The 56288-nt window shown below is 61.5% G+C and carries 57 protein-coding genes and 4 tRNA genes (1 of these 61 running past the window's edge); 17 read left to right on the forward strand and 44 right to left on the reverse strand.

What is annotated here, in order from left to right; all coding sequences use genetic code 11:
- Positions 1-110: 110 nt before the first annotated feature.
- The gene (locus tag ABM562_RS10900; protein WP_115088263.1) at positions 111-914 is read right to left on the reverse strand and encodes a phytanoyl-CoA dioxygenase family protein; all 804 of its coding nucleotides are present in this window, start codon (positions 912-914) and stop codon (positions 111-113) included.
- 203 nt (positions 915-1117) lie between these two features.
- Here ABM562_RS10900 and ABM562_RS10905 point away from each other — a divergent pair, with 203 nt between their 5' ends.
- Positions 1118-2515 carry an amino acid permease gene (locus ABM562_RS10905; protein ID WP_134063813.1) on the forward strand — a complete coding sequence of 466 codons (1398 nt, stop codon included), beginning with the start codon at positions 1118-1120 and terminating at the stop codon, positions 2513-2515.
- Here the strand turns inward: ABM562_RS10905 and ABM562_RS10910 are convergent, their stop codons facing one another.
- The 10 genes from ABM562_RS10910 to dapA form a co-directional block, all read right to left on the reverse strand.
- On the reverse strand, positions 2516-3412 hold the full coding sequence (locus ABM562_RS10910; protein ID WP_115088265.1) for a LysR substrate-binding domain-containing protein: 897 nt from the start codon (positions 3410-3412) through the stop codon (positions 2516-2518).
- Between the two features lie 42 nt (positions 3413-3454).
- Complete coding sequence (locus tag ABM562_RS10915) at positions 3455-4111, reverse strand: DUF1266 domain-containing protein (protein WP_115088266.1); 657 nt, start codon at positions 4109-4111, stop codon at positions 3455-3457.
- A gap of 10 nt (positions 4112-4121) precedes the next feature.
- Positions 4122-5342: a hypothetical protein gene (locus tag ABM562_RS10920; RefSeq protein WP_115088267.1), complete on the reverse strand. Its 1221-nt coding sequence runs from the start codon at positions 5340-5342 to the stop codon at positions 4122-4124.
- Positions 5333-7660: a hypothetical protein gene (locus ABM562_RS10925; RefSeq protein ID WP_233673357.1), complete on the reverse strand. Its 2328-nt coding sequence runs from the start codon at positions 7658-7660 to the stop codon at positions 5333-5335. Before ABM562_RS10925 ends, ABM562_RS10920 begins: the two co-directional genes overlap by 10 nt.
- 192 nt (positions 7661-7852) lie before the next feature.
- Entirely contained in the window at positions 7853-8230 is a 378-nt protein-coding gene (locus ABM562_RS10930) for a type 1 fimbrial protein (protein WP_115088269.1), read from the reverse strand.
- Between the two features lie 245 nt (positions 8231-8475).
- A tRNA-Ser gene (locus ABM562_RS10935) sits at positions 8476-8565 on the reverse strand.
- A gap of 93 nt (positions 8566-8658) precedes the next feature.
- Positions 8659-9369 carry a phosphoribosylaminoimidazolesuccinocarboxamide synthase gene (gene purC / locus ABM562_RS10940; protein WP_038613804.1) on the reverse strand — a complete coding sequence of 237 codons (711 nt, stop codon included), beginning with the start codon at positions 9367-9369 and terminating at the stop codon, positions 8659-8661.
- Positions 9370-9396: 27 nt separating this feature from the next.
- A complete protein-coding gene (locus ABM562_RS10945) occupies positions 9397-10155 on the reverse strand; it encodes an MBL fold metallo-hydrolase (protein ID WP_460421966.1) in 759 nt (252 codons plus the stop codon).
- Positions 10156-11268: an outer membrane protein assembly factor BamC gene (gene bamC, locus ABM562_RS10950; protein WP_115088282.1), complete on the reverse strand. Its 1113-nt coding sequence runs from the start codon at positions 11266-11268 to the stop codon at positions 10156-10158.
- Between the two features lie 17 nt (positions 11269-11285).
- Positions 11286-12164, reverse strand: coding sequence for a 4-hydroxy-tetrahydrodipicolinate synthase (gene dapA, locus ABM562_RS10955; RefSeq protein ID WP_038996627.1), 879 nt, complete (start codon positions 12162-12164; stop codon positions 11286-11288).
- Positions 12165-12424: 260 nt separating this feature from the next.
- On the opposite strand from dapA, the gene ABM562_RS10960 reads away from it, so the two are divergent.
- Together ABM562_RS10960 and ABM562_RS10965 are read left to right on the forward strand one after the other, a co-directional pair.
- A complete protein-coding gene (locus ABM562_RS10960; RefSeq protein ID WP_115088283.1) occupies positions 12425-12985 on the forward strand; it encodes a glycine cleavage system transcriptional repressor in 561 nt (186 codons plus the stop codon).
- Positions 12986-12996: 11 nt separating this feature from the next.
- Positions 12997-13470 carry a peroxiredoxin gene (locus tag ABM562_RS10965; protein WP_134063938.1) on the forward strand — a complete coding sequence of 158 codons (474 nt, stop codon included), beginning with the start codon at positions 12997-12999 and terminating at the stop codon, positions 13468-13470.
- 103 nt (positions 13471-13573) lie between these two features.
- Here the strand turns inward: ABM562_RS10965 and ABM562_RS10970 are convergent, their stop codons facing one another.
- Both ABM562_RS10970 and ABM562_RS10975 read right to left on the reverse strand, forming a co-directional pair.
- The gene (locus ABM562_RS10970; RefSeq protein ID WP_115088285.1) at positions 13574-14644 is read right to left on the reverse strand and encodes an AI-2E family transporter; all 1071 of its coding nucleotides are present in this window, start codon (positions 14642-14644) and stop codon (positions 13574-13576) included.
- Positions 14645-14668: 24 nt separating this feature from the next.
- Entirely contained in the window at positions 14669-14908 is a 240-nt protein-coding gene (locus ABM562_RS10975) for a sulfurtransferase TusA family protein (RefSeq protein ID WP_115088286.1), read from the reverse strand.
- 124 nt (positions 14909-15032) lie between these two features.
- Between ABM562_RS10975 and ABM562_RS10980 the strand changes: the two genes are divergently transcribed.
- The gene (locus tag ABM562_RS10980; protein WP_115088287.1) at positions 15033-16466 is read left to right on the forward strand and encodes a M48 family metalloprotease; all 1434 of its coding nucleotides are present in this window, start codon (positions 15033-15035) and stop codon (positions 16464-16466) included.
- Positions 16467-16570: 104 nt separating this feature from the next.
- On the opposite strand, the gene nadA is transcribed toward ABM562_RS10980, so the two are convergent.
- The 4 genes from nadA to ABM562_RS11000 form a co-directional block, all read right to left on the reverse strand.
- A complete protein-coding gene (gene nadA, locus ABM562_RS10985) occupies positions 16571-17629 on the reverse strand; it encodes a quinolinate synthase NadA (protein ID WP_115088288.1) in 1059 nt (352 codons plus the stop codon).
- A 226-nt stretch (positions 17630-17855) separates the two neighbouring features.
- On the reverse strand, positions 17856-19352 hold the full coding sequence (locus ABM562_RS10990) for a YdgA family protein (protein ID WP_166675721.1): 1497 nt from the start codon (positions 19350-19352) through the stop codon (positions 17856-17858).
- A gap of 54 nt (positions 19353-19406) precedes the next feature.
- Positions 19407-20276, reverse strand: coding sequence for an isocitrate lyase/PEP mutase family protein (locus tag ABM562_RS10995; RefSeq protein ID WP_115088290.1), 870 nt, complete (start codon positions 20274-20276; stop codon positions 19407-19409).
- A 53-nt stretch (positions 20277-20329) separates the two neighbouring features.
- A complete protein-coding gene (locus ABM562_RS11000) occupies positions 20330-21244 on the reverse strand; it encodes a helix-turn-helix domain-containing protein (protein WP_115088291.1) in 915 nt (304 codons plus the stop codon).
- A gap of 174 nt (positions 21245-21418) precedes the next feature.
- Between ABM562_RS11000 and ABM562_RS11005 the strand changes: the two genes are divergently transcribed.
- From ABM562_RS11005 to ABM562_RS11015, 3 genes are read left to right on the forward strand one after another with little or no spacing between them, the layout of a single operon-like run.
- On the forward strand, positions 21419-22777 hold the full coding sequence (locus ABM562_RS11005; RefSeq protein WP_115088513.1) for a glutamine synthetase family protein: 1359 nt from the start codon (positions 21419-21421) through the stop codon (positions 22775-22777).
- Between the two features lie 59 nt (positions 22778-22836).
- Entirely contained in the window at positions 22837-23916 is a 1080-nt protein-coding gene (locus ABM562_RS11010; RefSeq protein WP_420832711.1) for a polyamine ABC transporter substrate-binding protein, read from the forward strand.
- Positions 23913-25211 (forward strand): NAD(P)/FAD-dependent oxidoreductase, encoded by a 1299-nt coding sequence (locus tag ABM562_RS11015; RefSeq protein WP_134063944.1) that lies wholly within the window; start codon positions 23913-23915, stop codon positions 25209-25211. The genes ABM562_RS11010 and ABM562_RS11015 overlap by 4 nt, the downstream gene beginning before the upstream one ends.
- 1 nt (position 25212) lies before the next feature.
- On the opposite strand, the gene ABM562_RS11020 is transcribed toward ABM562_RS11015, so the two are convergent.
- Together ABM562_RS11020 and ABM562_RS11025 are read right to left on the reverse strand one after the other, a co-directional pair.
- The gene (locus ABM562_RS11020; RefSeq protein WP_115088294.1) at positions 25213-25911 is read right to left on the reverse strand and encodes a peptidoglycan DD-metalloendopeptidase family protein; all 699 of its coding nucleotides are present in this window, start codon (positions 25909-25911) and stop codon (positions 25213-25215) included.
- A gap of 48 nt (positions 25912-25959) precedes the next feature.
- A complete protein-coding gene (locus tag ABM562_RS11025; protein WP_460421972.1) occupies positions 25960-26841 on the reverse strand; it encodes a LysR family transcriptional regulator in 882 nt (293 codons plus the stop codon).
- A 97-nt stretch (positions 26842-26938) separates the two neighbouring features.
- On the opposite strand from ABM562_RS11025, the gene ABM562_RS11030 reads away from it, so the two are divergent.
- Complete coding sequence (locus tag ABM562_RS11030; RefSeq protein ID WP_115088295.1) at positions 26939-27889, forward strand: DMT family transporter; 951 nt, start codon at positions 26939-26941, stop codon at positions 27887-27889.
- On the opposite strand, the gene ABM562_RS11035 is transcribed toward ABM562_RS11030, so the two are convergent.
- Positions 27831-28289, reverse strand: coding sequence for a carboxypeptidase regulatory-like domain-containing protein (locus ABM562_RS11035; protein ID WP_115088296.1), 459 nt, complete (start codon positions 28287-28289; stop codon positions 27831-27833). The genes ABM562_RS11030 and ABM562_RS11035 overlap by 59 nt on opposite strands.
- Positions 28290-28437: 148 nt before the next feature.
- On the opposite strand from ABM562_RS11035, the gene ABM562_RS11040 reads away from it, so the two are divergent.
- Positions 28438-29691, forward strand: coding sequence for an SMI1/KNR4 family protein (locus tag ABM562_RS11040; RefSeq protein WP_346616702.1), 1254 nt, complete (start codon positions 28438-28440; stop codon positions 29689-29691).
- A 9-nt stretch (positions 29692-29700) separates the two neighbouring features.
- On the opposite strand, the gene ABM562_RS11045 is transcribed toward ABM562_RS11040, so the two are convergent.
- On the reverse strand, positions 29701-30321 hold the full coding sequence (locus ABM562_RS11045) for a CatB-related O-acetyltransferase (protein WP_115088515.1): 621 nt from the start codon (positions 30319-30321) through the stop codon (positions 29701-29703).
- 17 nt (positions 30322-30338) lie between these two features.
- A complete protein-coding gene (locus tag ABM562_RS11050; protein WP_115088298.1) occupies positions 30339-31232 on the reverse strand; it encodes a glycosyltransferase family 2 protein in 894 nt (297 codons plus the stop codon).
- Between the two features lie 262 nt (positions 31233-31494).
- Here ABM562_RS11050 and ABM562_RS11055 point away from each other — a divergent pair, with 262 nt between their 5' ends.
- Positions 31495-33708, forward strand: coding sequence for a TonB-dependent receptor (locus ABM562_RS11055; RefSeq protein ID WP_460421975.1), 2214 nt, complete (start codon positions 31495-31497; stop codon positions 33706-33708).
- Between the two features lie 134 nt (positions 33709-33842).
- On the opposite strand, the gene ABM562_RS11060 is transcribed toward ABM562_RS11055, so the two are convergent.
- The 18 genes from ABM562_RS11060 to ABM562_RS11145 form a co-directional block, all read right to left on the reverse strand.
- Positions 33843-33918 (reverse strand) — tRNA-Lys (locus ABM562_RS11060).
- Between the two features lie 61 nt (positions 33919-33979).
- On the reverse strand, positions 33980-34654 hold the full coding sequence (gene queC, locus ABM562_RS11065) for a 7-cyano-7-deazaguanine synthase QueC (RefSeq protein ID WP_115088300.1): 675 nt from the start codon (positions 34652-34654) through the stop codon (positions 33980-33982).
- Between the two features lie 13 nt (positions 34655-34667).
- A complete protein-coding gene (gene queE, locus ABM562_RS11070) occupies positions 34668-35315 on the reverse strand; it encodes a 7-carboxy-7-deazaguanine synthase QueE (RefSeq protein WP_460421977.1) in 648 nt (215 codons plus the stop codon).
- A 158-nt stretch (positions 35316-35473) separates the two neighbouring features.
- Positions 35474-36298 (reverse strand): tol-pal system protein YbgF, encoded by an 825-nt coding sequence (ybgF, locus tag ABM562_RS11075; protein WP_460421979.1) that lies wholly within the window; start codon positions 36296-36298, stop codon positions 35474-35476.
- 6 nt (positions 36299-36304) lie between these two features.
- Positions 36305-36802 (reverse strand): peptidoglycan-associated lipoprotein Pal, encoded by a 498-nt coding sequence (gene pal / locus ABM562_RS11080; protein WP_010223188.1) that lies wholly within the window; start codon positions 36800-36802, stop codon positions 36305-36307.
- 52 nt (positions 36803-36854) lie between these two features.
- Complete coding sequence (tolB, locus tag ABM562_RS11085; protein WP_115088303.1) at positions 36855-38156, reverse strand: Tol-Pal system beta propeller repeat protein TolB; 1302 nt, start codon at positions 38154-38156, stop codon at positions 36855-36857.
- A complete protein-coding gene (gene tolA / locus ABM562_RS11090) occupies positions 38153-39229 on the reverse strand; it encodes a cell envelope integrity protein TolA (RefSeq protein ID WP_115088304.1) in 1077 nt (358 codons plus the stop codon). Before tolA ends, tolB begins: the two co-directional genes overlap by 4 nt.
- The gene (gene tolR, locus ABM562_RS11095; protein WP_115088305.1) at positions 39229-39681 is read right to left on the reverse strand and encodes a protein TolR; all 453 of its coding nucleotides are present in this window, start codon (positions 39679-39681) and stop codon (positions 39229-39231) included. The genes tolA and tolR overlap by 1 nt, the downstream gene beginning before the upstream one ends.
- Before the next feature lie 14 nt (positions 39682-39695).
- On the reverse strand, positions 39696-40391 hold the full coding sequence (gene tolQ, locus ABM562_RS11100; RefSeq protein WP_010223192.1) for a protein TolQ: 696 nt from the start codon (positions 40389-40391) through the stop codon (positions 39696-39698).
- Between the two features lie 2 nt (positions 40392-40393).
- Positions 40394-40849 carry a tol-pal system-associated acyl-CoA thioesterase gene (gene ybgC / locus ABM562_RS11105; RefSeq protein ID WP_134063956.1) on the reverse strand — a complete coding sequence of 152 codons (456 nt, stop codon included), beginning with the start codon at positions 40847-40849 and terminating at the stop codon, positions 40394-40396.
- 125 nt (positions 40850-40974) lie between these two features.
- Positions 40975-42030 (reverse strand): Holliday junction branch migration DNA helicase RuvB, encoded by a 1056-nt coding sequence (gene ruvB, locus ABM562_RS11110; protein ID WP_115088307.1) that lies wholly within the window; start codon positions 42028-42030, stop codon positions 40975-40977.
- The gene (ruvA, locus tag ABM562_RS11115; protein WP_115088308.1) at positions 42031-42639 is read right to left on the reverse strand and encodes a Holliday junction branch migration protein RuvA; all 609 of its coding nucleotides are present in this window, start codon (positions 42637-42639) and stop codon (positions 42031-42033) included.
- Positions 42640-42747: 108 nt separating this feature from the next.
- Positions 42748-43272: a crossover junction endodeoxyribonuclease RuvC gene (gene ruvC, locus ABM562_RS11120; protein WP_045193540.1), complete on the reverse strand. Its 525-nt coding sequence runs from the start codon at positions 43270-43272 to the stop codon at positions 42748-42750.
- 170 nt (positions 43273-43442) lie between these two features.
- Positions 43443-44189, reverse strand: coding sequence for a YebC/PmpR family DNA-binding transcriptional regulator (locus ABM562_RS11125; RefSeq protein ID WP_115088309.1), 747 nt, complete (start codon positions 44187-44189; stop codon positions 43443-43445).
- Positions 44190-44310: 121 nt separating this feature from the next.
- A complete protein-coding gene (gene aspS / locus ABM562_RS11130) occupies positions 44311-46086 on the reverse strand; it encodes an aspartate--tRNA ligase (protein ID WP_115088516.1) in 1776 nt (591 codons plus the stop codon).
- Positions 46087-46179: 93 nt separating this feature from the next.
- The gene (locus tag ABM562_RS11135) at positions 46180-46401 is read right to left on the reverse strand and encodes an FmdB family zinc ribbon protein (protein ID WP_045193542.1); all 222 of its coding nucleotides are present in this window, start codon (positions 46399-46401) and stop codon (positions 46180-46182) included.
- A gap of 93 nt (positions 46402-46494) precedes the next feature.
- A complete protein-coding gene (locus ABM562_RS11140) occupies positions 46495-46824 on the reverse strand; it encodes a ribbon-helix-helix domain-containing protein (protein ID WP_115088310.1) in 330 nt (109 codons plus the stop codon).
- Positions 46825-47067: 243 nt separating this feature from the next.
- On the reverse strand, positions 47068-47541 hold the full coding sequence (locus ABM562_RS11145) for a Dps family protein (RefSeq protein ID WP_115088311.1): 474 nt from the start codon (positions 47539-47541) through the stop codon (positions 47068-47070).
- 298 nt (positions 47542-47839) lie between these two features.
- On the opposite strand from ABM562_RS11145, the gene ABM562_RS11150 reads away from it, so the two are divergent.
- Entirely contained in the window at positions 47840-48427 is a 588-nt protein-coding gene (locus ABM562_RS11150) for a cold-shock protein (protein WP_115088312.1), read from the forward strand.
- A 62-nt stretch (positions 48428-48489) separates the two neighbouring features.
- Here ABM562_RS11150 and ABM562_RS11155 read toward each other — a convergent pair whose 3' ends face one another.
- From ABM562_RS11155 to ABM562_RS11165, 3 genes are all read right to left on the reverse strand, one after another.
- Positions 48490-48696: a SlyX family protein gene (locus tag ABM562_RS11155; RefSeq protein ID WP_038996659.1), complete on the reverse strand. Its 207-nt coding sequence runs from the start codon at positions 48694-48696 to the stop codon at positions 48490-48492.
- A gap of 3 nt (positions 48697-48699) precedes the next feature.
- The gene (locus ABM562_RS11160) at positions 48700-49125 is read right to left on the reverse strand and encodes an HIT family protein (RefSeq protein WP_460421985.1); all 426 of its coding nucleotides are present in this window, start codon (positions 49123-49125) and stop codon (positions 48700-48702) included.
- A gap of 255 nt (positions 49126-49380) precedes the next feature.
- On the reverse strand, positions 49381-49638 hold the full coding sequence (locus ABM562_RS11165) for a hypothetical protein (RefSeq protein ID WP_148708569.1): 258 nt from the start codon (positions 49636-49638) through the stop codon (positions 49381-49383).
- A gap of 295 nt (positions 49639-49933) precedes the next feature.
- Here ABM562_RS11165 and ABM562_RS11170 point away from each other — a divergent pair, with 295 nt between their 5' ends.
- The 3 genes from ABM562_RS11170 to ABM562_RS11180 all read left to right on the forward strand — a co-directional run bounded on the left by ABM562_RS11170 (position 49934) and on the right by ABM562_RS11180 (position 54072).
- The gene (locus ABM562_RS11170; RefSeq protein WP_115088315.1) at positions 49934-51214 is read left to right on the forward strand and encodes an OprD family porin; all 1281 of its coding nucleotides are present in this window, start codon (positions 49934-49936) and stop codon (positions 51212-51214) included.
- Between the two features lie 170 nt (positions 51215-51384).
- A complete protein-coding gene (locus ABM562_RS11175; protein WP_460421988.1) occupies positions 51385-53100 on the forward strand; it encodes a proline--tRNA ligase in 1716 nt (571 codons plus the stop codon).
- Between the two features lie 18 nt (positions 53101-53118).
- A complete protein-coding gene (locus ABM562_RS11180) occupies positions 53119-54072 on the forward strand; it encodes a hypothetical protein (RefSeq protein ID WP_115088317.1) in 954 nt (317 codons plus the stop codon).
- 45 nt (positions 54073-54117) lie between these two features.
- Here the strand turns inward: ABM562_RS11180 and dinB are convergent, their stop codons facing one another.
- Positions 54118-55182 (reverse strand): DNA polymerase IV, encoded by a 1065-nt coding sequence (gene dinB / locus ABM562_RS11185; protein WP_115088318.1) that lies wholly within the window; start codon positions 55180-55182, stop codon positions 54118-54120.
- Positions 55183-55400: 218 nt separating this feature from the next.
- Here dinB and ABM562_RS11190 point away from each other — a divergent pair.
- The 3 genes from ABM562_RS11190 to mprF all read left to right on the forward strand — a co-directional run.
- Positions 55401-55477 (forward strand) — tRNA-Met (locus tag ABM562_RS11190).
- A gap of 131 nt (positions 55478-55608) precedes the next feature.
- Positions 55609-55685, forward strand: a tRNA-Met gene (locus tag ABM562_RS11195).
- Positions 55686-55909: 224 nt separating this feature from the next.
- Positions 55910-56288, forward strand: partial view of a bifunctional lysylphosphatidylglycerol flippase/synthetase MprF gene (gene mprF, locus ABM562_RS11200; RefSeq protein ID WP_460421991.1) — the beginning only. 2264 nt of this gene lie beyond the right edge of the window; the window shows 379 of its 2643 coding nt (coding positions 1-379); its start codon is at positions 55910-55912; its stop codon lies off the right edge, out of view.

Below are 56288 nucleotides of genomic sequence, written 5' to 3' on the forward strand. Positions count from 1 at the left end.
TAGCGCCCGACGAAGGTGTCCAAAATCATTAGGCCAGTTCAGCTTGCCCCGCGATCGCGATCTACCTGCCCCATCGCATCGCGAGGCAAGCTCGCTCCTACGGGCAGCCCTTATGGCCGCGCCCACACCACCGGAAACCAGTCCTCGCGCATGCGATCGCCGGTCTTCAGGTCAATCCCTGGAAACGGCGGCGAGGTCCGCCCAGGCCGCTGGATATAGCGCACATCATCACCCATGAAGCGGGTCGAGAAGGCACGGCGGCGATTGCTGCCGATGTTGCCGGCTGCACCATGCACGGTACGAAAATCGAACACCACCGCGTCCCCCGGTTCCAGCTCCGGCGAGAGGATCTGGTACTCGCCGTTCTCCACATCCGGCATGTCCATGAACAGGCTTTCCCCGGAACCTGCATCGCTGGCGCCATAGAAATCCTTGTTGCTGGCCCAGCTTTTGGGCCGCACCGGCTTGGGCCAGCGATGGGAGCCGAGCACCACGCTCAAGGTGTTGTGACGGCTGACCGGGTCCAGCGGTATCCAGTAGCTGGCGGTTTGCAGGCCGTCGACGCAGTAGTACGGCAGGTCCTGGTGCCAGGGCGTGGGCTTGGAGGTGCCCGGCTCCTTGACCAGGATATGTTCATGAAACACCTGCACTTGCCGTGACTGCATCAGCGCTCCGGCAATCGCCGCCGCCGGCGAATTGAGCACGAACGCCTTGAACGCCGGGATGCGTTGCCAGTTGCAGTAATCCTCGAAGAAGCGCCCGCCTTCGCCACTGCCGACGTTCTCGATGGCAAAGGCGCTGGGCGCGGCCAGGTTCTGTTCAAAACCTTCGCGCAGGGGTTCGATCCAGTCACGGAACACGCCACGCAACACCACTGCACCGTCACGCTGGAACTGTTCGATATCGGCATTCATCGGGGCCACCTCTCTTGTTGTAATGAACAAAAGTATTGGGCGGCCCCGCGCGGCCGGTAAACCACAGATTACCTATGCGCCACTATAGGCAATCTGTATGGCGCGCCGGTTGTCAGCCCGCCACCTTTGGCCGGTTAATGGCCCTGCCTGTGTCCTACGGCGCCTTGCTATCCAAGAATAAGAACAACGAGGAGTTACCTGGGATGAACGAAAACAGCACCGCCATGCGGCGCGGTCTGAGTACCCGCCACATTCGCTTCATGGCGCTCGGTTCTGCCATCGGCACCGGGCTTTTCTATGGCTCCGCAGCCGCCATCAAACTGGCCGGCCCTTCTGTGTTGCTCGCTTACCTGATCGGTGGCGCGGCGATCTACATGATGATGCGCGCCCTCGGCGAGATGGCCGTGCGCAACCCGGTGTCCGGCTCGTTCGGTCAATACGCCAGCCAGTACCTGGGGCGCTTTGCCGGCTTTCTCACAGGCTGGAGCTACGCCTTCTCGATGCTGGTGGTGTGCCTGGCAGATGTCACTGCCTTCGGCGTCTACATGAGTTTCTGGTTCCCCGACACGCCGCGCTGGATCTGGGTGCTGGGCATCGTCTTCTTCATTGGCGCCCTCAATCTGTGCAGCGTCAGGGTGTTTGGTGAACTGGAGTTCTGGTTGTCGCTGCTGAAAGTCACCGCCATCGTCTCGATGATCCTCGCTGGCGCGGCCGTGCTGATGTTCGGCATCCAGTTGGGCGGCAGCGGCGAGCCCCTGGCAGCGGTGAGCAACCTGTGGAGCCATGGCGGTTTCTTCCCCAATGGCGTGGGCGGCATGATCGCCTCGTTCACCGTGGTGATGTTCGCCTTTGGCGGCGTCGAGATGATCGGCATCACCGCCGGCGAAGCCAAGGATCCGCAACGGGTGATTCCACGGGCGATCAACTCGGTGCCGCTGCGCATCCTGCTGTTTTATGTGTTCACCCTGTTCGTGCTGATGTCGATCTATCCCTGGTCGAAGATCGGCAGCGAAGGCAGCCCCTTCGTGCAGATCTTCAGCGGCCTGGGGATCGGTTCGGCGGCCACGCTGCTGAACATCGTGGTGATCTCGGCAGCGGTGTCGGCGATCAACAGTGACATTTTCAGCGCCGGGCGGATGATGTACGGCATGGCCCACAACGGCCAGGCACCCGCCAGCTTCGCCCTGCTGTCGCGCTTCGGCGTGCCGTGGATGACCGTGGTGGTGATGGCCGTCGCCTTGCTGCTGGGGGTGGTGCTCAATTACCTGGCCCCGGACAACCTGTTCCTGATCCTCGCCGCCGTGGTGACCTTCTCGATCGTCTGGGTGTGGCTGATGATCCTCCTGTCGCAAATCGTCATGCGCCGCGGCATGAGCGCCGACGAGGTGGCCAGGCTGCACTTCCCGGTACCGTTCTGGCCGGTCGGCCCGGCCTGTGCGGTGGTGTTCATGCTGTTCATCTTCGGCGTGCTGGCCTGGTTCCCGGACACGCGCATGGCCTTGTACGTGGGCATCGGCTGGCTGGCCTTGCTGTCGCTGGGCTACTGGCTGTTCGTCGCCCGCCAGCCGCTGGCAACGCTGGCAGATCCGGCCAGCCGCTGATCAGGCCGGAAACTGCTCGCTGGCCCAGTCGAGGAAGGCCTGCGCCGCCGGAGAGGGACGCATGGCGCTGGACTGGGCCAGCACCACCGGCTGCGGGCTGACCGCTTCCAGCAGCGGCCGGCAGGCCAGGGGTTGGCCGTCATAGCTGCAATCGGCCACCGGCCGGGTGCAGGACAAGGCCACGCCATAGCCATGGGCGACCAGCCCGCGCTGCATCTCGAAGGTCTGGGTCAGTTGCAGGCTTGCCGGTTGCAGGTCGTGGGCCCAGAAAAGCGACAGGAAATACTCGCGGGTCCTGGCGATGTCTTCAAGGATCAGGCATTCATTGGCCAGGTCCACCAGCGACACCCGCTCCTGCAACGCCAGGGGGTGGTCCGCCGGCAGCAAGGCGTAAGGCGTCAGCTGCGCCAGCACGCGTTTTTCGATCGGCGAATCGAGCCCCACGTCATAGGTCAGCGCCAGCTCCACCTTGCCATCGGCCAGGCGCCGATTGACCTCGGCAAGATCGGCCTCGAACAGGGTGATGGTGACTTCCGGATGGCGCCGGCGAAAGCCGCTCAGCAGGCGTGGCGCGTAATACGGCCCCAGGTCCTGGAAGCAGATCAGGCTCAAGGCGCCGCGCACCACCTGTTGCTGCTCGCCCTTGCCGCCGATTGCCGTGGCCAGGTTGAGCATATCGCGCGCCTGCTCGAGCAATTTGCGCCCCGCCGGGGTCAGTTCCAGGCCACGGCTGACCTGGCGATGAAAGAGCTTTTCGCCCAGGCTCGCCTCCAGCTGCGACAGCGCCAGGGACACCGACGGCTGGGAAATGTGCTTGGTTCGCGCCGCAGCGCTGACACTGCCCTGCTCGGCGGCAGCGACGAAATACTCCAGCTGGCGGAAAGTGAAGCCGATCATCGCTATGCCCCCTCCGGGATGCTTGAACCAACCGCTGCGCCGTTACCCCGCCAGGGCCGGGCTCAACGCCGCTGGCGTACGCCAGGGTATATCGGCCCAGGCGCCGCTGCCGGGCGTCAGCAACTGGTGCAGATGCTGCTCGTTGAACACTTCGCCCAGCGAGTCGACGCGAAACGCCGCGACCCACTGCTCGCGCCCCAGCTTATAGGCCTTGCCGAAATCTTCCCAACTGTCGAAACAATCCTGCGCCCGCTGCGCGTTGAGCAACAGCACGCGCCAGGCGAGCTCGGGCTCGAGCCAATGCATCAGTACCCCACAACGGACCAGAAACGCCACCCGCGCACAGGCAAAGGCCATGGCCGCACGCGGCTCATCGCTGGCCGTCAGCCCTTGCAGGTCGAGGCTGTACCATTGCTGTTCGAGGGTAGCACTGAAGTGCGCACGCACCGCCTCGTCATTGGAGTTGCTGCGAATCCCGGCCTGGTGCAGCAACGCCGCCCGCACGATCGTCTGGGCCTGTTCGGTGAAGTGGTCGCACGCTGGCGAGTAAAAGCCCTCGACTTCCATCGCATCGGCCATGGGCCTGGCCAACAGCAGCGACCAGTGCTTGCGCTGGCTGAACAACGGCGCGGCCCCGCGCGGGCGGAATGCACGCCACAACAACCAGGCTGAAATAACCGCCGCGATAAGCAAAAACATGCTGCTCTCCTTACCTTGCCCGGGTCTGCCAGGCCTGGATTTCCTCGGCCTGGGGCGGCGCCATGTCTGGCCACGGCACGCCTTCGGTCAGGTACAGCGGATCATCGGGCAGACGCTGCAAGCGCTTGCTGAAGATATGCCGGGTGGCGTATTTGACCGACACCGCCTGCGGGGCAACCTGCAAGAACTGCTGCGGCTGACGCCCGGCCACCAGCCACTCGACCATGGCTGACGGCGCATCGAGGCGCTCGTACAGCTGGGGGTAGCGGGCCACCAGACGGGTCTGGGCGGTCGGGTCGCTGACCTCTTCGATGCGCAGCCAGCCGGCTTCGGTGCGCACGATGCCGATGGCGATACAGTCAGCGGGCGTCTGCTGGTCGGTGCCCAGGGCATTCAGGCACTGCAGCAGGTCCTGGTAATAGCGCTCGACCGGCGGCCGGTTCTGCTTGCCCTTGACCTGCTCGACAGTCAAGCTGCCGTCGGCCTGGACGATCAGGCTGATGGTGATGTGTGGCTGGCCCTGGCCGTCGCGAAAGCTGAACACGCGCATGCGCCGCTGCTCCACCGCTTCGGCATAACGCTCGCCGTAGCCGCCGGTCAGGGCGCGGCGATCGGCGAACTGGCCCAGGCAGTGGCGCATCACATAGCTTTCAAAGGCCATTTCAGCGCGCAGCAAGGCACTGTCGGGGCGCAGCTCCTGCAAGACGTGCTCAGTGGTGGTCACCAATGTGGCCAAGGCCTCGGGCTGGCTTTGGCGCCAGCCCTGCTCGACCCGCGCGGCCATCTGCGCGTGTTCCTTGTCCCACAGCGCCAGCGCCTGGGGGCAGTTGATGCGATCGAGCTTGCCGGCCAGCGCAGTGCCCTGACGCGAGGTCAGAAACTCCACCAGCAAGGCCTCCTGCGCCAGCAGTGGCGCCTGCTGCGGATCCACCCAGACCAGGGGCGCGAGCGCCTGCTGCGAGCCTTTACCGGCGTCGCTCAAATGCCTGGTCACCCATGGCGGCGGTTCGCCTCCCAGCACCTCGACAGCCTGCTCCAGGGTCAGGATGCGTCGCGCCGGCTCGAAGTTGCCGACCAGATGACGGTAGAAATGGTTGAGCAACCATCTGCCCACCTCCGGCGCATCACCACGGGCTTTGCTACGTTCGGCAATGCCGCGTTTGAGTTGATCGGCATTGAGTGCGTTGCGCGGGGCGTAACCGGACTGTCGCAGCTCCGGTGTCACTTCCATATTTGCCACCAGGCCTTGCCGGCCGGTTTTTCCGGTGCCTGCAGCTCGGCGATGCTCTGGCGGAAGAGCTCATTGTTGCCCTGGTCGACGGCGTTCTCCGGATCACTGCGCAGGATCGAGCGCTGGTAGTAGGCTATGGCCTCTTCCTTGCGCCCCAGGCCCTTGAGCACATCGCCGGCGCAACCCAGCAGCGAGCTCTCGTCCCTTTCGTTGATCTGCGGCGCATATCGCAGCCACAGGCTGGTGGCCGCCTCCGGCAGGCTGTAGGACAGGTACATGGCCACTTTCATCCGCGCGAACAGCGGCGAGTACTCCAGGTCCTTGTCGCTGATTTCGCGCTCTTCCTGCCACTTGAGGATGCGCTCCAGCCAGATCAGGATTTCGCGTTCGCGGTCGAGGCGGTACAGGGCGCGGCTGACTTCCAGCAGGTACTCTTCCGGGTCGTGGCGGCTGTAGCCATAGTCGGCTGCGTAGTGCCAGAGCTGTTCGGCGGCTTCGGCGATGCCCGCGTCATCCCCCAGCTCAATGCGGTTTTGCAGGGTGCCATGATAGTGCTCGGCGAACGGACTGGCGGCAATGCCACGGGCATGCAGCTCCAGGGCCTGCTCATACATGCGCTGGTCGTTGTAGCAGCGGTAGTTGATCGCCAGGTTGTTGCAGAGCATCGAGTACATGTGCGCACAGGCATCGTAACGATGCCCGCGACCGGTGGCGAAGCATTGCTCCATGCGAGCCTGGCCGTGTTCGTAGGCCAGCTTTTGTACTTCGCGCAACAACGACCAGGCCTGATCTGCCTCCTCGCTCGAGAGCTTCTCGACTTCCACCTCGACCAGGTCGTCGATGTTGCAAGCGAAACTGTAATAGTTCATGCCACCGGCCATTGTCGGCAGCGGTTGGCGCAAGGCATCGACAATGCCGAACACACTGGCATGAGCGCTGAACAGGCTGTAGGCGCTGCGGTGGTCTTGCATATTGCCGGCCGAAACGGCCTCGCGCAGCATCGTAAGTTCAGTGTTGGCGTCAATGCGCCCGGCCTGGCGTTCACGCACTGCCAACAGGCGGTTGATCCAAGGGTGGTTCGGCGCGCGGCGGCGGGCTTCTTCCAGGGCCAGAGCGAAAACGTTGTCGAGCTGCTCAAGGTCATCGCGGGCAGCATGCAGCGCATCGAGCAACGGGCCCAGGGACGGCGTCGACTCGTCGCGCCATGGCAGCCCGGAAACAAACCGCTCCAACACCTTTTGATCATCACAGGCGCGCATCACGCACAACGGCCACCACGCCGACTGGTCCTCGGCATCGAGCAGGCGATCGTGTACCCAGTAGGCAGTGCCCGGCCACATCTGGCTGCGAACTCCATAGATTTCCATGAATGCACGCTGCCCGGCGTCGTCGATCTGACCGTTTTCAAGCAACCAGGGCAAGTGGAATTCGACAAAGTTGTCACTGCCGCTGGAGTCCAGTTCCAGGGTCGCCACCTCACAGATTTTCAAGGCGCCGGGCAGGTCGCCCTGGGCCTTCAATGAGCGTGCAGCCAGGCGCGCCAGGCGCACTTCCCACTCCCGGCGCTGGGGCAACGACAGCTCGGCGATCAACTGCACTACAGGTTGCTCGAACATCGCCAGGCGCAACGGCACGATTTCGATCAGCGCATCGCCCAGCCACAGCCAGTCGTTGCCGTCGACATCCTGACCTTCGCCAGCGGTACGCAACGCGGTAATTGCCGCCAGCGCCGCTTCGCGAGCCTCTTCGTCACGCTCGTGGGCAGCCAGCACCCGCGCCCGGCGCCGCTGCTGGTCGGCATCGTCCCAGGCCCGCAGGGCATGGCGGCCGGGGTTGATCAACGCCAGGGTGTGACGCACCTCGATAGCCTTGAGGGCGACGTCGAGGGTGGTGTGCTGCAGATCGTCGAAAATGCGGTAGCGCCGGTACTGTTCGATATCGAACGCCAGCGCCTCGTTGCTCAGTTGCTGCAGGGCGTCGAGGGCCTGCAGCAGGCCTTGCTCGTCTTTGAGGTAGTTGCACAGGCGCAGCTGGTAGATCAGCAGGTTGACCTTGAGTTCGTTGCGCGCCTCTTCTGGCGTCGCCTCGATCAGCGCCTGGCCGTCGTCGGCCAGCACCGCCCTGGAGGCTTCGGCGTCACCGGCGTTGACCCACAGCACGTGCAGACGGTCGATCGATTCCAGCGAGGCAGCCTTGAGCGGCTGGACGCGCAGCTGGCCCAGCAGGTAATCGGCACCGTGTTCCTGATGCTCGACCTCAAGACGGTCCATGAATTGATCCAGCTGAATGCCGGACAGCACGGTGCTGTTTTGCGTCATCGTGAACTCCATTTGCGAATGACTTGTGCATCGCCCGGTGCCCCGTACTGGCTCTTCAAGGAGACGACGGGTACCCGCATACGGCTGCACTCAACAGGCAACGATAGCGAAAGGGATCGGGCGATACAGCGGGGGTGCTGCACGCTACCAGTTGGCGTTTGAAAAACCAAGAGCGTGCAGGTGATAGAAGGCTCAGGGCGTGGTCAGGGTAATCAGGAAGGTGCCGGAAGTGACAGGCTTGCCGGAGACATCCACCAGGGCGTACTGCTGATGGTAAAAACGACCCGTCTTGCCGCTGTCGGCCACCAGCTTGACGTTGACCGGAGCGTGATCGGGGGCACTGACCGACGCTTGCGGCTCGACCCTGTGCAAATCGATCCGGGTGCCCCGCACCTGCGCCGGGCAGTCATTGAGGTTCAAGGCGCCTGCCTGGGCTGAAGCCGTGCAAGGCGACTCGACGACACTACCGGTGAAATTGATCACCCCCTGGGCGATCGGTGTCTCAGCCACGCAGGCCCCGCTTGCGCCCAACAACAACCCTGCAGCGATAGCAACATACTTGCGATTCATGCTGACACTCCGGCGATAGCGGTTAGTACCTCAAGTATCGGCCAGGCGCAGAAAAATCTAAGGATTGTCTGATAGGCAAAGGCGCGCTTTGCCAAGCGCGTCGCAGAACGGTGTAAACAAGCGCCGACCGGTTCGTCAACCCGCCTCCCGAAGCCTATGGTTAAACATTGGCGGGTGGTTGAGACGCTCAATCAGCGGAAACGAAAAAGCCCCCGGACCTTTCGGTCAGGGGGCTTTCTCTTGTATGGCGGAGAGATAGGGATTTGAACCCTAGGTACTGTTGCCAGTACAACGGATTTCGAATCCGTCCCGTTCGGCCACTCCGGCATCTCTCCAGTGGCGCGCATGATACCAGCAGTTTGCCGAAAGGCAAAGCCTGTTTGCGAAAAAAATTCGCGTGGTATCAGGCGCTTGCGTGAACTTGCCGGTTACAGCGGCACGCCCAGGCGTTTGGCAACTTCTTCGTAGGCTTCGATAACGTCGCCCAGACCCTGGCGGAAGCGGTCCTTGTCCATCTTCTTGCGGGTCTCTTTGTCCCACAGGCGGCAGCCGTCCGGGCTGAACTCGTCACCAAGGACGATCTCACCGTGGAATACGCCGAACTCGAGCTTGAAGTCGACCAGCAGCAGGCCGGCGTCGTCGAACAGCTTGTTCAGCACTTCGTTGACCTTGAGCGACAGGGCTTTCATCTTCACCAGTTGCTCGGCGGTGCCCCAGCCGAAGGCAACAACGTGGGATTCGTTGATGAACGGATCACCCTTCTCGTCGTTCTTGAGGAACAGTTCGAAGGTCGAAGGCTCGAGCTTGATGCCTTCTTCGACGCCCAGGCGCTTGACCAGGCTGCCGGCAGCGTAGTTACGCACGACGCATTCGACCGGGATCATGTCGAGCTTCTTGACCAGGCACTCGTTGTCGCCCAGCAGCTTGTCGAACTGGGTCGGGATGCCGGCTTCTTCAAGCTTTTGCATGATGAAGGCGTTGAACTTGTTGTTCACCATGCCCTTGCGGTCGAGCTGTTCGATGCGCTTGCCGTCGAACGCCGAGGTGTCGTTGCGAAACAGCAGGATCAAGCGGTCAGCGTCGTCGGTCTTGTAAACCGACTTGGCTTTGCCGCGGTAGAGTTCTTCACGTTTTTCCATGATGGGCTCCGCTTGCTAAATGATGGGCTAGGCGATTTCACGCCAGTCGAGCCCGGAATCCTGATTGGCCACTTGTAGCCAGTCCGGGTCGCAGCCGAGGGTATCGACGAAGCATTGCCGGGCCAGCTGTGGCTGGTTGTTCTTGCTGCTGAGATGGGCCAGCACCAGGTGTTGCAGGTTCTGCCAGTCCAGCTCCGACACCAGGCGCGCGGCCTGATGGTTGTTCAAATGTCCGTAGTCGCCGCCCACCCGCTGCTTGAGAAACATCGGATAAGGCCCGCGTCCGAGCAGGTCGCGACAGTGGTTGGCCTCGATCAGCAGGGCGTCCAGGCCCTGGTAGCTGCTGAGCAGGGCCGCATCATACGAGCCCAGGTCGGTCAGCACACCGAAGCGCCGGCTGCCATCGCCAAATACGTACTGCAGCGGCTCCAGCGCGTCGTGAGTGACGCCGACGGCGGTAACGCTCAAGTCGCCCAACTGCAAGGTGTCGTTGGCGACCAGGAAGCCTGCGGCTTCGACCGGCTTGCGCATGCCGCGCAAGGTGCCGCGGCTGAGGTAGACCGGTACATTGTAGCGCCGTGACAGCAACCCGACCCCATGCACGTGGTCGGCATGTTCGTGGGTGACCAGCACCGCGCTCAATTGCGCCGCAGAAACGCCGAGCAGCGCCAGGCGCCGCTCGGTTTCACGCAGGGAAAAGCCGCAATCGACCAGTAGCAACGTATTGCCACTGGCGATCAGCGTGCCATTTCCCTGGCTTCCACTTCCAAGTACGGCGAAGCGCACTTAACCCAGGTTGTCCTGAATCACGCTCAGCACGCGGCGGGCGACGTCTGCCGGGGCCACGGTGTTGATGTTCTTCTCGACGGTCACCTGAACGCTTTCGCCCACCTTGCTCAAGCGAACCTGATAGCGCTCGGCACGGGCTTCACGCTCTTCCTTGCTCGGCGCGCTGCCGAACAGGCGACTGAAGAAGCCTGGTTGCTCCTTGGTCTCGGCCTTCTCGGCGAGGTTGATGTAGTACAGGCCCAGGCTGCGGTTGATGTCTTCAACGCGCCATTCACCCTGTTCCAGGGCACGGCCAACGCTGGACCAGGCGCGATCGAGGTCGGCGCCCAGGTTCAGCACCGGGTTGCCGCTGCCGTCTTCGCTCAGGCTGACGCGGCTCGGGGCATCGAAATCGCGGGCTGCGAGCAACGACACCGAACCGCCCTTCTCGGCACTGCGGGTCATGCTGGCGAGCATTTCGTCGACCAGGATGGCGTCGACACCGGTGTTGTTCGAACGCGCCGGGAAGTCTTGCTCGGCAGTGCTGCCGGCCGGACGTTCGACGGTGACGATGTAAACCTCACTGGTGTTGCGCTGCACGCCCGGCTCGATGCGGATGCGCGCACGGACTTCGTTGTCGCTGCTGCTCGAGGCACTGCCCAGGCGCTTGGCCATGGACGCCGAGAGCTCGTCGAAACGCTGCCAGGTGGTGTTGAATTCGCCGGTTTGCGGACGCTCTTCGGCGATCCGGAAGCCGTTGTCTTCGAAGAACTGACGCGCCACCGGCCAGACTTCAGCCGGCGAACGCTGGGCCAGGACCCAACGCGAGCTGCCGCTCTTCTGCAGGCTGAAATCGCTGATGTCGGCACCGGCAGTCAGCGGTTGCGGACGCGGCACTTCGAACTCGCCCTTGACGTTGTCGTCGGCGACGTTGCGCGGAATCGGCAGCAGCGGATCGAGCCGCTTGGCACTGCTGACGTCCGGTGGCAGCTGCATCGGCGGCTTCTGGGTGGCCTCCAGATAATCGCTGCCACGGTCACGGAAGTAACCCTCTTCGCCCCAGAGCCAGCCACAACCGCTGGTGCTGGAGATGATCAAGGCAAGGGCGGAAAGACCAGCCAATCGCTTCATGCGGTGTACGTCCTCAATTAAAACTTCAGGCCGCACTGGCGCATCGCCTGGCGTACCGTATCGTGACAGGATTCGCTCAGCCAGGTCAGTGGCAGGCGGATGCCCTTGTGCATCAGGCCCATTTCAACCAAAGCCCACTTCACCGGAATCGGGTTGGCTTCGATGAACAGGTCCTTGTGCAGGGGCATGAGTTGTTCGTTGATCGCGCGAGCCTTCTCGGCATTGCCCGCAAGGGCGGCTTCGCACAGGTCGGCCATTTCCCGCGGGGCGACGTTGGCGGTCACGGAAATGTTGCCCTTGCCGCCCAGCAGGATCAGTTCGACGGCGGTCGGATCGTCGCCGGACAGGACGATGAAGTCCTTGCTCACGCCGTCAAGGATGGCTTTGGCGCGCTTCAGGTCGCCGGTGGCTTCCTTGATGCCGATGATGTTCGGCACGGTCGACAGACGGATCACGGTCTCGGCCTGCATGTCGCAGGAGGTGCGGCCGGGTACGTTATAGAGGATCTGCGGGATGTCGACGGCTTCGGCAATGTGTTTGAAGTGCTGGTACAGGCCTTCCTGGGTCGGCTTGTTATAGTACGGCACCACCAGCAGGCAGGCATCGGCACCGGCTTCCTTGGCGTTGCGGGTCAAGTGCACGGCTTCGCTGGTGGAGTTGGCGCCGGTGCCGGCGATCACCGGGATACGGCCATTGACCTGCTTGACCACCGCCTTGATGACTTCAATGTGCTCATTGACATCCAGGGTCGCCGACTCGCCGGTAGTACCGACGGCAACGATGGCGTGGGTGCCGTTTTCCAGGTGGAAGTCCACGAGTTTGCTGAGGCTGTCCCAATCAAGACGCCCTTGTGCATCCATGGGTGTGACCAATGCCACCATACTGCCCGCAATCATGAAACTGCTCCTGCCGGAAAAAGAGAGCGGTAATGGTACTGGCGCCATCGGCCTTGCACAAGCGAAGCAGGCGGGCGGAGCATTCCCCTCCGCGGCCATTTTCGCTACCCTTCTGTCTTTGATCGGTACATAGTGGCCCGCCGGGCTGCCGACAATGCGCGTAGCCAGCGCCCCAAGGCTCGATCCTGAGCCCCGGGCTCCTGCCTACCGGCCTTTATGCCACGTCTGGTACCGACCGCTCATCGCTTTAGGAATGCTGCATGTCCACCCCCACCGTTCGCGAACAATTCCTTGTCATCAGCGCCCTGGGTGCCAATCCCATGGAGCTGACCAACATCCTGTGCCGGGCCAGCAACGACAATCGCTGCTCGGTCGTCACCTCGCGCCTGACCCGCCACGGCGAGTGCAGTGCCCTGGTGCTGCAGGTCGCCGGCAGCTGGGACGCCCTGGCGCGCTTTGAAACGGCCCTGCCGGGCCTGGCCAAGAAGCACACCTTCACCGTCAACGTGGTGCGCAGCGCCGAACTGGAAGTGCGCCCGCTGTCGCTGCCGTACGTGGCCTATGTCAGCGCCGCCTATCGCCCGGACATCATCAACGAACTGTGCCAGTTCTTCATCGACCACCACGTGGAGCTGGAGAACCTGACCTGCGATACCTACCAGGCCCCGCAGACCGGCGGCACCATGCTCAACGCCACCTTTACCGTGACCCTGCCGGCCGGTACCCAGATCAGCTGGCTGCGCGACCAGTTCCTGGACTTCTCCGATGCCCTGAACCTGGATGCGCTGATCGAACCGTGGCGCCCACAAAACCCGATGTAAGGAAGCTTTACATGGCCGTTGAACTCGACCAACCCGTCGCCGAATTCCAGGCCCAGGCCACCAGTGGCCAGAGCGTCAGCCTGGCTGAGCTCAAGGGCAAGCAGGTGGTGCTGTACTTCTATCCCAAGGACAGCACCCCGGGCTGCACCACCGAAGGCCAGGGTTTCCGTGACCAGCATGCGGCCTTCGAAGCGGCCAACACCCTGGTGTTTGGCGTTTCGCGCGATGGCATCAAGTCCCACGAGAACTTCAAGGCCAAGCAGGCCTTCCCTTTCGAGCTGATCAGCGACAAGGACGAGGCCCTGTGCCAGCTGTTCGACGTGATCAAGCTGAAGAAGCTCTATGGCAAGGAGTATATGGGCGTGGACCGCAGCACCTTCCTGATCGACAAGGATGGCGTGCTGCGCAAGGCCTGGCGTGGGGTCAAGGTGCCCGGGCATGTGGATGCCGTACTGGCTGAGGCGCAGGCGCTGAACAAGGCCTGATAGCGCTTTACCTGTGGGAGCTGGCTTGCCAGCGATTGCATCACCGCGCTAGCCGCAAGGGCCAATGCGCCTGTATCGCTGGCAAGCCAGCTCCCACAAAAGCTCAAAGCAGCGGCGCCACCATTGGCTCGCGCCGCGGCCAGGCATCCAGCACGGCCTTGAACAAGGTCGCCAGCGGGATGGCAAAGAAGATCCCCCAGAACCCCCACAACCCGCCAAACAGCAGCACCGCGCAGATGATCGCCACCGGGTGCAGGCTCACCGCCTCGGAGAACAGCAACGGCACCAGCACGTTGCCATCCAGGGCCTGGATGATCGCGTACACCGCCATCAGGTAGATGAACTGATCGCCCCAGCCCCATTGGAACAGTGCAATCAGGGTCACCGGCACGGTCACCACCACCGCGCCGACATAGGGCACCACCACCGACAGGCCGACCAGCAGGGCCAGCAACGCCGCATAGTTGAGCCCCAGGCTGATGAAGGCGATGTAGGTGGCCACGCCACAGATCAGGATCTCGATGCCCTTGCCGCGGATGTAGTTGGCGATCTGCCGGTTCATCTCTTCGGCCACCCGGGTCATCAGCGCCCGCTCCTTGGGCAGGTAACCACTGACCCAGTGGGCGATCTGCTCGCGGTCCTTGAGAAAGAAGAACACCAGGATCGGCACCAGCACCAGGTAGATCATGATGTTGACCAGCAGCGGCAGGCTCGACAACGAGAAGGTCAGCGCCCACTGGCCGAACTTGCCGATCTCGCCGCGCATCACCTCGATGGCCTGCAGCACCTGCTCGTCAGAGACCAGGTGCGGGTAGCGCTCGGGCAACAGCAGCAACAGCGACTGCCACTTGCCGAGCATGCCCGGCAGTTCGTTGAACAGGGTGATCAGCTGATGCCAGAGCAGCGGCACCAACACCAGCAGGAACACCGCCAGGGCGCCCATGAACAGCATGAACACCAGCGCCACGGCATAAGGCGTGGGCACCCGCAGGCGCTCCAGGGCGTTGACCAGGCCCTGCATCAAAAATGCCAGGACCATCCCCGCCAGCACCGGCGCAAGCATGCCGCCCAGGGTCAGGACGGCGGTGAACGCCAGAAACAGCAAGACCGCCAACACCACCGCTTCTTCATCGGAGAAGTAGCGCTGCATCCAGTCGCGAAGCACCTTGAACATTGACGATCCTTTAACAGAGAAAACTCAGGCCTTCTTCAACCAGTAGCGGTACACACCGGCCTCGACCTCTTCGAGCAGCAGCGTATGACCGGCCAATTTGGCAAAAGTGCGAAAGTCGCGCTGGGAACCGGCGTCGGTGGCAATCACCTTGAGCACTGCGCCACTGGCCAGGCGATTGAGCTCCATCTTCGCCTTGAGCAGCGGCAGCGGGCAGTTCAGCCCGCTGGCGTCGAGTTCGGCGTCATGGGTCGGGATAGCGCTCATGGGGTTCTCCAGGCAGAAATACGGGCACAGGTAGCATTTTGAACAAGCCCGGTAGGATACCGCCACTGGTCGCCAACGTGTGAGCGGGCTACAGTAAGGTTCTTTGTCGACCAGAGCTTCGTGCATGAATTTTCTGCGCCCTACCCTGCTGACGCTGGCCTGTTTGATGGCGCTCCCCAGCCATGCCGACGACCTGCCGTCACTCGGCGACGCCAGTTCTGCCATTGTCTCCCCGCAACAGGAACACCAGTTGGGCCGCGCCTGGCTCAGCCTGCTGCGGGGCAATGTCAATCAACTGAACGATCCCCAGCTCAAGGATTACGTCGAAACCAGCGTCTACCGTCTGGCCGAAACCAGCCAGCTGCAGGACCGGCGCCTGGAGTTCATTCTCATCGACAGCCGTGAACTCAACGCCTTCGCCGCCCCTGGCGGGATCGTCGGGGTCAACGGCGGGCTGTTCCTCAATGCCCAGACCGAGGGCGAGTACGCCTCGGTACTGGCCCACGAACTGGCACACTTGTCGCAACGCCACTTCGCCCGCGGCGTCGAGGCCCAGCAACGCATGCAGTTGCCGATGATGGGCGCGCTGCTGATCGGTATCGTCGCCGCGGCGGCGGGTGCCGGCGATGCCGGTATTGCCGCGATTGCCGGCACCCAGGCGGCAGCCATCCAGGAACAGCGGCGCTTCTCCCGGCAGAACGAACAGGAAGCCGACCGCATCGGTATCCTCAACCTTGAGAAGGCCGGTTACGATCCGCGCAACATGCCGACCATGTTCGAGCGCCTGATGCGCCAGTACCGCTATGACGCCAAGCCGCCGGAATTCCTCCTGACTCACCCGGTCACCGAATCGCGGATCGCCGACACCCGAAACCGCGCCGAACAGGCGCCCAAGGGCGGCACCGAAGACAGCAAGCGCTATCAGCTGATTCGTGCCCGGGTGGCGCTGATCTATGAAGGCACCCCCGGCCTTGCGGCCAAGCGCTTCCAGGCGCAGCTCGATGAAAACCCGCAGCAGGACGCCGCCCGTTACGGCCTGGCGCTGGCGCAGATCAAGGGCGGACGCCTGAACGAGGCGCGCGAGAACCTCAAGCCGCTGCTGGCCAAGGCACCCAACGACATCACCTACAACCTGGCGCAGATCGACCTCGACATCACCAACAACCGCTTGCCCGATGCCCAGCAACGGGTCGAGCGGATGCGTGGCCTGTACCCGGGCAACTACCCGCTGCAACAGGCGCGCATCGACCTGCTGCTCAAGCAGAACCGCCCCGCCGAGGCGGAGAAGGCGCTGGATGCCTTGCTCAAGAATCGTCCGCAAGACCCGGATGTCTGGTATGACGTGGCGGAAGTGCGCGGGTTGTCGGGCAACACCATCGGCCTGCACCAGGCCCGCGCCGAGTACTTCGCCCTGGTGGGCGACTTTGACCAGGCCTTGCAGCAGCTCGACTACGCCAAGCAGCGGGCCGGCAACAATTTTGTCCTGGCGTCGAAGATCGATGCGCGTCAGCGCGAGCTGATGGAGCAGCAGCGGATGGTCAAGGACATGATGCGCTAAGACCGCATGAGGCTGCTTCGCAGCCTATCGCCGGCAAGGCCGGCTCCCACAGTAGATTTGCATGCACCGAACCTGTGAGAGCTGGCTTGCCAGCGATGGGGCCGTCAGGCGTTACCGGACAGCTTCATCCGCGCCGCCTGGGTAAAGTCGAGCATGCGCTTGAGCGGCTTGATCGCCTGAGGGATCAGCGCCGGCTCGACGAAGATCTCGTTGCTGCCTTCACGCAGGCACTGCAAGGTACGCTCCAGGGTATTCATCGCCATCCACGGGCAATGCGCGCAACTGCGGCAAGCCGCGCCGTTACCGGCGGTGGGCGCTTCGATGAAGATCTTGTCCGGGCACAGCTGCTGCATCTTGTAGAAGATGCCGCGGTCGGTGGCGACGATGAAGGTCTTGTTCGGCAGGGTTTGCGCCGCGGCAATCAGCTGGCTGGTGGAACCGACCGCATCGGCCAGGTCAATCACCGCCTCAGGCGATTCCGGGTGCACCAGAATCGCCGCATCCGGGTACAGCGCCTTCATGTCGGCCAACTGGCGCGACTTGAACTCTTCGTGAACGATGCAGGCACCGTCCCACAGCAGCATGTCGGCACCGGTCTGTTTCTGGATATAGCGGCCCAGGTGCTGGTCCGGGCCCCAGATGATGGTCTCGCCGTTATCCATCAGGCTTTCGACGATTTCCAGCGCGCAGCTGGAGGTCACTACCCAGTCAGCTCGGGCCTTGACCGCCGCCGAGGTGTTGGCATACACCACCACGGTGCGTTCGGGGTGCTTGTCGCAGAACGCCGAGAACTCTTCAACCGGGCAGCCGAGATCGAGCGAGCAAGTCGCCTCGAGGGTCGGCATCAGCACGCGCTTTTCCGGAGTGAGGATCTTGGCCGTCTCGCCCATGAAGCGCACACCGGCCACCACCACGGTCGTGGCTGCGTGGTTCTTGCCAAAGCGGGCCATTTCCAGCGAGTCGGACACACAGCCGCCGGTTTCCTCGGCCAGGGCCTGGATCACCGGGTCGCAATAGTAATGGGCAACCAGCACCGCATTTTGCGCCTTGAGCTCGGCGGCGATGGCGGCACGGTAGTCGGCCTCTTGCTCGGGCGTCAGCGGCTTGGGCTGCTTGGCATCGAGGTGAGCCTGGACGAGAAGGCGTTCGGAAATCTGGGTCATGATCGCTGGACCTGCAGGCGCTTGAGCGCGTAAGTCGAGTGTATCACCGAGCCCTGGCAAATCGGCTACAGGCTCCGCAGGCAGGGCGAAACAGCCTTGCACACAGAACCACGGACCAGCTGCGGCCTCGGGTTTTTATAGGATGCCGAAGGCTACAGATAATCGGATGAATTCAAAAGGTTTTTTTAGTGAAACAAGCCCGGGGCGGGCGCCCCGGGCCTGAACATCAACCGCCTGTCGCCTGCATGGCGCTGGCATTGGCCATGATCACGCTGGCGAACTGCTCGACGGTCATCTTCTGGCCGTTGAAGTCGACCATGCCATCGGCATAGTGCAGCGTGGTAACGATGTCGTTGCCCTCGACCTTGGCCATCTGGCTTTGCACCGCCATCATGCTGACCATTTCCCCGGCCTGGGCCGCTTGCTGGGAGACGATGGCAGCATCGGTCTGGCCTTCGAACTGCGCCTGCAGGGTCGCCAGGTCACCGATCATCGGCTTGGACAGCGACAGCTTGCTCTGCAGCTGGGTGATCAACTGCTTGTACAGCTCCTGCGGTGGCAACTCCAGAGAACTCGGGTTGGCCAGGTCAACGCTGAAGTTGAAACGGCTTTCGCCATTGGCAGTCTTGAACGACAGGTTCTCCAGGGCGATCTGCGGCTTGGCCGCCAGCAGACGCTGCACATCGCTGCGCACCTGGGCCGTTTCGGCCTCGGTCATCGCCAGGTCCGGCATGCCTTCACCTTCGGCAGCGGCCTTTTGGAACTCCGGCAGGCGGCTCTGGTACCAGCCGATCAGCGCCTGCATGGCCGGGATGTCGAGACGCTTGAGGCTCCAGACCATCTCGCCGGCACCGATGGCCTTGCCGTCGAAGTTGATGTCGGCAACCTTGTATTCCATGCGCACCGAGAGCTTGTCACCGTCGTTCTTGTACTCGTTGTTCTGCGCCAGGCCCTTGAGCGCCAGGACCTTCTGCTCGTCGCCGAAGGTCGCGACCGTGTCAGCCACGGCCATGTCCATCTTGCCGACATAGAAGCCGAACGGCGTCTTGGTCATGTCGCCGGTCAGGCTCAGGCCCTTGATCTCGACTTTCAGCACTTTGCTGTCGGGGTCGACCAGGTTCAGGCTCAGGCCGGCCGACTGGCCGGTGAGTTGCACATGTTCGGCGCCTTCGTTGCCGTGGCCACTGACTTCAAACCCGGAGAACTTCAGCGACGAGCCGTCCTTGCTCCACTCGATCGGCGCCACCTGGAAAGCACTGTCCATCGAGCGATCGTAGCCGTAGGCAACCTGGCCTTGCAGCGGCGAAACGTCCTTGGTCAGGGCGAACCAGTCAGCGGTGGCAGCGTCTTTTTCCAGGGCGTAGTGGCTGGCAGCCATGACCGGCATCAGTTTCAGTGCCTTGACCCGCGACAGCGGAAACGGCCCGTGTTCGATCTGGTCGACAAAATTCAGCTCGAAACTTTTGCTTTCTTCACCAACCTGCAGGTTCTGCACCTTGAGGCGGTATTTGGCGGTACTGCTGAACAGACGGCTGTCCAGCGATACCAGTTGCAGCTCCATAGTGGTTTCCATGCCCAGCAGCGCCTGCTTGGTCTGGGCATTGGATTCGGCGATGGTGGTTTCGAGCACGCCGGGCAATTGCTTGCCGGTGTACCAGGCACCCGCGGTGCATGCCGCTGCCACTACCACTGCGAGGCCGAGTACGCCTGTAGATTTCTTCATGAATTGTTTCGCTTCCATTTGTAGAGAGTTGTTGCTTTGGCTAAGCCTTGCGGCCTATTCGTTGACGTCCATGTACTCGCGGGCCCAGACGATGTAGTCGTCCGGCTGCGTGTAGGTATGGGTGAGTTCGGTGGCGCTCAGGTCCGAGGTGCTGCAGGTGATGCCGCGCTGCTCGCGCAGGCAGTCGTAGGTGGCCTTGATCGCGGCAAAGTAGGCGCCATGACCATCGACGGCAATGCGCACACCCAGCTCGGCCAGGCGCGCATCATCATGCAATTGCGGGTTGCCGTAGGTCACCAGCATCAGCGGCACGCTCAGGTGTGCGGCGATCTGTTCCAGGTGCTCGAAGTCGCGGATGCCGACAATGCACAAGGCGTCAGCGCCAGCGTTCTGGTAGGCCACGGTGCGGGCGATGACTTCTTCGGTCGGAATCAGCGCCGCGTTGGTGCGGGCAATGATCGACAGCTCAGGGTCAACCCGCGCCTCCAGCGCTGCACGGATCTTGCCGACGCCTTCGGCGATGCTGATCAGGTCGGTGGACTTGCGCCCGAACTGGGCCGGCAGCAGGGTGTCCTCGATGGTCAGCGCGGCAATCCCGGCACGCTCAAGTTCGGTCACCGTACGCATCACGTTGAGCGCATTGCCATAGCCGTGGTCGGCGTCGGCGATCACCGGCAACTGGGCCACCCGGCCGATCCGCGTCGCCTGCTCGGCGAATTCGCTGAGGCTGATCAAGGCAAAGTCAGGGGCGGCCAGCACCTGCAGGGAGGCTACCGAGCCCCCGAGGATACCCACCTCGAAGCCCAGATCGGCGGCGATACGCGCCGACATCGGGTCGAACACGGAGGCGGTGTGGTAGCAGGCAGGGGAGGCAAGCAGTTGACGGAACGCGCGACGCAGGTCTTGGTGGGAGGCTCTTGGCATGGTCTTTCCAGGCTATCGACTTCATTTAGTAGGTCGAACATTACCACTGGTGGCTATCTGACTGACAGCGCCGCGCGTTTGAGGGTCTCGCTGGGCAGTTCCTTGAACAGCTTGCGGTAGCTGTCGGAAAACCGCCCCAGGTGCCAGAACGACCAGTGCATGGCCACCTCGGCGACGGTGGTGTCGCTGGGCCCGCAACTGAGCAGTTCTCGCCGTGCACTGTTGAGCCGGCGCAGGCGCAACCACTGCGCCGGGGCCATGCCGGTGAAGGTCTTGAAGGCATGCTGCAACTGGCGCAAGGACACCCCGGCGACCTGCGAAAGCTCCATCAGGTTAAGCGTTTCTTCAGGACAGTCCGCCGCCCATTCACCGACTTTACGCATGATCGCCCGTTCCTCGGTACGCCGCCATAACGCCCCGCGATCGAGGCAGATGCACGCATTATCGAGGATGAACAGGCAGTCTTCGAGCAGCTGTTCGGCCAGTGCATCCTGGCTTGGCGGGTCGATGGTCTGCGAGATGCGCGTGAGCGTCCCGCTCAGCCAGCGGCTGAACAGCTCGTTCTGCATCGAGTTCAGCGGCGCCATGAACAGCCCGTCGAGGCGGGCGATGTCCAGGCCGTGGCGCTGGACGAATTCCGGGCCGAACACCACGGCCACTTCCTGGTAGTTCTCCGGAGTGATCCAGATGTTGCGGCTTTCGCCATTGAGCACGTAGAGGCTGTGGTCGCTGCGGTCGAAACAGAACGCCAGGGAGCCGGCCGGCGCACTGAAGTTCTGCTCGACCCGGGTGTTCATGCACTCCTCGTAGATCTCCACGCCGTGCAGGTCGAGGCAGCGCAGTTGACCGGCGAAATGCCCGGGAGACATCTGTTGGTAGTGCTGGGTCCAGCCCGGGGTGGCACGGACCTGTTCGGTGACATCGGCGGTGTTGAAAGCTTGGACCCGCAAAGGCGTTGACGCTGTCATGAGCTGCTCTTTATGCACTCTTTTGGTGCATTTTAGTCTTGCTGAAAGTGGATAGATCGAATGCGCACGCGTCACCCAAGATAGACCTCAACGCGCTACAGGGGAAGCCGCTTGGGTGGCAAGCCGGTCGCAACTGCCGGTCCTGGCGTGGATAAAACCAACAACGAGGTCTTTATGAATGCCCCTTTCGATCAGCTGTCTGCGTGGCTGAAAGAACACAAGATTACCGAAGTCGAGTGCGTGGTCAGTGATCTGACCGGTATCGCCCGCGGCAAGATAGCACCGACCAACAAGTTCCTGCATGAACGAGGCATGCGCCTGCCGGAAAGTGTGCTTCTGCAAACGGTAACCGGGGACTTTGTCGACGACGACATCTACTACGACCTGCTCGATCCTGCCGATATCGACATGGTCTGCCGCCCGGATTCAGCGGCGGTGTATGTGGTGCCATGGGCCATCGAGCCGACCGCCGTGGTCATTCACGACACCTTCGACAAACAGGGCAACCCGATCGAACTGTCGCCACGCAACGTGCTCAAGAAAGTCCTCAAGCTCTACACCGACAAGGGCTGGCAGCCGATCGTCGCCCCGGAGATGGAGTTCTACCTGACCCAGCGCTGCGAAGACCCGGACTTGCCGCTGCAAGCGCCACTGGGCCGCTCGGGCCGCGCCGAAAGCGGCCGGCAGTCGTTCTCGATCGATGCCGCCAACGAATTCGACCCGCTGTTCGAAGACGTCTACGATTGGTGCGAAGCCCAGGGCCTGGACCTCGACACGCTGATTCACGAAGACGGCCCGGCGCAGATGGAAATCAACTTCCGTCACGGCGACGCCCTTGACCTTGCCGATCAGATCACGGTGTTCAAGCGCACCATGCGCGAGGCCGCGCTCAAGCACAACGTCACCGCCACCTTCATGGCCAAACCGGTGGGTGACGAGCCGGGCAGCGCCATGCACCTGCACCAGAGCGTGATCGACATCGCCACCGGCAAGCCGATCTTCGTCGACGACAACGGGCAGATGAGCGAGCTGTTTTTGCATCACATCGGCGGCCTGCAGAAGTACATCCCCAAAGTGCTGCCGATGTTCGCGCCCAACGTCAACTCGTTCCGGCGCTTCCTGCCCGACACGTCGGCGCCGGTCAACGTCGAATGGGGTGAAGAGAACCGCACCGTGGGCTTGCGCGTGCCGACTTCCAGCCCCGAGGCCATGCGCGTGGAAAACCGCCTGCCGGGCGCCGATGCCAACCCCTACCTGGCGATTGCCGCCAGCCTGCTGTGCGGCTACCTGGGCATGGTCGAGAAGATCAACCCCAGCGCCCCGGTGCAGGGCCGCGCCTACGAACGGCGCAACCTGCGCCTGCCGATCACCATCGAAGACGCACTGGCGCACATGGAGGACTGCCCAACCATCGAGCAGTACCTGGGCAGCAAGTTCGTGCGCGGCTATGTGGCGGTCAAGCGCGCCGAGCACGAGAACTTCAAACGGGTGATCAGTTCCTGGGAGCGCGAGTTCCTGCTGCTCAGCGTTTGAGCCCGACCTTGTAACAAGTATCGAAAACAACAATTCGAAAAGGTGTCGATATGCGTCCCATGAAAACAGTCGTTACTGCAACCCTGGCGCTGCTGGTCAGCGCCGCGGCCCAGGCCCAGCCCAGTGTCAGCGTGTACAACTGGACCGACTACATCGGTGAAACGACCCTGGCGGATTTCCAGGGCAGCACCGGTATCAAGGTCATCTACGACGTGTTCGACTCCAACGAAACCCTGGAAGGCAAGTTGCTGGCCGGCCGCACCGGCTACGACGTGGTCGTGCCTTCCAACCACTTCCTGGCCCGTCAGGTCGAAGCCGGGGCCTTTCTGAAACTGGACCGCGAGCAGCTACCGAACTGGAAGAACCTCGACCCGGTGCTGCTCAAGGCCCTGCAGGAGAACGACGCCGACAACCAGCACTCGGTGCCCTACCTGTGGGGTACCAACGGCATCGGCTACAACGTCGACAAGGTCAAGCAGGTGCTGGGCGTTGATCACATCGACTCCTGGGCGGTGATGTTCGAGCCCGAGAACCTGAAAAAACTCAGCCAGTGCGGCGTGTCATTCATGGATTCGGCCGACGAGCTGTTCCCGGCAATCCTCAACTACATGGGCATGGACCCACGCAGCAACAAGCCTGAAGACTACAAGAAGGCCGAGGCCAAACTGCTGACCCTGCGCCCCTACATCACCTACTTCCACTCGTCCAAGTACGTCTCGGACCTGGCCAACGGCGATATCTGCGTAGCCTTCGGCTATTCGGGCGACGTGTTCCAGGCCGCCAACCGCGCCAAGGAAGCCAACAACGGCGTCAACATCGCCTACGCCATTCCCAAGGAAGGCAGCAACCTGTGGTTCGACCTGCTGGCCATCCCCTCCGACGCCAGCAACCCTAAGGAGGCCTATGCCTTCATCAACTACCTGCTCGATCCGAAGGTGATCGCCAAGGTCAGCGGCGTGGTCGGCTATGCCAACGCCAACCCGCCGGCCAAGCAGTACATGGATGCCGAACTGGTCAACAACCCCGAGGTGTACCCGCCGCAAGAGGTGCTGGACAAGCTGTATGTCTCCAACACCCCGACGCCGGCGATCATGCGCCTGATGACCCGTTCCTGGAGCAAAGTGAAGTCGAACAAATGAACCAGTACACCTCTGAACACGCCCGCTCCTACTACAGCGCCACGGCCCACAAGCTGGCGCCCTACTCTGCCCTGAGCGCCGACCTGCAGGCTGATGTCTGCGTGATCGGCGGCGGCTTTACCGGGGTCAACTGCGCCATCGAACTGGCTCAGCGCGGGCTCTCGGTGATCCTCCTGGAAGCCCGGCGCATCGGCTGGGGCGCCAGCGGTCGCAACGGCGGCCAGTTGATTCGCGGTATCGGCCACGAGGTCGAGGGCTTTGCCCGCTACGTCGGCCAGGACGGGGTGAAGTACCTGCAACGCGCCGGCATCGAATCGGTCGAAGTAGTGGCCGAGCGCATCCGCGCGCACGGCATCGATTGCGACCTGCGCTGGGGTTTTTGCGAACTGGCCAACACCCCGGCGCAGTTTGCCGCCTTCCGTGCCGAGCAGCAGAGTCTGGCCGAGCTGGACTATCGCCATGAAACACAATTGGTCGGGCCCGGGCAGATGCATCAGGTGGTCGCCTCCGACGTCTATGCCGGCGGCCTGATCGACCGCGGTTCGGGCCATCTGCATCCGCTCAACCTGGTGCTTGGCGAGGCGCGCGTGGCCGAGTCCCTCGGCGTACGTATCTTCGAACAGAGCGCGGTGCTGGAGATCAGCCATGGCGCCACCGTGCAGCTACGCACCCGCCACGGCACGGTTCGCGCCGGCAGCCTGGTGCTGGCCTGCAACGCCCACCTGGATGAACTCGAGCCGCGCTTGAGCGGCAAGGTACTGCCCGCCGGCAGCTACATCATCGCCACCGAGCCGTTGTCACAGACGCAGGCCGAGCAATTGATTCCGCAGAACCTGTCGCTGTGCGACCAGAAGGTCGGTCTGGACTATTATCGGCTGTCTGCCGACCGGCGCCTGCTGTTCGGTGGCGCCTGCCACTACTCCGGGCGCGATCCTGCGGACATCGCCGCCTACATGAAGCCGAAGATGCTCAAGGTATTCCCGCAACTGGCGGACACCCGCATCGACTTTCAGTGGGGCGGCAAGATCGGCATCACCGCCAACCGCTTCCCCCAGGTCGGCCGCCTGCAGCAGCACCCGAACGTGTTCTATGCCCAGGGCTACAGCGGCCATGGCCTGAACGTCACCCATTGGACCGCGCGGCTATTGGCCGAGGCCATTCATGCCGGGCACAGCCAGGGCCTGGATGTGTTCAGCGCCGTGCCGCACCTGACCTTCCCGGGTGGCAAGGCCCTGCGCTCGCCACTGCTGGCCCTGGGGATGTTCTGGTACCGCCTGCGTGAGGTGCTGGGCTAATTCAGCCGGCCGCCGGCAACACGCTCAGCGGGTCGATCGGCTTGCCGCTCTGGCGGATCTCGAAGTACAGCTGCACCCGGTCGGTGTCCAGGTCGCCGGCTTCGGCGATCTTCTGGCCCTTGCTGACGGTCTGGCCTTCCTTGACCAGCAACTTGCTGTTGTGACCGTAGACGCTGGCATGGGAGGTGCCGTGCTGGAGGATGATCAGGTTGCCGTAACCACGGATGTTCGTCGCGAACGCCACCTTGCCGCCGAGGCTGGCGTACACCGGCTGGCCCGGAGTGGCGGCGATGCGAATGCCCTTGTTGAGCTTGTCGGCTGACGAGTAGCGGCGGATCACCGTGCCCTGCAGCGGCCACGCCCACCCGCGCAGGGTGACCTTGGTGGCCGGCGCCACGGGCCTGGCCTTGCTGGCACTGCTGGTGCTACGGGTGGTGGTGGTGCGCGTGGTGGTTTTCGAACCACCGAAACGAATGGTCTGGCCGACATTCACCGCATAGGGCGCGCTGATGCCGTTGTAACGCGCAAGCTCCTTGAAGCTCCAGCCATGGCGCGAGGCGATCGAATACAGGGTATCGCCGCGCTTGACCTTGTAGGTGCCGGCCACGACTTTGTTGGCAGAGGTACCGGGGCTTGGGGAATGCGAACTGCATGCGGACATCGCCAGCATTACGGCGATCAGAACAAACCTGAAAAACACACCACTTCCTTTTCCCGGAGACGCCATTGACGAGGGCGCTACTATAAATCAGTCGGCGACATTACGCGGCAAAGTCCGTGCAAGTTCGATAAAGGCGCGGGTCGCTGGCGAGATGATTCGCTCATCGACCACCGCCAGCCCCACCGTACGCTTGACCGGCGGATGGAGCGGGCGCTGCACATAATCCAGGGTCGTGCGCAACGGCAAGGACGATTGGGCAACGATGCTCAACCCGTCACCGCGGGCGACCACCTCCAGGGTGCTGAGCAGTTGCGAGGTGCGGTAGCGAATCCGTGGCTGCAGCCTGGCGGCGAGAAACAGCCGCGAGACGATCTCGGCGGAACCGGCTTCGGTCAACACGAAAGGGTCGAGGCAGAGCTGCTGGAGGGTCACGGCGGGGTGCTGCGCCAGTGCATGGTCGGTGGGCATGAGCACGACCATCTGGTCCTCCAGCAACGGGCAGGTATCGAACTGCTCCTCGGGCAGCACCACGAAGCCGACATCGATGCGCCGCTCCTGCAGCCATTGCAGCACCTGGCGATCCGGGCCTTCGTCGACATGCACCTCGATGCCGGGATAAGCCTGGCGATAGGCGGCAAGGATGGCCGGCAGCAAACGCACCGAGGCCGTCGGCCCGAACGAGCCGATGCGCAGCGTCCCCCGCTTCATTCCGAGGGCATCCAGAGCCTCCTGGTGCATGGTTTCGGCCAGGCCGAGCATTGCTTGCGCCCGTTGCAGCAGGCGGCTGCCGATATCCGTCAGTTCGATATCCCCTTGCTGACGCTCGAACAAGGCCACGCCAAGCTCCTGCTCCAGGGCACGAATGGCGTGGGAAACACCCGATTGCGAGATTTTCAGTTGCGAAGCCGCCAGGGTGAAGCCTTTACGCGCCGCCACCACGGCGAAGATTTCCAGCTGGGTCAAGGTCATCGGCAGCGACATCCCATGAGCGATTGCTCATTTCCATATGAGTTTGCATTCGTAGAAGTATGGCGCATCGACTTTACCTCGTCAGCCAGGTCCGCCCATGCCGTCTCACTATTGCACCTACCTGAAACTCGCGCTGGTTTCGATGATCTGGGGCGGCACCTTTGTCGCCGGCCGCGCCCTGGCCAGCGGTATCGATCCACTGTTGCTTGGCAGCCTGCGCTTTATCCTGGCCAGCGTGGTGCTGATAATCATCCTGCTGGTTTCGAAAAAAGGTTTCGTGCGGGTTAACGGGTCCCAGCTCGTGCAGATCCTGGGCTTGGGCTTTTTCGGGATCTATGCCTACACCCTGTTCTTCTTCCACGGCTTGCAGTACACGGATGCCTCAAGGGCCTCACTGATCGTTGCGAGCAATCCTGCGGTCATGGCGATCGTGACCTACCTGTGTTTCAGGCAGCGCCTTGGCCGGGCCCAACTGCTCGGCGTCGCCCTCTGTCTGCTGGGCGCCGGCTGCGTGGTGCTGGCCAGGGCGCCTGGGGCGATCGGCCAGGGCAACTGGATCGGTGATGCGTCGATCTTCGGCTGCGTGCTGAGCTGGGTGATCTTCAGTGTGTTCTGCACCCGCGTGGTAACGCAGATCGGCGCGCTGCACACCGTGACCTATGCGGTGTTCGCCGGGGCGGCGATGCTCAGCTTGCACGCGGTGGTCAACACCAGCATGAGCATCGCCTCAATACGCTTGCTGTCGGCGCGCGACCTGATCAGCCTGGCGTATCTCGGGGCTGTGGGTTCGGCGCTGGCGTACGTGATGTACTACGACGCCATCGCCCGTATCGGAGCGACCCGCGCCGGCAGCTTCATCGCCCTGAATCCGCTGACCGCCGTAATGGCCGGCGCCTTGCTGCTGGGCGAGCAACTGACCGGCGCCATGCTGGCCGGCGGGACGTTGGTGATCACCGGCATACTGCTGGTCAACCGGGTGCCTGCGGCGCTCAGTTGTCCTGCTTCCAGTGCAGGTTCACCTTGCCTGTCTCGCCCGGAACGAGAGTGACCGCACCCAGCTGTTGTTCGCCATTGCGCGAGGCAACCAGGTTGTATTTGCCCGGCGGCAGCTTGACGTAGACCATCGGGCCGACCTGGTTGAGTTGCAGCACGGTTTGACCTTGCGGCCCCTGGATCGTCAGGTCGACATCCGGCACGTACTTGTTTTCCGGGCCGGTGGAGAACGTCAGGTGCAAGTTGTAGCCCTGGACTTGCTGAATGGCCCGCGACTCATCGATGCCGATACCGCCGGTGACATAACTTACGCCATTCTGCTCCTGGGATTGCAGCTGCACCCCGGACATATCGACAGGCTCCTGGTACTGCGAAGCCTGCAAGCGCTGCGCCGGCCAGGCCAGCAGTACAACGGCCAATGCAGTGGAAAACGCCAATATGCTGAAGGATTTCATTGCCATGACTCCTGCGCGACAGCGTACAGACCATTTTACGCCGCTCCTCCCTGGCGTTTAGATCGATTCGGCGTGAGGGTCGCGAGCAATACAATGACGATTTCGTACCGTGCTAGAGTCTGCGGCCCAATCTGAAGGTGGACCACGAATGGAACTCTCCCCCGCCGAACATCAGCTGCTGCAAGCCCATCACCTGGCTCTGTTTGAAGGCTGCGTGATCTTCGACACTCAACCGCCCATCGACGCACAAGCTCTGGCCCGGGTCGAAGCCCACCTGGCCGGCCCGGTGCCTGCCGGTCTGTTGCAGCTATGGCAGACCTGCTTTGGCGGTCGCGTCGGCTACGACCTGGAGGTGGTCTACGATGGCCATCGCCACCCATTCTCCTTCAGTGAACTGTTCTATCCGGACAGCGACGGCTACCGCGACCTCTGGGGCTGGATCGAACACGAACTGGACCAGGCCGAAGAAGCCGCCCGGGAACAGGGTCGCCCATGGAGCGGTAAACTGGACTACCTGCCTTTCGCAGGTTTCGAGTACCTGGAGCGCCTTTACGTCTGCGTCACCCCGGGCCCGGACCATGGCGCGGTGATTGCCTGGAGCCGCGGGTTGCCGCCGGCCTGGGCCGGCAGCCTGCACCAGGACAGCCTCGCGCGCATCGCTGATGACGTCGGTGGACTGTTTCGCCTGCTGGCCTATGAAGAAGACCCGTTCGACCCGCAGGCCGAGTACAGCAGCGCCAGCGAACTGCTTGAAGCGCTGGATGAACTGGAGGGGGCCGGTGAGGTGGGCGTGGCGCTCAAGGCAAGGCTTGAGGCGTTGCTGCGTCAGCGCCTGCTCGACTGGCGCCCGGCCCTGGCTGACGGCAGCCTCGCCCATCAGCCGCGCCTTCGCCAGCTGGCGATGCTCGATGCCGCCGAACAGGGCGACATCCCGCGCTTGCAGACGCTGCGCGACGCGGGCTGCGATCTGACCGAAACACTGCGCGGTCGCGGTGCAAGCCTGGAATCTTGCCTGCAGCACGGGCACCTGGAGGCTGCCAGCTGGTTACTCGACCAGGGGGTCCCCGTGCAAGCAGACACCCTCCTGGTGGGCGCAGCCCAGATCACCCCGGCATTGGCTGCCCGCTTGCTGGGCATGGGCGCCTTGAGCGAACCTGGCGCCGTGCTGAGCGCCGTTGCCCAGGACCACATGGCAAGCGCCGAGGTCATGGCCCGCCCGCTGCTCGAAGCTTCGCCGGCCAGTGCCAGCGCCTTGCGCGAAGCGCTACTGGAGCGCGCCGAGCAGCAGCGACGCGACGCCAAACGGATCAAGGCCGGCAAGCTGTTCAGCAATCGCAGCGCCGTTGACTACCTGGCCGAAGCCGAGCGTATCGACACGCTGCGCCAGCGCCTGTTCTCCTGAGGACGACTGTCAGCCGTTGCGGGCTTTGATGTAGGCAAGAAAGCTGTCAAGGTCCGAACTGCTGAGCATCCTCGATACCGCCTTGACTTCGTCCATGGGCCAGTCCCACCAGGCAGATTCCAGCAGGATGTTGCGCACATCTTCGTCAAACCGCCACCTGATCTGCTTGCAAGGGTTGCCACCTACCACCGCAAAAGGAGGCACATCGCGGGAGACCATCGCTCCGGCGGCGACAATTGCGCCGTGGCCGATGGTCACGCCCGAGAGGATCACCGCGTTGGTGCAGATCCAGCAATCACTGCCGATCACCACATCGCCTTTGCTGGGCGCATAGTCCTTGATGTCCTTGACGGCATCGACCATGGCCGGAAACGGGTAGGTGGTCAGCCAGTCGGTACGGTGCTCACCGCCCAGCAGAATCTGTACCCCCGCCGCGATCGAGGTGTAGGAGCCAATTTTCAGTACGGTGTCGTCGCCAAATTCGACGACTTCCGGAATGCCATAGGTGCCTACCCCGACACTGTATCGGGGATAGCGCAGCCTGATTTTTTCTGCAGCGCGCTCGAGCTTGTCCATCGAGCGCAATCGCTTGCGCTCCCGACGCTGTTTCAAGAGGTCGAATAACTTCACAAAGGGGTCCTTGCTGATCAACGGTGCAGTACGAGGCGCTTCAAGCGTTTGAGCGTTGTACGGTTGTAATTGCGCAACGGAATCGTGCGCAACAGGCTCCAGGCGAACTTCTTGTCGGCAACCACCGCATACTTCAATGCCTTGTTGACCAGCACCGTCCTGCCCTTCTGGTAACCGGGATGCGCCTGATAAGGCGCCATTGCCAGCATATCGGCATCGAGCAACACCTTGAACCTTCGAGACAGGTTATTGGGGTGTCGACGGTAACGGGTGACACAGACGGGCAACTCGTGAATCTCGTAACCCTTGCTGGCAATTCTGAGCGTTATCTGGAAATCCTGGACTTTGATGTTCGGGTCGTAAAACTGCGCCGCCTGCAAAGCCTCCATGCGGTACAACGCGCCGGGGGCACCAATGACCACCGCTTCGCTGACGATCTGATCGAAGCTGAATTTCTTCACCTTGGTACGGTGCTGGGTCTTGATCTCGGCACCGTCGCTGTCCATATAAGCGATCAAGGCACCTACGCAGCCCACTTTCGGGTGTTCATCCAGATACCTGGCCCTGACGCTGAGCGAATGGGGAAGCATGATGTCGTCCAGATCCGGGGTGGAAACATACACACCCCTGGCATGCTTGAGGCCGTTGTTCAGCGTAGCGCTGACGCCCTGATTCTGCTGGGTCAGGAGCTTGAAATCGTAAGTATCCTGCAGCGCCCGGAGCATCGCCAGACTGTTGTCCGTCGAGCCATCGTCAACAATGATGACTTCGAAGTTGGAGTAGTCCTGGGCAAAGATGCTTTGCAGCGCAGCCTCAAGGTACTTCTCGGCGTTGTAGCAAGGAGCAACGATGGAAACCAGCGGCTGCGATGCCAGTGGCTGGGAGAGCGGCTGCAAATGCTCGGGGGTCATTGCGGGTAATGCCTCACGTCGGCCTCTCTGTGGAGGCTGTTGCTGATCGTCTGAATCAAAAAATGGCCACCATCATGCTGGAACTCGTCGCCATTGTCATGATGCGGCGGCGCCTCGGTACCAGCCGATGCGCCCGCAGCCAGAAATATTCAGAAACACCTAAATACTGAAAAGAATACAGGCCGAGAGATTATCATGAAAGCGCAACTGCTAATAATTCTCATAAACACTTGCATTTATTTATCCCTGGGTGGCACCTTACATGACTTGCGAAATTGCCCGTAGCCGTTCTTCACACTCCTTCATGGCTTCAGCACTGGGCCTGGCCGTCGCTTCGGCATCGAGCTGCTCGCTCGCAGAGCAGACTTCCAGCCCGCCTCTTGAGCTGGGTAACATCAACATTGATGCCCAGGCCAGCGGCGACTACAAGACCGAACGCTCGGCCTCGAGCAAATACGCCACACCGCTGCTCGACACCCCGCAGACCATTACCGTGGTGCCCTCCCAGGTGATCAAGGAGCAGCAGGCGCTGAGCCTGCGCCAGGTACTGTCCAACGTCTCCGGCATCACCTTCAACGCCGGTGAAGGCGGTGGCGGTTCGGGCGACAGCATCAACATCCGCGGCTTCTCGGCCAACAGCAACATCCAGATCGACGGCCTGCGCGACAGCGCCCAGACCAACCGTACCGATACGTTCAATGTCGAGCAGGTCGAAGTCATCAAAGGCCCCAACTCGGTGTTCGGCGGCGCCGGCACCACCGGCGGCAGCATCAACATCATCAGCAAGCAGCCCCAGGACCAGGCCTTCACCCGCCTGGGCGGCAGCGTCGGCACCGACAACTACTACCGCATGACCCTGGACAGCAACCAGCCACTGGAAGGCGTGGGGCAAGACAGCGCGTTTCGCATCAACCTCATGGGCCACCAGAACGACGTGGCCGGCCGCGAACAGATCGACCGCGAGCGCTGGGGTATCGCCCCTTCCCTGCGCCTGGGCCTGAGCGAATCCACGCGCCTGACCCTGAGCGCCTTCCACCAGGTCGATGACAATCTGCCCGACTACGGTGTGCCGGCCCTGGATGGCAAACGCCTGGCGGGGGTAAACCGCGAGGACTACTTCGGCTGGAAGAACCTCGACAAGGAAGAGATCGAGCAAAGCTCATTCACCGCCAACTTCGAGCACGACTTCAACGATAACCTGCGCCTGCAAAACCTCACGCGCTACAGCCACATCGTCCGCGATACCACGGTGTCCGCTTCCCACGTCAACACCACCGGCGTCCCCCCGGGCCGTTACCGCCCCGCAGGCCCGCAAGGCTATGGCCGCGACGCAACCACCGAAATGTGGATCAACCAGACCAACCTGATCAGCAACTTCAACCTGCTGGGCATGCGTCACGACCTGGTCAGCGGCATGGAAGTGTCACGCGAAACCATGGACCTGAAAACCTACGGCTACGGGCTCAGCAACGCCCTGTATCCAGCCAACGGTTACGACCTGAGCAACCCGCCAGGACACTGGTCGGGGCCCGCCAACAAGGCCACCAGCGGCTACACCGACACCGAACTGACCAACCAGGCGCTGTATGTGTTCGACACCATCGCCCTGCATGAGCAATGGGACCTGAACCTGGGCCTGCGCTATGACAAGTTCAAGGGCGAAGCCCAAGGCTACGACGCTGCACATGTGCGCACCTCCGACTTCGAGTCCACCGACGAGAAGCTCAGCGGGCGTGCCGGGCTGGTCTACAAACCCACCGAGAACGGCCGTATCTACCTGGCCTGGGGCAACTCCTTCAACCCCTCCGCCGAGAGCCTGGCCTCTACCGGCGGCGGCCTGAGTGCTACCACCGAAAACCTGGCCCCGGAGAAAAACGAGACCTGGGAACTGGGGACCAAGTGGGAGTTGCTCGACAAGCGCCTGGAACTGGACGCGGCCGTGTTTCGCGTAGAGAAGACCAACGCCCGCGAAACCATGGCCGACGGCTCGACCCAGTTGGCCGGCAAGCAACGCGTGCAGGGTGTGGAAGTCGGCGTGACCGGGCACATCACCGAGCAGTGGGACGTGTTCGCCAACTACACCTTCCTCGACAGTGAAACCCTCAAGGCCGCCAACACCGCAGCCGGTATCGCCCGTGAAGGCCAGGCGCTGGGCAACACCCCACCACGCTCGCTCAACCTGTGGACCACCTACGAGCTGCCGGCTGGCTGGACCCTCGGCTATGGCGCGCGCTATGTCAGCGAACGCAACGTGACCTCCAGCACCAGCGCCAAGCTCGACGCCTACTGGCTGCACAATGCCATGGTGGCGTACCGGGTCAACGAAGACCTCGACCTGCAGCTGAACGTCAACAACCTGTTCAACAAGGACTATGTCGAGCGTGTACGCCAGCAGAACGGCACCGATGCGCGTTCTTCGGCCATCGAGTATGGCGATGCGCGTTCGGCGATTCTCTCGGCGACCTATGCGTTCTGATTTGTAGGAGCGAGGGTGCAACCTGCCTCGCGATTGCGTATGTCCTTCATATCGCAATCGCGGGGCAAGCCCGCTCCCACAGAAACGAAAAAGCCCGCGACCTTTGCAGGACGCGGGCTTTTTCTTACAGCGTATGGTGGGTCGTGTAGGATTCGAACCTACGACCAATTGGTTAAAAGCCAACTGCTCTACCAACTGAGCTAACGACCCGTTGGATGGCGCGTATAATACTGATTTCTAACAGGAAATCAACACCCCATCGCAAAATAATTTAAAAATATCTGGTCGGGTCCTCTACACCGGCAGCTTTGAAGCCGTCGGCGCGCAGGCGGCAACTGTCGCATTTACCACAGGCGCGGCCTTCATCGTCGGCCTGATAGCAAGAAACGGTAAGGCTGTAGTCAACCCCGCGGGCCATGCCGGCCTGGACGATCTGCGCCTTGCTCAGGTTCTGCAGCGGCGCCTGGATACGGAAGCCCTGCCCTTCGACACCGGCCTTGGTCGCCAGGTTAGCCATGCGCTCGAAAGCCTCGACGAACTCCGGACGGCAATCCGGGTAACCGGAATAGTCCACGGCATTGACGCCGATGAAGATATCGCGGGCCTCCAGCACTTCTGCCCAGCCCAGGGCCAGGGACAGGAACACGGTGTTGCGCGCCGGCACGTAGGTGACCGGGATGCCTTCACTCGGTGCTTCGGGCACATCGATGCTGCTGTCGGTCAGGGCCGAGCCACCGATACCGTCCAGGCTCAAGCCGATGACCTTGTGCTCGACCACGCCCAGGTCGCGGGCTACCCGCGCTGCGGCGTTCAGCTCAGCGCGATGGCGCTGGCCGTAGTCGAAGCTCATGGTGTAGCAACTGTAGCCTTCAGCCTTGGCCATGGCGACCACGGTGGCCGAGTCCAGACCACCGGAAAGCAGAATTACCGCACGTTTCTCAGTCATAGCATCGCTCCTGTCAGCGTCCCGGCTCGTCGTTCCATAGCAGCTTGTGCAGCTGCATCTGGAAGCGAACCGGCAAATTATCGGCCACGATCCAGTCGGCCAGGTCAGTTGCGCTCACCTGATGGTGGCTTGGCGAGAACAGCACTTCGCCGGCACGTTTTTCCAGGCCGTACTGAATGAGCTTGGACACCGCCCAGTCATAGTCTTCACGAGAGCAGATGACGAACTTGACCTGATCGTTGCGGGTCAGCAGTTCGATGTTCTCGTAACGGTTGCGGTGCACTTCTTCCGAGCCTGGGGTCTTGAGGTCGACGACGCGGCTGACCCGGGTATCGACCCTGGAAATATCCAGGGCACCACTGGTCTCCAGCGAAACGTCGTAACCGGCGTCACACAGTTGCTTGAGCAAAGGGATAGCGTTGGGCTGGGCCAGCGGTTCGCCACCGGTTACGCAGACATAACGCGGCTTGAAGCCAGCGACCTGTTCGAGGATCGAATCAAGGGTGCGGCTACTGCCGCCGCTGAACGCGTACTCGCTGTCGCAGTACTGGCAACGCAGCGGGCAGCCGGTGAGGCGAACGAATACCGTGGGCAGCCCAGCGGTACGCGTTTCACCCTGCAAAGAGTAAAAAACTTCGGTGATACGTAATGTGTCTTGCATAGTCGCCACGGGCGTAACAGCTAAACAGGCTGTCCGCCTCCGTCAGGCACCACTGAGAACTCGACATCGCGTAGTTCGCAGCAGCGTGTTTCATAAAAGGGCAGTGATTCTAACGAAAAAACCCGCGACTAGCGCGGGTTTCTTTTAAAGCGACCGACTCAGAGCTTCTGCAAGTCGCGCTGGGCCAGTTGTGCAGCCGAGGTCCCCGGGTACTGGGTGACCACCTGCTGGAGAATGCCCTTGACCCGGTCGGTGTGACCCAGGCGGCGCTCAACATCGGCCAGCTTGTACAGCGAATCCGGCACCTTGTTGTGCTTGGGATACAGCTGGCTGACCTTGGCGAAGGCTTGCCCTGCAGCTTGCAGGTCGCCCTTGGCCAGGTTCACTTCACCGAGCCAGTACTGCGCGTTGCCGGCGTACTGGCTGTTCGGGTACTTGCGCAGGAAGGCGTTGAACGCCTGGCTGGCCTTGTCGAAATCCTTGGCTTTGATCAGGTCGAAAGCAGCATCGTAGTAGAGCTTTTCTTTCGCCGGATCGCCAGGTTCGCTACTGGCTGCTGGCTGGCCGGTGGCAGCACCAGCGGCAGCGCCTGCAGCGGCACCGGCGGCTTCGCCACCGGTGGAGGAATTATCAGGAGTGGCGGCAGGTGCAACACCGCTTCCAATACGCCGATCCAGGTCCTGGTAACGCTCCAGGCTCTCCTGTTTCATGCGTGACACATCATTTTGCAGCTCTTCAATGATGCCTTGTTGACGCGCGATCTGCTCCTGCATTTGCTGCAGTTGCATGAACAGCTGGCCCTGTGCCGAGGCAGGGGCCGTAACCCCTCCCCCGGCATAGGCGCCGTTCGTACCATAACCCGCAGGCGGATAGCTGCTTGCGCCGCTATAGCCTGCGTTGTCATCAACAACAGGAACCTCAGCCCAGGCCATGAGAGGCAGGGTGAGAACCAGGACGGTTACAGCACGACGGCACGTTCGCATATCGAATTACTTACGCAGTTCGACGCGACGGTTCTGAGCCCAGGACTGCTCGTCGTTACCGGTAGCAACTGGACGCTCTTCGCCGTAGGAAACCAGTTCCAGCTGGGCAGGAGAAACGCCTTGCAGTACCAGGTAGCGTTGAACGGCTTTCGCACGACGCTCGCCCAGAGCCATGTTGTATTCGCGAGTACCACGCTCGTCGGTGTTACCTTCCAGCACGACGCGAGCGCCGTTGCCTTTCAGGTCCTTGGCATGAACGTCCAGAGCGCGCATGGCTTCTGGCTTCAGGTCCGAGCTGTCGTATTCGAAGTAGAAGGTGGTGATTGCGCGCAGAGCAGCTTCTTCGCTCAGGCTGCCGTCAACAGCGCCAGTGTTGGCACCGTAGCCAGCGTTAGGATCGACTTGGCCTTGACCTGCGTCGTCACCGCCTTTCGAGGAGCAACCTACAGCTACGGCCATGGCCAGAGCCAGCGCAGCAAACTTACCAAACTTCAGCATTTCCATCGTGAAACTCCTAATGAACCCCAGTGTGTTAAGTAAAACGTAAAGCGCCGCGTCAGTTCAGGTAAGGGGACCAGGACGGTTCTCTGACTTCGCCTTGAGCGGTAGGAAGCGGGAGCCTCACGCGTCCGTTGAGAGAGACGAGCATCAAGACTCCCCGGCCCTGCTGGCGGGTGGCGTAGATTAGCATGGTGCCGTTGGGCGCAACAGTGGGTGACTCATCAAGACTTGTTTCCGAGAGAATCTTTACACTGCCGCGTTGCAAATCTTGTGCAGCCACTTTGAAGTTGGTGAAACCTTGTTGGCGATGAATCATCACCAGGGTCTTTTCATCCGCCGACAGTTTAGGGTTGGCGTTGTAGTTACCCACGAAAGTTACCCGCTCTGCACCACCACCGGAAACATTGGTTTTGTAGATCTGTGGTTTACCACCGCGGTCGGAGGTGAAGTAGATGGTCGAGCCATCTTTACCCCAGAACGGTTCGGTGTTGATACCAGGACCTGCAGTCACGCGCGACAGTTGGCGCGAACCCATGTTCATCACATAGATGTCCGGGTTGCCGTCCTTGGACAGCACGAACGCCAGGCGCGAACCATCCGGAGACCAGGCTGGCGCACCATTGAGGCCTTCGAAGTTGGTGATCTGCTCACGGCGACCGGTGTCGATGTGCTGAACGAAGATGCGCGGACGCTTCTGCTCGAACGACACATAGGCAATGCGCTTGCCATCCGGGGCAAAGCGCGGCGACAGGATCGGCTCACGCGATTGCAGCAGGGTTACTGCCCGCGCACCGTCGTAGTCGGAACGCTGCAGGGTGTAACGGGTGTTGTTGGTCGAGAAGCGCTCGGCAGTCACGTACAGCATGCGGGTAGAGAACGCACCCTTGATGCCGGTGAGCTTTTCGAACGACTGGTCGGCGATGTAGTGCGACATGTCGCGAAGTTGGTCGACACTGCCCGAGACGCTGCCGGTCAGCACTTGCTGCTCGGTGGCGACGTTGAACAGCGCGTACTGCACCTGCAGGCGACCGCCCGCAGGGACGATGCTGCCGACCATGATGTACTGGGCGCCCAGGGCTTTCCAGTCACGGAAGATCACTTCGCTGGCCTGGCTCGGCTGGCTGATCATGTTCTGCCGCGGGATCGGCGAGTAATAACCGGAGTTGCGCAGGTCATTACCAATGATGTCAGCCATGTCTTCAGGCAGCACGCTACCGCCCTGCAGACCGAACGGCACGACGGCGATCGGCGTCGCGCGATCGCTGCCGCTGGTGACCAGGATGTTCTTTTCATCTGCTACGGCCAACCCTGCTGCACAGCAGAGAACAACCAGCAGTCCTCGAAGAAGGTTAATCACAAGGCTAGATCCTCAGGTGTGAATGTCATCTTGAATGAACGATAGGGATTGAATTCGCTCGGTTTCAAGCCCTGCATCTCGGTTAAACGACCAATGTTCTTGACCGCTGCCACAGCCGAGCTGTCAAACGGACCGTCACCACTGGAGCGGGCTACGCTCACCGAGGTAATGGTGCCATCGGGCAACATGCCGATCTGCAGGACCACCGTCATGTTCTTGCGCGCAGAAGGCGGACGTGCCCAGCCCTCGGCCGCACGTGCACGAATCAGGTCGTCGAAATCGCCGGCTACCTGATCACCCTGCTCGTCAGCCAGGGCTTGCTGCCGTTCGGTGGTGTCGGACAGAAGCTCGGCCAGGGCCTGGGCTTTCTTGTCTTCCGCCGCCTTGCGGGCTGCATCCTGTGCCTTCTTCTTGGCTGCATCAGCTGCAGCTTTCTTCTTGGCGTCTTCGGCGGCTTTTTTCTTCGCCTCTTCAGCCGTTGCTTTTTTCTTCGCGTCCTCGGCCGCCTTCTTCTTGGCGTCCTCGGCTGCTTTTTTCTTGGCTTCTTCAGCCGCCTGCTTCTTGGCCTCTTCGTCAGCCTTTTTCTTGGCTTCCTCTTCGGCCTTCTTCTTGGCGATGTCAGCCTGTTGCTTCTCGGTGGCCTTCTTCGCCTCTTCGGCTTTCTTGGCTTCGGCGGTTTTCTTCGCTTCCTCGGCCTTCTCGGCCTGCTCGGCTTTCTTCGCTTCGGCTTCGGCTCGCGCCTCTTCGGCCTTTTGAGCAGCTTCTTCTTTCTTTTGTTCCGCAGCCTTCACTGCCTGCTGCTCGACCTTCTTCTGTTCCATCTGCTCTTCTTCGGTTTGACGCGAAGCAGTCTTCTTGGCTTCACCGGCAATCTTCTGATTGGTCTGGGTGGTCGCCTGACTCTTGGATTTCAGCTGGTACAGGGTTGCCTGGACAATAGGCTTGGCCGGCGGCAGTTCCGGGGTCATGGCAAAACTGACGAACAGCATGCCGAACACCAGAACGTGCAGCGCAATGGCCCAGACACTGGGCCAGAAATAGCTTTCCGAGGCGGATGGCTCTCGCTGTTGCATCAGGGCGCCTCGGTAATCAGGCCAACGTTACCGACACCTGCCTTCTGCAACCCGCCCATGGCACCCATGACCGCGCCATAGTCGACGGACTTGTCACCACGGATGAAGACCTGGGTCTGCTTGCCCTGGTCACGGCCGGCGCTGATGATCTTGGTCACGGCGTCGGTCATTTGCGGCAAGGTCATGGCCTTGTCCATCTGCTTGTCGGTGTCGACCTCGCTGCCAAGGTTCCAGAAGTAGGTCTTGTCAGCCTTGATCGAAATGGTCAGGACCTGGGTGTTGTTGTCCTGCGGCAAGGCTTCACTGGAAACCTTGGGCAAGTCGACCTTCACGCCCTGGTTGAGCATGGGTGCGGTCACCATGAAAATCACCAGCAGTACCAGCATCACGTCGATGTATGGCACCACGTTCATTTCGGCGACCGGCTTGCGTTTGTGGCGAACTCGGGCCATGGGCTTTTACCTGATCACTCTTCGCTGGTGTGCACTTTACGGTGCAGGATGGCCTGGAACTCGTCGGCGAACGTGTAGTAACGGCCGATCAAGACTTCACTGCGGGCAGCGAAACGGTTGTAGGCAATAACCGCAGGAATCGCGGCGAACAGGCCGATCGCGGTGGCGATCAGGGCTTCGGCGATACCCGGGGCCACGGTGGCCAGGGTCGCTTGCTGCGCCGAGGCCAGGCCGCGGAAGGAGTTCATGATGCCCCAGACGGTACCGAACAGGCCGATGTACGGGCTGGTGGAACCAACGGTGGCGAGGAACGGCAGGCTCTGCTCGAGCTTCTCTTCTTCACGGGAGATGGCGACGCGCATGGCCCGGCCAACGCCTTCCATGACCGCATCAGGGTCGACGCCCGGCTGCTGGCGCAGACGCGAGAATTCCTTGAAGCCGGCGCGGAACACCTGTTCTACGCCCGAATCCGGGTCCGGGTTGCTGCCAGCCTGACGGTACAGCTTGGACAGGTCGATGCCCGACCAGAAGCGCTCTTCAAAGCTGTCCAGCGCACGACGACCGGCGCGCAGCATGGTGCTGCGCTGAAAAATCATGATCCATGACGTTACCGATGCGGCAACCAGAATCAGCATGACCAGCTGTACCACGATGCTGGCATTGCTGACCAGGCTCCACATGGAGGTATGGTCGACGACGTTAGCTTCCACGCTTAATCTCCTGCATTTGAATGAGTACCCGGATCGCCCGCCTCGGCAAAGGCCGCGCGCAGCGCTGGGGGAATGGCCCGGGGTTTGAAAGTATCGGCGCGCACACAGGCCACCAGGAACTGCCCTTCGCAGAGCAGCGTTGCATCTTTTTCGCGCCATACCTGCTGCACGAAGCGCAGGCTGGCGCGGTTCAATTCAAGCACTTGCGCGGTGACCCGCAATTCGTCGTCCAGCCGCGCTGGCGCGTGATAGCGCGCCTCGCTGGAATGGACCACGAACAGCAGGTTTTCCTGCGCCATTGCCGACTGGGCAAAGCCCAGGGCACGCAACCGCTCGGTGCGGGCACGTTCCATGAATTTCAGGTAATTGACGTAATACACCACGCCGCCGGCATCGGTATCTTCGTAATAGACACGACAACGATGTGCGAACGGCTCTAGCTCAATTTGCGCGCGCATACTCTAGTGCTAACTCCTCAGCTTGCCAATCCGCCCCGGCAACTGTTTTTCATCGATTATGTCGTATTGCCAGCGTGACTGAGCCATGCCCGCGGATAGGACCACAGAAACGCTGGATAAATCTGTCACTCATCGGCCTGGGCGGAAAAACCCTCACCGGTGATCGATTCCCCCATCCGATTGGGAATATTCAGACCGAAATGCAGGTACGCGTGCCGGGTCACCACCCTGCCCCGTGGCGTGCGCATGATGTAGCCCTGCTGGATCAGGTAGGGCTCGAGCACGTCCTCGATGGTGTGACGCTCTTCGCTGATGGCCGCAGCCAGGCTGTCGACCCCCACCGGACCACCGTCGAACTTCTCGATCATGGTCAGCAGCAGGCGCCGGTCCTGGTGATCGAACCCGCGCTCGTCGACATCCAGCAGGTTCAGCGCCATGTCGGCAACCGGTTTGGTGATATGGCCCTTGCCGCGCACTTCGGCGTAGTCGCGCACCCGCCGCAGCAGGCGGTTGGCGATCCGTGGCGTACCGCGGGCCCGGCGGGCGATCTCGAAGGCGCCTTCGTCCTCGATGGGCAAGCCAAGAATGCCACCGGAACGGCTGACGATGGTCGCCAGGTCCTCGGTGTTGTAGAACTCCAGGCGCTGGACGATGCCGAAGCGGTCACGCAGCGGGTTGGTCAGCATGCCGGCACGGGTGGTGGCACCGACCAGGGTGAACGGAGGCAAATCGAGCTTGATCGAGCGCGCCGCCGGCCCTTCGCCGATCATGATGTCGAGCTGGAAGTCTTCCATGGCCGGGTACAGCACTTCTTCGACGATGGGCGACAGGCGATGGATTTCGTCGATGAACAGCACGTCATGGGGTTCGAGGTTGGTCAGCAAGGCAGCCAGGTCACCCGGGCGTTCGAGGATCGGCCCCGAAGTGCTCTTGATCGACACGCCCATCTCCTGGGCAATGATATTGGCCAGGGTGGTCTTGCCCAGCCCCGGCGGGCCGAAGATCAGCGTGTGGTCGAGGGATTCGTTGCGCCCGCGGGCGGCCTGGATGAACAAGGCCATCTGTTCGCGCACCACCGGCTGGCCGATGTATTCGGCCAGGCGCAATGGACGGATCGCCCGGTCCTGGACCTCTTCTCGGTCGCGCCCGGTGGCGGCTATCAGTCGATCGGCTTCAATCACTTAGATCATTCCCTTAAGGCTGCGACGGATCAGCTCTTCACTGCTCAGGCCCTTGGCATCCACGGCGGCCACCGCCTTGCTGGCTTCCTGGGGCTTATAGCCCAGGGAAATCAGCGCGCTGACGGCATCGGCCTCGGCGCTGGAGACGCTGGCAATCGGCAGTGGACCATTGGGCACAAGGGCAAACATGGCCGGTGAGGTTTCCCAGGCCTTGAAGCGATCCTTGAGTTCAACCAGCAGGCGCTCGGCGGTCTTTTTACCGACCCCGGGCACCTTGACCAGGGCCGAGGCATCCTGGGCCTGGACACAGCGTACCAGTTCGTCGACATCCAGGCCCGACATCAATGCCAGGGCCAGCTTGGGCCCCACGCCGTTGAGGCGGATCAGCTCGCGAAACAGCTCGCGTTCGCGCTTTTCATGAAAGCCATACAGCAGATGAGCGTCCTCGCGCACCACCAGGTGGGTGTGCAAGGTCACCACTTCGCCAACCTTGGGCAAGCGGTACAGGGTGGTCATCGGCACTTCGAGCTCGTAGCCCAGGCCGTTGACGTCGACAATCAGGTGCGGCGGCTGTTTTTCAGCCAGGGTGCCGCGCAAACGTCCAATCACGTTCCGATCCTTCCTCATGGGCACCGGCAAGCGACCGGTCAACCCTAACAGCAAATGCAATGGCCGAAGGCATTGCCCGGGCAAAATTTGTTTCAGCGGATGATGCTATCAGAGCCGCAAGCGCCCGCTGCGACTACGCGCCGTGCCCAGGCCATGGGGCACCAGGCTTGAGCGGGTGTGGGCATGGCACAAGGCGATGGCCAGGGCGTCGGAAGCGTCAATCTGCGGCTTCTGGGTCAGCTTGAGCAGGTGCATGACCATCATCTGCACCTGCTCCTTATTGGCCCCACCGGTGCCGGCAACTGCCTGCTTGACCTGGGTGGCGCTGTACTCGGCAATCTCCAGGCCTTCTTCGATGGCGGCGACAATAGCCGCGCCGCGCGCCTGACCGAGCTTGAGCGCCGAATCGGCGTTGCGCGCCATGAACACCCGCTCGATGCCCATGGTAACCGGGCCGTGCTGGCGAATGATCTCGCGCACCCCGCGAAACACGATCTGCAGACGCTCCGGCAGCTCGCCCGCGCCAGTACGGATGCATCCGGAAGCCACATACTCGCAGCCACGACCGCTATGGCGCACCACGCCATAACCGGTGATGCGCGAGCCGGGGTCGATGCCAAGAATCAGAGTCATACGTCTTTGCGCCATAGTAAAAACAGAAGCCGGACCGGCTCGCAGGTGCAATGCAACTGCAGGCAGATCCGGCCTCGGGCCGGCAGGAGCGGGCTTGCCCCGCGATTGCGCACTACCGCCCAATCGCATCGAGAGGCAAGCTCGCTCCCACCTGAATGAACAACTTGAGACTAGCCGAGCTGTTCCATGACTTCGTCAGGAATCTCGGCGTTGGAGTAGACGTTCTGCACGTCGTCCAGGTCTTCAAGCATGTCGATCAGCTTGAGCACCTTCTGCGCGCCGTCCAGATCAAGTTCGGCACTGGTGGTCGGCTGCATGACGATTTCCGCGTCCGCTGCCTTGAAACCGGCCTCTTCCAGGGCATTGCGCACGGCATAGAAGCTGTTGAACGAGGTGAAGACCTCGAACGAGCCATCTTCGTTGCTGACCACGTCGTCGGCATCGGCCTCCATCGCCGCTTCCATCAGCGCGTCTTCGTCGACACCGGCGGCAAAGCTGATCTGGCCCTTGCGCTCGAACAGATAGGCCACCGAGCCGTCAGTCCCCAGGTTGCCACCGCACTTGCTGAACGCATGGCGCACAGCCGCTGCGGTCCGGTTGCGGTTGTCGGTCATGGCTTCGACCATCACCGCCACGCCACCCGGGCCGTAACCTTCGTAGCTGAGCTCTTCGACGTTGTCGGCTTCGGCCGTGCCAGCACCGCGGGCAACCGCCCGGTCGATGATGTCGCGGCTCATGTTCGCCCCCAGCGCCTTGTCCAGGGCCAGGCGCAAGCGCGGGTTGGAGGCTGGATCGCCGCCGCCCTGCTTGGCGGCAACGGTCAGCTCACGAATCCACTTGGTGAAGATCTTGCCTCGCTTGGCATCCTGGCGCTCTTTGCGGTGCTTGATGTTTGCCCACTTGGAATGACCAGCCATAACGCACTCCGAATCCTTTGTAACAATGCCACGCCCCGGCCGCGCTCATGCCCGACCGAGACCTTGAAATTCATGCGCCTTAACGCAAAGGCGCATCCATATGGATGCGCCCGGGGTCTGCTTACTCAGCCTTGGGCTGTTCGCGCAGACGGATATGCAACTCACGCAGGGCCTTGGCATCGACCAGGCCAGGGGCCTGGGTCATGACGCACGCAGCGCTCTGGGTTTTCGGGAAGGCAATAACTTCGCGAATCGACTGGGCGCCAGTCATCAGCATCACCAGACGGTCCAGACCGAAGGCCAGGCCGCCATGCGGCGGTGCGCCGAACTTCAGGGCGTCGAGCAGGAAGCCGAATTTCTCTTCCTGTTCAGCCGCTTCGATACCCAGCAGACGGAAGACCGCCTGTTGCATTTCTTTGCGGTGGATACGGATCGAACCGCCACCCAGCTCGGTACCGTTGAGGACCATGTCGTAAGCACGCGACAGCGCGGTGGCCGGGTTGGCCTCCAGCTCTTCGGGGCTGCATTTTGGCGCGGTGAACGGGTGGTGCAGCGCAGTGAAGCTGCCGTCGTCGTTCTCTTCGAACATCGGGAAGTCGACAACCCACATCGGTGCCCACTCGCAGGTGTGCAGGTTGAAATCGTTACCGACCTTGATCCGCAGGGCGCCCAGCGCCTCGCTGACGATCTTGGCCTTGTCGGCGCCGAAGAACACGATGTCGCCGTCGACCGCGCCAACGCGATCGAGGATCACGTTGAGGTTGGCCTCAGGGATGTTCTTGACAATCGGCGACTGCAGGCCTTCAACGCCCTTGGCGCGCTCGTTGACCTTGATGTAGGCCAGGCCCTTGGCACCGTAGATGCCGACGAACTTGGTGTAGTCGTCGATGCGGCTGCGCGGCATGCTCGCGCCACCTGGCACGCGCAGGGCGGCAACACGGCTCTTCGGATCGTTGGCCGGGCCGCTGAACACCTTGAATTCGACTTCCTTGAGCTGATCGGCAACGTCAACCAGTTCCAGCGGGTTACGCAGGTCCGGCTTGTCGGAACCGTAGCGGCGCATGGCCTCTTCGAAGGTCATGTGCGGGAATTCGCCGAACTCCAGGTCCAGGACTTCCTTGAACAGCTTGCGGATCATGCTTTCGGTCAGGCCCATGATCTCGGACTCATCGAGGAAGCTGGTCTCGATGTCGATCTGGGTGAATTCCGGCTGACGGTCGGCGCGCAGGTCTTCGTCGCGGAAGCACTTGGCGATCTGATAGTAGCGGTCGAAACCGGCAACCATCAGCAACTGCTTGAACAGCTGCGGCGATTGCGGCAGGGCGAAGAAGCTGCCTGCGTGGGTACGGCTCGGCACCAGGTAGTCACGCGCGCCTTCAGGGGTGGCACGGGTGAGGATCGGCGTTTCGACGTCGAGGAAGCCGTTTTCATCAAGGAAGCGGCGGATGCTGGTGGTGATGCGCGAGCGCAGGCGCAGCTTCTCGGCCATTTCCGGGCGACGCAGGTCGATGAAGCGATAGCGCAGGCGGGTTTCTTCACCAACATCGGAGTATTCGTTGAGCGGGAACGGCGGGGTTTCCGCTTCGTTCAGGACGGTCAGCTCGTAACCCAGCACTTCGATGGCGCCGGACGCCATGTTGGCGTTGACCGCGCCAGCCGGACGCGGACGCACCTTGCCGGTGATCTGTACCACGTACTCGCTGCGCACGCGATCGGCGGCGGCGAAGCTTTCTGCGCGATCCGGGTCGAAGACGACCTGGGCCATGCCTTCGCGATCACGGATATCGAGGAAAATCACCCCGCCGTGGTCGCGGCGACGATGGACCCATCCGCAAAGGGTAATTTCCTGACCTTCCAGGCTCTCGTTCAGTTGGCCGCAATAATGGCTGCGCATCATGATGGTGGTTTCGCTTCTCGTCATTCGTATGTTCAGTGGAGGCCTTGATGCCCCAAAGGGCTAATAGTGCAAGACCCTGCCGGTGCAATCAACTCAGTCGGCCTTGTCGCCGCCTGCCAGGTTCTTTTTCGCACCGGTCTTGAAGTCGGTTTCGTACCAGCCCGTACCGCCCAGACGGAACCCCGGGGCCGAGATCAGCTTTTTCAATGCGGGCTGCTCACACGCCGGGCAATCGGTCAGCGGCGCGGCGCTGAGCTTCTGGAGGACTTCCAACTGATGATTGCAGGAAGCACATTGATAGTCGTACATGGGCATAGGCGTGTCTCGTTAACCACAGCGCGGGCTGGTTCAGGCAGTAAAGCGCGGGATTATATATGGTTAAGGAGTGCTGTGCAGCCCGGCAACCGACTAGCGTGCCACCTTTGCCCCCAGCAGATAGACCACGCAGACCACGCGGATCAGCCCGCTGAAATTTTTCACCCCGCCATGGCGCAGGTGCACTTCGCGGTCAACGTACGACAGCACCGCGTTGACCGAGCATTTGTTCGCCTCGGCAATGCGCTCGAGGATGGTCCAGTAAATCTCCTCAAGGCGCAGACAGGTGGCAAAACCGTTCAGCCGTACCGAACGCGATAACGGCTGGGCCAGGCCCATGTTGAAATTTGCCTCGAAAGGATCGATGCCATCCTTGTGCGGCACGCTGGCTGCGCGCCCCGTGCGATTCATCCATGCCGACATAGTCGTACCACGCCACTGTTTAACAGGGAAACAAACCCGGACGTTTGGCACGCACGGGAACTTGCCCTTAATAAAGCGCCGTGACTCGCGCCGGCACCAGCAGACGCAGTTATTCTGAATGTAGGAATTCTCGGCGCTGGACCCGGTACTTGAAAACACCGGAAAGTGCTTCCGTGCCAACTAAAATGCCCGAACCTCATATAGAAGCTCGGGCATTCAAACAACGCGCGTTAAATCAGCCGGTCACTTGCCTTCAAGTAGCGAACGCAGCATCCAGGCAGTTTTTTCATGCACCTGCATGCGCTGGGTAAGCAGGTCGGCGGTCGGCTCGTCGCTGACCTTGTCGAGCAGCGGGAAAATGCTGCGCGCCGTACGGGTGACCGCCTCCTGGCCTTCGACCAGCTGCTTGATCATCTCATCGGCGGCGGGCACGCCCTCCTCTTCTTTAATAGAGGAAAGCCGCGCATAGATGGAATACGCTCCCGGCGCCGGGAAGCCCAGGGCGCGAATACGCTCGGCAATCGAATCGACCGCCAGGGCCAGTTCGTTGTACTGCTCCTCGAACATCAGGTGCAAGGTACGGAACGCCGGGCCGGTGACGTTCCAGTGAAAGTTGTGGGTCTTCAGATAAAGAACATAAGTATCCGATAACAGACGCGACAAACCATCCACGATGGACTTGCGATCTTCTTCACTGATACCGATATCGATAGCCATGCAGTTCCCCTTTCCTTGGCGCTTGCTGATCAAGCGGCTACAAACCACTGTACCAAGAGTTTTCACCGGCTGCAGCCTCGTGCCTGCGACACAGGGCTGCAGCCCACGCGACACACGGTTGGCCGCTGATTTGAGAACCCCGGGGCTTTGCTGTTAAATAGGCAGCGTGCCGCCCGCGCCGATTGTCATTACGCGGGCGCATAGGCTGACCCATTTCACGTTTTTGCGCTTTTTTACCCGTGCGCGCCGTGAAGTCAGCTCTTCCTGTGATCCGCCTTATCAATGTGAGCCAACCAACATGTTCAAGATCGTCCACCTGTTGACGGGCGTTGCAGCCTTGCTGCTGTCCTTCATACCCAGCCTCAGAACCGAAGCCATTCCCTTCCTGCAGCAACCGGAGGCGATTTTCCTCGCGCTCTTCGGCCTGCTCAACCTGGTCATCGCTCCCGTGCTCCCGCAGCACTATCGGGGCGCCCGCCAGCAACTGCAACGCGCCGCCAGTGTTTTGCTGGTCGTTGCCGTGATCCTGCAGACCGTGACCCTGCTGGCCCGTCCCGAGCTCGGTAACCTGCCGGCCCTGGCCTGCGCCCTGCTGGCCACCGTCCTGCACCTGATTGCCGGCTTTGCCAAAAGCGCTGCAAACCGTAGCCAGAACACCCAGTACGACATGTCCAATCGTGATACCGGTACGGTGAAGTGGTTCAACACCTCCAAGGGTTTCGGCTTTATCTCCCGCGATTCGGGCGATGATATCTTCGTCCACTTTCGCGCCATTCGTGGCGAAGGCCACCGGGTTCTGGTCGAAGGCCAGCGTGTCGAGTTCTCGGTAATGAACCGCGACAAGGGCCTGCAGGCCGAGGATGTGATCGCCGCCCCACGGCGCTGATCGGCTGAAACAAAAAACCGCGACGGCATCACTGCCCATCGCGGTTTTTTTACGCCCCGAAATCAGTAATGCGGCGGCGGTGCTTCTTCTTCGCTGGCTTCGTACTGACCGACCATCTCTTCGTAGCGCTTTAGTAGCGCGGCCATCTGCAGCTGCAGACGCTCAACAACGCGCTGCTGCTCGACCAGCACATCGTTCAAGGCCAGCAAGGTATCGTCCTGAAAGGCCAACCGGCTTTCCAACTCGGTCACTCGCGCTTCAAGGGTCATGATTCAAGCCTCCATGAACTGAAAGTCGTCAACCAATACCTCGGCAAGACGCAAACGGACATCCGCCAACTGTTGCGGCGAATATTCAATCGCAGGTTTATTGCCCCATACTGGCGCCGGCCAGGCCGGATCAGTGCGACGACGAACAATGACGTGCATATGTAGCTGGCTAACTACATTGCCCAGGGTCGCCACATTCATTTTATCCGCAGCAAAGCTGTCCTTGAGCAGTTGAGCCAAGGCTGTAGTTTCTTTCCAGAGCTGCTGCTGATCACTGTCATCAAGTTGAAACAATTCGCTGATATCCGCACGGCGCGGGACCAGGATAAACCAGGGATAGTTGGCATCCTTGCTCAACAACAGACGACAAAGAGGAAAGTCACCCAGGCACAAGGTGTCTTGTTGAAGGCGTTGATCCAGAACAAACACAGCGAAATCTCCTACAACCGCACAGAACCTCGCCCACGCAACCACCGTGAGCCACAGCCAGCAGGATACTCCTCCTCAGCCTCAAGGGCATTGGTTGCTGCCCTATAAAATGAAGAGATGCACCACTTTGCCCCCGCGCCTCGCCGCGAAAGGTCCTTGGGCGAGCAGGTGTTACGCCGCCCGAACGGTGAAACGCTACTTTTCGCACCAAAATGAAGCCGTCCGTCCGGTCTGTGCCCACCGAACATCCACAAACTACTCAGCTTTAGCCTTCAGCGGTAACGCTTTGACTTTACGGGCAACTTTTATACTTATTCCAGCGGGATCGCTGACGGCTAACCAAAGGTTCTTTGACCCCCGGTTTATCGGCACCAAACCGCCCTTGAGCGCAGAAAAGTGAAAATTTCGTGAACCCTGTTCGATTTTGTGCACGCTTGTTGCATTGTCATCCGCCACAGTCGGCACGCCACCTGCATTGATGCGGTGAGCGGCGACAAATAACAACAGCCGCATGGGGTAACCAGGGAGTTTCGGGGGCAGGGGCTAGATTATTTTTACCTATCCTTAATCCACTTGAAACAGCGCTGGAGTTGTACGACCCGCGAAAACCCGGGGCGTGATTTGCGACAAGGACATAACTGTTAGCGACATGACCGTAAAGTTACCGAAAGGTTCTCAACGCCCATATCGCCAACGATGGTCAGCGTGATATACATTTTCGCCGACACAAAAAGAAAGAGCCGCGCTGTATAAAAAAACCAAACAGCGACGGCAGTACTCTTCCTAAAAACCAAAGGAGCAAATCACGATGCGCGTGATGAAGTGGAGCATAATCGCCCTGGCTGTTGCAGCCGGCACCTCGCAATTGGCAGTGGCCTCTTCTCAGGATGAGTCCAAGGGTTTTGTTGAAGACAGCAAGCTGAACGTCAAACTTCGCAACCTCTATTTCAGCCGCGACTTCCGTAACCGTGAAAACAATCCGCTGGGCAAGACCAAAAGCTATGCCCGCGAATGGGGTCAGGGTTTCATCGGCACCTTCGAGTCCGGTTTTACCCAAGGCACCGTAGGCGTAGGCGTTGACGCCATCGGCCTGCTGGGCCTCAAGCTGGACGGCGGTAAAGGCACCTCCGGCACCGGCTTGTTCCCAACCGGCTCCGACGGTCGTTCGCAAGACGACTATTCCAAGGGCGGTGGCGCGGTCAAGTTCCGCATTTCCGACACAGTCCTGAAAGTGGGTGACCAATTCACCGCATTGCCAGTCTTCGCCACTGACGACAGCCGCCTGCTGCCTGAGATGGCCCAAGGCACCCTGATCACCAGCAACGAAATCAAGGGCCTGACCCTGCACGCTGGCCACTTCACCAGCCTCACCGGGCAAGAACAGACCAACCGCGACAGCCTGCACCTGACCCAGGCCGACGTGGTCGGCGGCACTTATGCCTTTACCGACTCCCTGAGCACCAGCCTCTACTACTCCAAGGTCGAAGACTACTGGCGCAAATATTACGCCAACGTCAACTGGGCGCTGCCGATCAGCGACGATCAGGGCCTGGTGTTCGACTTCAACATCTATGACACCAAGAGCGACGGCACGACCAACTATGCCGCCTACGATGGCGACAAACTTGATAACCGTGCGTACAGCCTGTCGGGCGCCTACAACATTGGCGCGCACACCTTCACCCTGGCCTATCAGAAAGTCAGCGGTGACGGCGACTACGGCTACGGCGTTGACGGTGGCGGCACCATCTTCCTGGCCAACTCCATCGCCCGTTCCGACTTCAACGCTGAAGACGAGAAGTCCTGGCAAGCTCGCTACGACCTGAACATGGCCACCTTCGGCGTACCAGGCCTGAGCTTCATGACCCGTTATGTCAAAGGTACCGGCGCCAATGTTGCCTCCACCGACAACGGCAAGGAATGGGAACGCGACATCGAGGCCAAGTACGTCCTGCAGGAAGGCCCGGCCAAAGATCTGAGCTTCCGCATTCGTCAAGCGACTTATCGCTCCAGCGATGGCGTTTACTACGGTTCGGACTCCATCGACGAACTGCGTCTGATCGTCGAGTACCCGCTGAGCATCCTGTAAGCCTCGGGCTTTCAGTATTCCCAGTACGAAAGAGCCCGGCACTGCCGGGCTTTTTCTTGTCTGAATTCGGGCTGACAACGCCTTCGTGCTCCGGCATCCTGTACGCCACCGAATCGCCCCCGTACAATGCGGGGTCATTTAAAGTCTTAAGCAACCGACAACGGCCTACCATGCGCACCAGTCAATATTTGCTCGCTACCCAGAAAGAAACCCCTTCCGACGCGGTCGTCATCAGCCACCAGCTGATGCTGCGTGCCGGCATGATCCGCAAGCTCGCATCCGGCCTGTATACCTGGCTGCCGATGGGCCTGCGGGTAATGCGCAAGGTCGAAGCCGTGGTCCGCGAGGAAATGAACGCCGCTGGCGCCCTTGAAGTGCTGATGCCGGCCATCCAGCCTGCCGAGCTGTGGCAGGAGTCCGGCCGCTGGGAACAGTACGGCCCCGAGCTGCTGCGCCTCAAGGACCGTCACGGTCGCGAGTTCTGCGTGGGCCCGACCCACGAAGAGGTCATCACCGACCTGGCCCGCAACGAGCTCAACAGCTATAAACAGCTGCCGCTGAACATGTACCAGATCCAGACCAAGTTCCGTGACGAGATCCGTCCGCGCTTCGGCCTGATGCGTGGTCGCGAGTTCATCATGAAGGACGCCTACTCCTTCCATGCCGATCCGGCTTCCCTGCAGGAAACCTACGATCGCATGCACCTGGCCTACAGCAACATCTTTACCCGCCTGGGCCTGGACTTCCGCCCGGTGCAGGCCGACACCGGCTCGATCGGTGGCAGCTACTCCCACGAATTCCACGTGCTGGCCGAGTCCGGTGAAGACGATGTGATCTTCAGCGACAGCTCCGACTACGCCGCCAACATCGAGAAGGCCGAGGCCATCCCGCGGGAAACCGCGCGCCTGGCGCCGACCGAAGAGCTGCGCCTGGTCGACACCCCGGACGCCAAGACCATCACCCAACTGGTCGAGAACTATAGCCTGGCGATCGAAAAGACCGTCAAGACCCTGATCGTCCACGCCGCCGAAGAGGGCAAGCTGATTGCCCTGATCGTCCGTGGCGACCACGAACTGAACGAAATCAAGGCCGCCAACCTGCCAGAGGTTGCCAGCCCGCTGGTCATGGCCACCGATGAAGAACTGCGCAACGCCATTGGCGCCGGCGCCGGCTCCCTTGGCCCGCTGAACCTGCCGCTGCCGTGCATCATCGACCGTTCGGTCGCCCTGATGAGCGATTTCGGCATCGGCGCCAACATCGACGACAAGCACTACTTCGGCGTCAACTGGGAGCGCGACCTGCCGGTTCCGCAAGTGGCCGACCTGCGTAACGTCGTTGCAGGCGACCCGAGCCCGGATGGCCAGGGCACCCTGGTGATCAAGCGCGGTATTGAAGTCGGGCACATCTTCCAGCTCGGCACCAAGTACAGCGAAGCCCTCAAGTGCCAGGTCCTGGGCGAGAACGGCAAGCCGGTGACCCTGAGCATGGGTTGCTACGGTATTGGCGTATCGCGCGTAGTTGCCGCGGCCATTGAGCAGAACTACGACGACAACGGCATTATCTGGAGCGATACCCTGGCACCGTTCCAGATCGCCCTGGTACCGCTGCGCTACGAAACCGAGCAGGTTCGCGAAGCCACCGACAAGCTGTATGCCGAACTGACCGCCGCCGGTTTCGAAGTGCTGCTGGATGACCGCGACAAGAAAACCAGCCCGGGGATCAAGTTCGCCGACATGGAACTGATCGGCATTCCACACCGCATTGTGGTCAGCGATCGCGGCCTGGCCGACGGTAACCTGGAATACAAGCACCGCACCGAGCGTGACGCACAGCCGCTGCCAGTGGCCGAGGTGCTGTCGTTCCTGCAAGCCCGCATTCGTCGCTAAGCCAACGCAAGAGTAATCATGTTCAAGCGAAGTACCATCAACCTGGGGGGCGCCGCACTGTGCGGCGCCCTGTTCCTCAGCGGTTGCGCCAACCAGATGTCACAGCGCAGCGAACATGAGGAACGCATCGAGCGCAAGCTGCTCGAACACAGCCTGCAGATCGATGCCGGGGACCCCAAGGTACTCGAGCTGCCGCAACGGCGTGTGCGCATCCACGAACAGAAGAACTTCGAAGTCACCGAGTTTGAAGTCACCCGTCGTTATGATCGCTACACGCCTTACCAGCCCTGGCGCGAAGTCTATGAGATTCCGCTGGGCGCGGTGGCGGTGGTGGCCGGTGTCGGCGCCAACGTGGTCAACGTCTTTGCCCTGGGCAACTTGCCCGACAGCGTTACCCACGACTGGTTGAGCTATGGCTTCGACGGCCTCAACCCGTTCATGAACGCCCAGTCCAACGGCCGTGCCCAGCAGAACCTGGCGGGCATCACCGAAGTGCAAAAGGACAAGCGCCAGGAATACACCAGTGTGCCCTGGAGCGAGCGGCCGGTATCGGTCAAGGCCGGCAAGATGGACCATGAGCTGACCACCGACCGAAATGGCGTGCTGCACCTGAACCTGCTCGACAGCCCGTTCAGCGAGCAGAACCTGACCCACATCGGCACCCTGCATCTGCAGGTAGTCGATGAAGACAACAACGTGCGTGGCGATGCCAGCCTGCTGATCAGCGCCAGCCTGCGCGGCAAACTGGTGGAAGCCCACGAACTGATTTTTGACGACCTGGAAGACGATGAAGTCAGCCAGTGGGTGCATCGGGTCAAGCGCCTGTCGGAGCTGGGCCTGGAAGAAGAAGCCAGTGAACTGGAGCAGAGCCTGATCGAGCTGACCCGCAACGATCCGGAGCTGCAACAGGAGTTCCTCAAGTCACTGACCAAGGACGCTGGCCGCCTGGTTGCCGACCCCGGCGCGCACTGACCTCCGCTACACCCGGATAGCGCCAGCCTGCTGGCGCTGCCCTCCTCACTCCTGAGTGAACAGCTCCAGCTGCTCATGGGCACCGCGCAAATCCTGCAAGCGCACGCCGATCCCCAACAGTCTCACCGGCTTGCCGCCACGGGCAAAGGCCTGGCTGAGCAATTGCTGATAGCCGCCAAGGTCACGCCCCGCCCCCGACTGCTCAAGGGTAGTCTGGCTGAAATCATGGAACTTCACTTTGACGAACGGCTTGCCCGGGCGATAACTGTCGTCGATACGTGCCATGCGCCCGGCCAGGGTTTCCATCAGCTCTGGGAGTTTTTCCAGGCAACTGGCCAGGTCCGGTAGATCGGTGTCGTAGGTATTTTCCACGCTGACCGACTGACGACGGCTGTCATTCTGTACCGGACGGTCATCGATGCCCCGCGCCAGCCCCCACAGCCGCTCGCCAAAGCTACCGAACTCACGGGCCAGGGCCAGGCGGCTCCAGTCGCGCAGTTCCAGGCAATTGATAATGCCCAGGCGCCCCATCTTGTCGGCGGTGACCTTGCCTACCCCGTGCAGCTTACTGACCGGCAAAGCGGCAACGAAGTCTTCGACTTCATTCGGGGTAACCACAAACAGGCCATTGGGCTTGCGCCAGTCACTGGCGATCTTGGCCAGGAACTTGTTCGGCGCGACACCGGCCGACACGGTGATATGCAGCTGTTGGGCAACCCGCCGGCGAATATCCGCAGCAATCCGCGTGGCGCTGCCGGCGAACCAGGAACTGTCCGACACATCCAGGTAAGCCTCATCCAGCGACAGTGGCTCGATCAGATCGGTGTACTCGCGAAAGATCCCGTGAATTTCCCGCGAGGCTTCTTTATAGGCATCCATGCGCGGTTTGACGATCAACAGGTCCGGGCACAGCTTGAGGGCATGACGCGAGGACATCGCCGAGCGCACCCCGAACGCCCGCGCCTCATAGTTGCAGGTAGCGATCACCCCACGCCGCTCCGCCGAGCCGCCCACCGCCAGTGGCCGTCCGACCAGGCGCGGATCGTCGCGCATTTCGATGGCGGCGTAGAAACAATCGCAGTCGATATGGATGATCTTGCGTTGAGACATAGGGAGCGTAAGAACAGGTTTAAAGTGATGTAAGCAGTATCTCACCCGATAGCGCCCCACGCATCACAACTAATTCATTCACCCCCGGATCCCCTGCGAGGCCCGCCCTTGCTGCCCTGCAGCCCTTTTCAGGTGCGCTAAGCGATTGAAGGAGAAAGGATTTCTGTAAACAGGCTATTGACAGCTCCGGGCAAAACTGTAGAATCTCATTCCACAGGCGCGGGATGGAGCAGTCTGGTAGCTCGTCGGGCTCATAACCCGAAGGTCGTCGGTTCAAATCCGGCTCCCGCAACCAGATTCAGGAAAGGCCACTCTCACGAGTGGCCTTTTTCTTTGCCCGGAATAAAGTGCCAGGTAATTTTTTATTGTAAATCAACAATTAAGCGTTGACAGCCAAGCTCAACGCTGTAGAATCCGCCCCACAGACGCGGGATGGAGCAGTCTGGTAGCTCGTCGGGCTCATAACCCGAAGGTCGTCGGTTCAAATCCGGCTCCCGCAACCAAACAACAGAAAAGGCCACTTTGAAAAAAGTGGCCTTTTTTGCATCTGCTCGTTCGACCATTCGCCCTCCTCGCCTGCCCCCTTCCCACCCGGGGCAATATGAAACTTCTTTAACTATCCTCAAGGCACTCAGCGGCCCGATCATATCGGACATTACGCTTCCAAAGGGATTGGTACTTTGACCGGATACAACCTTCCTGCCGCGCGCAAGCCACGAGGTGGTTGATGCGCGCCCAGACGCCCGAAACACAAGCTCCTGTTACTGCCGCACTGCCCAATGCCGAGCATCGCCTGCGCTGGCTCGAACGGCTGAGCAAATACCGCCAGCCGATCGGCCTGGGCGTGACCTTGCTGCTGTTTGCCGTGGCGTTGATCGCCTGCCGCCATCTGCTCAGCGAGCTGGACATCTATGCCCTGCATGACTCACTGCTCAGCGTGCCCCCGACTTCGCTGATGGGTGCGGTCATGGCCACGGTCGTCGGCTTCGTCATCCTGCTTGGTTACGAGTGGTCAGCCAGCCGTTACGCCGGCGTCCAGTTACCGCCGCGTACTCTGGTGATGGGCGGCTTCAGCGCCTTTGCCATCGGCAACGCTATCGGCCTGT

It is taken from the genome of Pseudomonas sp. ZL2 (assembly GCF_054788455.1).

Coding starts and splice junctions, on each gene's coding strand:
- ABM562_RS11050 (WP_115088298.1), bottom strand. CDS start 31,232: ATGACCCCCGAGCATTTGCAGCCGCTCTCCCAGCCACTGGCATCGCAG.
- ABM562_RS11000 (WP_115088291.1), bottom strand. CDS start 21,244: ATGACAGCGTCAACGCCTTTGCGGGTCCAAGCTTTCAACACCGCCGAT.
- ybgF (WP_460421979.1), bottom strand. CDS start 36,298: ATGCGAACGTGCCGTCGTGCTGTAACCGTCCTGGTTCTCACCCTGCCT.
- ybgC (WP_134063956.1), bottom strand. CDS start 40,849: ATGCGCGCGCAAATTGAGCTAGAGCCGTTCGCACATCGTTGTCGTGTC.
- ABM562_RS11015 (WP_134063944.1), top strand. CDS start 23,913: ATGAACCAGTACACCTCTGAACACGCCCGCTCCTACTACAGCGCCACG.
- ABM562_RS11165 (WP_148708569.1), bottom strand. CDS start 49,638: ATGCGGCTGTTGTTATTTGTCGCCGCTCACCGCATCAATGCAGGTGGC.
- ABM562_RS11005 (WP_115088513.1), top strand. CDS start 21,419: ATGAATGCCCCTTTCGATCAGCTGTCTGCGTGGCTGAAAGAACACAAG.
- ABM562_RS10975 (WP_115088286.1), bottom strand. CDS start 14,908: ATGAGCGCTATCCCGACCCATGACGCCGAACTCGACGCCAGCGGGCTG.
- ABM562_RS11180 (WP_115088317.1), top strand. CDS start 53,119: ATGTTCAAGCGAAGTACCATCAACCTGGGGGGCGCCGCACTGTGCGGC.
- ABM562_RS10965 (WP_134063938.1), top strand. CDS start 12,997: ATGGCCGTTGAACTCGACCAACCCGTCGCCGAATTCCAGGCCCAGGCC.
- ABM562_RS11010 (WP_420832711.1), top strand. CDS start 22,837: ATGAAAACAGTCGTTACTGCAACCCTGGCGCTGCTGGTCAGCGCCGCG.
- ABM562_RS10995 (WP_115088290.1), bottom strand. CDS start 20,276: ATGCCAAGAGCCTCCCACCAAGACCTGCGTCGCGCGTTCCGTCAACTG.
- queC (WP_115088300.1), bottom strand. CDS start 34,654: ATGACTGAGAAACGTGCGGTAATTCTGCTTTCCGGTGGTCTGGACTCG.
- ABM562_RS10980 (WP_115088287.1), top strand. CDS start 15,033: ATGAATTTTCTGCGCCCTACCCTGCTGACGCTGGCCTGTTTGATGGCG.
- dapA (WP_038996627.1), bottom strand. CDS start 12,164: ATGATTGCGGGCAGTATGGTGGCATTGGTCACACCCATGGATGCACAA.
- ABM562_RS11135 (WP_045193542.1), bottom strand. CDS start 46,401: ATGCCCATGTACGACTATCAATGTGCTTCCTGCAATCATCAGTTGGAA.
- ABM562_RS10970 (WP_115088285.1), bottom strand. CDS start 14,644: ATGTTCAAGGTGCTTCGCGACTGGATGCAGCGCTACTTCTCCGATGAA.
- ABM562_RS10915 (WP_115088266.1), bottom strand. CDS start 4,111: ATGTTTTTGCTTATCGCGGCGGTTATTTCAGCCTGGTTGTTGTGGCGT.
- ABM562_RS11175 (WP_460421988.1), top strand. CDS start 51,385: ATGCGCACCAGTCAATATTTGCTCGCTACCCAGAAAGAAACCCCTTCC.
- tolR (WP_115088305.1), bottom strand. CDS start 39,681: ATGGCCCGAGTTCGCCACAAACGCAAGCCGGTCGCCGAAATGAACGTG.
- ABM562_RS10905 (WP_134063813.1), top strand. CDS start 1,118: ATGAACGAAAACAGCACCGCCATGCGGCGCGGTCTGAGTACCCGCCAC.
- ABM562_RS11150 (WP_115088312.1), top strand. CDS start 47,840: ATGTTCAAGATCGTCCACCTGTTGACGGGCGTTGCAGCCTTGCTGCTG.
- ABM562_RS11145 (WP_115088311.1), bottom strand. CDS start 47,541: ATGGCTATCGATATCGGTATCAGTGAAGAAGATCGCAAGTCCATCGTG.
- ABM562_RS11055 (WP_460421975.1), top strand. CDS start 31,495: ATGACTTGCGAAATTGCCCGTAGCCGTTCTTCACACTCCTTCATGGCT.
- aspS (WP_115088516.1), bottom strand. CDS start 46,086: ATGATGCGCAGCCATTATTGCGGCCAACTGAACGAGAGCCTGGAAGGT.
- ABM562_RS11140 (WP_115088310.1), bottom strand. CDS start 46,824: ATGTCGGCATGGATGAATCGCACGGGGCGCGCAGCCAGCGTGCCGCAC.
- queE (WP_460421977.1), bottom strand. CDS start 35,315: ATGCAAGACACATTACGTATCACCGAAGTTTTTTACTCTTTGCAGGGT.
- nadA (WP_115088288.1), bottom strand. CDS start 17,629: ATGACCCAGATTTCCGAACGCCTTCTCGTCCAGGCTCACCTCGATGCC.
- ABM562_RS10900 (WP_115088263.1), bottom strand. CDS start 914: ATGAATGCCGATATCGAACAGTTCCAGCGTGACGGTGCAGTGGTGTTG.
- ABM562_RS11125 (WP_115088309.1), bottom strand. CDS start 44,189: ATGGCTGGTCATTCCAAGTGGGCAAACATCAAGCACCGCAAAGAGCGC.
- ABM562_RS10920 (WP_115088267.1), bottom strand. CDS start 5,342: ATGGAAGTGACACCGGAGCTGCGACAGTCCGGTTACGCCCCGCGCAAC.
- ABM562_RS11035 (WP_115088296.1), bottom strand. CDS start 28,289: ATGAAATCCTTCAGCATATTGGCGTTTTCCACTGCATTGGCCGTTGTA.
- ABM562_RS10930 (WP_115088269.1), bottom strand. CDS start 8,230: ATGAATCGCAAGTATGTTGCTATCGCTGCAGGGTTGTTGTTGGGCGCA.
- ABM562_RS10925 (WP_233673357.1), bottom strand. CDS start 7,660: ATGACGCAAAACAGCACCGTGCTGTCCGGCATTCAGCTGGATCAATTC.
- bamC (WP_115088282.1), bottom strand. CDS start 11,268: ATGAAGCGATTGGCTGGTCTTTCCGCCCTTGCCTTGATCATCTCCAGC.
- ABM562_RS10910 (WP_115088265.1), bottom strand. CDS start 3,412: ATGATCGGCTTCACTTTCCGCCAGCTGGAGTATTTCGTCGCTGCCGCC.
- dinB (WP_115088318.1), bottom strand. CDS start 55,182: ATGTCTCAACGCAAGATCATCCATATCGACTGCGATTGTTTCTACGCC.
- ruvC (WP_045193540.1), bottom strand. CDS start 43,272: ATGACTCTGATTCTTGGCATCGACCCCGGCTCGCGCATCACCGGTTAT.
- ABM562_RS11025 (WP_460421972.1), bottom strand. CDS start 26,841: ATGACCTTGACCCAGCTGGAAATCTTCGCCGTGGTGGCGGCGCGTAAA.
- ABM562_RS10990 (WP_166675721.1), bottom strand. CDS start 19,352: ATGAAGAAATCTACAGGCGTACTCGGCCTCGCAGTGGTAGTGGCAGCG.
- tolA (WP_115088304.1), bottom strand. CDS start 39,229: ATGCAACAGCGAGAGCCATCCGCCTCGGAAAGCTATTTCTGGCCCAGT.
- ABM562_RS11030 (WP_115088295.1), top strand. CDS start 26,939: ATGCCGTCTCACTATTGCACCTACCTGAAACTCGCGCTGGTTTCGATG.
- ABM562_RS11040 (WP_346616702.1), top strand. CDS start 28,438: ATGGAACTCTCCCCCGCCGAACATCAGCTGCTGCAAGCCCATCACCTG.
- ABM562_RS10960 (WP_115088283.1), top strand. CDS start 12,425: ATGTCCACCCCCACCGTTCGCGAACAATTCCTTGTCATCAGCGCCCTG.
- pal (WP_010223188.1), bottom strand. CDS start 36,802: ATGGAAATGCTGAAGTTTGGTAAGTTTGCTGCGCTGGCTCTGGCCATG.
- ABM562_RS11170 (WP_115088315.1), top strand. CDS start 49,934: ATGCGCGTGATGAAGTGGAGCATAATCGCCCTGGCTGTTGCAGCCGGC.
- ABM562_RS11155 (WP_038996659.1), bottom strand. CDS start 48,696: ATGACCCTTGAAGCGCGAGTGACCGAGTTGGAAAGCCGGTTGGCCTTT.
- purC (WP_038613804.1), bottom strand. CDS start 9,369: ATGGAAAAACGTGAAGAACTCTACCGCGGCAAAGCCAAGTCGGTTTAC.